Annotated in this window: 52 protein-coding genes (2 of these 52 cut by a window edge); 37 read left to right on the top strand and 15 right to left on the bottom strand. The window is 61.5% G+C overall.

What is annotated here, in order from left to right:
* Positions 1-173: the 5' end (the start) of a septum site-determining protein MinC gene (gene minC / locus LOY54_RS20395; protein ID WP_093387360.1), read on the bottom strand. It extends 577 nt beyond the left edge of the window; 173 of the gene's 750 nt are visible here — the first part of the coding sequence; the start codon lies at positions 171-173; its stop codon lies off the left edge, out of view.
* Between the two features lie 121 nt (positions 174-294).
* Here minC and LOY54_RS20390 point away from each other — a divergent pair, with 121 nt between their 5' ends.
* Together LOY54_RS20390 and LOY54_RS20385 are read left to right on the top strand one after the other, a co-directional pair.
* Positions 295-1227, top strand: coding sequence for a lipid A biosynthesis lauroyl acyltransferase (locus LOY54_RS20390; protein WP_045195451.1), 933 nt, complete (start codon positions 295-297; stop codon positions 1225-1227).
* Between the two features lie 88 nt (positions 1228-1315).
* Positions 1316-2473: a patatin-like phospholipase family protein gene (locus LOY54_RS20385; RefSeq protein ID WP_045195450.1), complete on the top strand. Its 1158-nt coding sequence runs from the start codon at positions 1316-1318 to the stop codon at positions 2471-2473.
* A 6-nt stretch (positions 2474-2479) separates the two neighbouring features.
* Here LOY54_RS20385 and LOY54_RS20380 read toward each other — a convergent pair whose 3' ends face one another.
* On the bottom strand, positions 2480-3283 hold the full coding sequence (locus LOY54_RS20380) for a VacJ family lipoprotein (RefSeq protein WP_258607721.1): 804 nt from the start codon (positions 3281-3283) through the stop codon (positions 2480-2482).
* The gene (locus tag LOY54_RS20375; protein ID WP_045195447.1) at positions 3276-4574 is read right to left on the bottom strand and encodes a hypothetical protein; all 1299 of its coding nucleotides are present in this window, start codon (positions 4572-4574) and stop codon (positions 3276-3278) included. The genes LOY54_RS20380 and LOY54_RS20375 overlap by 8 nt, the downstream gene beginning before the upstream one ends.
* Positions 4575-4816: 242 nt before the next feature.
* Here LOY54_RS20375 and LOY54_RS20370 point away from each other — a divergent pair, with 242 nt between their 5' ends.
* On the top strand, positions 4817-5179 hold the full coding sequence (locus LOY54_RS20370) for a hypothetical protein (protein ID WP_045195445.1): 363 nt from the start codon (positions 4817-4819) through the stop codon (positions 5177-5179).
* A gap of 90 nt (positions 5180-5269) precedes the next feature.
* On the opposite strand, the gene LOY54_RS20365 is transcribed toward LOY54_RS20370, so the two are convergent.
* Positions 5270-6826 (bottom strand): beta (1-6) glucans synthase, encoded by a 1557-nt coding sequence (locus LOY54_RS20365; RefSeq protein ID WP_258607719.1) that lies wholly within the window; start codon positions 6824-6826, stop codon positions 5270-5272.
* Positions 6827-7050: 224 nt separating this feature from the next.
* On the opposite strand from LOY54_RS20365, the gene LOY54_RS20360 reads away from it, so the two are divergent.
* The 3 genes from LOY54_RS20360 (at position 7051) to LOY54_RS20350 (ending at position 10057) form a co-directional block, all read left to right on the top strand.
* On the top strand, positions 7051-7899 hold the full coding sequence (locus LOY54_RS20360) for a glycine betaine ABC transporter substrate-binding protein (RefSeq protein ID WP_258607717.1): 849 nt from the start codon (positions 7051-7053) through the stop codon (positions 7897-7899).
* A gap of 191 nt (positions 7900-8090) precedes the next feature.
* Positions 8091-8402 (top strand): DUF485 domain-containing protein, encoded by a 312-nt coding sequence (locus LOY54_RS20355; protein WP_038994010.1) that lies wholly within the window; start codon positions 8091-8093, stop codon positions 8400-8402.
* Positions 8399-10057 (top strand): cation acetate symporter, encoded by a 1659-nt coding sequence (locus LOY54_RS20350; RefSeq protein ID WP_045195438.1) that lies wholly within the window; start codon positions 8399-8401, stop codon positions 10055-10057. Before LOY54_RS20355 ends, LOY54_RS20350 begins: the two co-directional genes overlap by 4 nt.
* A gap of 122 nt (positions 10058-10179) precedes the next feature.
* Here LOY54_RS20350 and LOY54_RS20345 read toward each other — a convergent pair whose 3' ends face one another.
* Complete coding sequence (locus LOY54_RS20345; protein WP_010224169.1) at positions 10180-10332, bottom strand: DUF3309 family protein; 153 nt, start codon at positions 10330-10332, stop codon at positions 10180-10182.
* A gap of 241 nt (positions 10333-10573) precedes the next feature.
* On the opposite strand from LOY54_RS20345, the gene LOY54_RS20340 reads away from it, so the two are divergent.
* The 3 genes from LOY54_RS20340 to csrA all read left to right on the top strand — a co-directional run bounded on the left by LOY54_RS20340 (position 10574) and on the right by csrA (position 12093).
* Positions 10574-11389, top strand: coding sequence for an SDR family oxidoreductase (locus LOY54_RS20340; protein WP_195884810.1), 816 nt, complete (start codon positions 10574-10576; stop codon positions 11387-11389).
* A 53-nt stretch (positions 11390-11442) separates the two neighbouring features.
* Complete coding sequence (locus LOY54_RS20335) at positions 11443-11775, top strand: YnfA family protein (protein ID WP_045195432.1); 333 nt, start codon at positions 11443-11445, stop codon at positions 11773-11775.
* Positions 11776-11910: 135 nt separating this feature from the next.
* Positions 11911-12093 (top strand): carbon storage regulator CsrA, encoded by a 183-nt coding sequence (csrA, locus tag LOY54_RS20330; RefSeq protein ID WP_045195430.1) that lies wholly within the window; start codon positions 11911-11913, stop codon positions 12091-12093.
* 1 nt (position 12094) lies between these two features.
* On the opposite strand, the gene LOY54_RS20325 is transcribed toward csrA, so the two are convergent.
* From LOY54_RS20325 to mnmC, 5 genes are all read right to left on the bottom strand, one after another.
* Positions 12095-12322, bottom strand: coding sequence for a YheU family protein (locus LOY54_RS20325; RefSeq protein WP_045195429.1), 228 nt, complete (start codon positions 12320-12322; stop codon positions 12095-12097).
* 66 nt (positions 12323-12388) lie between these two features.
* The gene (locus tag LOY54_RS20320) at positions 12389-13573 is read right to left on the bottom strand and encodes an osmoprotectant NAGGN system M42 family peptidase (protein WP_045195427.1); all 1185 of its coding nucleotides are present in this window, start codon (positions 13571-13573) and stop codon (positions 12389-12391) included.
* 14 nt (positions 13574-13587) lie between these two features.
* Positions 13588-15333 (bottom strand): N-acetylglutaminylglutamine synthetase, encoded by a 1746-nt coding sequence (gene ngg / locus LOY54_RS20315; protein WP_258607715.1) that lies wholly within the window; start codon positions 15331-15333, stop codon positions 13588-13590.
* Positions 15334-15336: 3 nt separating this feature from the next.
* Positions 15337-17124 (bottom strand): N-acetylglutaminylglutamine amidotransferase, encoded by a 1788-nt coding sequence (locus LOY54_RS20310; protein ID WP_258607713.1) that lies wholly within the window; start codon positions 17122-17124, stop codon positions 15337-15339.
* Between the two features lie 150 nt (positions 17125-17274).
* Positions 17275-19290 carry a bifunctional tRNA (5-methylaminomethyl-2-thiouridine)(34)-methyltransferase MnmD/FAD-dependent 5-carboxymethylaminomethyl-2-thiouridine(34) oxidoreductase MnmC gene (mnmC, locus tag LOY54_RS20305; RefSeq protein WP_258607711.1) on the bottom strand — a complete coding sequence of 672 codons (2016 nt, stop codon included), beginning with the start codon at positions 19288-19290 and terminating at the stop codon, positions 17275-17277.
* 135 nt (positions 19291-19425) lie between these two features.
* On the opposite strand from mnmC, the gene pap reads away from it, so the two are divergent.
* Both pap and LOY54_RS20295 read left to right on the top strand, forming a co-directional pair.
* The gene (gene pap / locus LOY54_RS20300; protein WP_045195420.1) at positions 19426-20919 is read left to right on the top strand and encodes a polyphosphate:AMP phosphotransferase; all 1494 of its coding nucleotides are present in this window, start codon (positions 19426-19428) and stop codon (positions 20917-20919) included.
* A gap of 140 nt (positions 20920-21059) precedes the next feature.
* The gene (locus LOY54_RS20295) at positions 21060-22016 is read left to right on the top strand and encodes a DMT family transporter (RefSeq protein ID WP_258607709.1); all 957 of its coding nucleotides are present in this window, start codon (positions 21060-21062) and stop codon (positions 22014-22016) included.
* A gap of 1 nt (position 22017) precedes the next feature.
* Here LOY54_RS20295 and LOY54_RS20290 read toward each other — a convergent pair whose 3' ends face one another.
* Positions 22018-23412, bottom strand: a complete 1395-nt coding sequence (locus LOY54_RS20290) for a class II fumarate hydratase (protein ID WP_045195415.1) — start codon at positions 23410-23412, stop codon at positions 22018-22020.
* A 156-nt stretch (positions 23413-23568) separates the two neighbouring features.
* Here LOY54_RS20290 and LOY54_RS20285 point away from each other — a divergent pair, with 156 nt between their 5' ends.
* From LOY54_RS20285 to LOY54_RS20255, 7 genes are all read left to right on the top strand, one after another.
* Positions 23569-24093 carry a DUF2059 domain-containing protein gene (locus tag LOY54_RS20285; RefSeq protein ID WP_093380399.1) on the top strand — a complete coding sequence of 175 codons (525 nt, stop codon included), beginning with the start codon at positions 23569-23571 and terminating at the stop codon, positions 24091-24093.
* A gap of 15 nt (positions 24094-24108) precedes the next feature.
* A complete protein-coding gene (locus tag LOY54_RS20280; protein WP_123567170.1) occupies positions 24109-24408 on the top strand; it encodes a BolA family transcriptional regulator in 300 nt (99 codons plus the stop codon).
* A 109-nt stretch (positions 24409-24517) separates the two neighbouring features.
* Positions 24518-25456, top strand: coding sequence for a rhodanese-related sulfurtransferase (locus tag LOY54_RS20275; RefSeq protein ID WP_045195410.1), 939 nt, complete (start codon positions 24518-24520; stop codon positions 25454-25456).
* 3 nt (positions 25457-25459) lie between these two features.
* Positions 25460-26092, top strand: a complete 633-nt coding sequence (locus LOY54_RS20270) for a DsbA family protein (protein ID WP_045195409.1) — start codon at positions 25460-25462, stop codon at positions 26090-26092.
* Positions 26085-27917 (top strand): ABC transporter ATP-binding protein, encoded by a 1833-nt coding sequence (locus LOY54_RS20265; protein ID WP_258607707.1) that lies wholly within the window; start codon positions 26085-26087, stop codon positions 27915-27917. The genes LOY54_RS20270 and LOY54_RS20265 overlap by 8 nt, the downstream gene beginning before the upstream one ends.
* A 105-nt stretch (positions 27918-28022) precedes the next feature.
* On the top strand, positions 28023-30479 hold the full coding sequence (locus tag LOY54_RS20260; protein WP_258607706.1) for an EAL domain-containing protein: 2457 nt from the start codon (positions 28023-28025) through the stop codon (positions 30477-30479).
* A gap of 36 nt (positions 30480-30515) precedes the next feature.
* Positions 30516-31310 carry a TenA family transcriptional regulator gene (locus tag LOY54_RS20255; protein ID WP_258607705.1) on the top strand — a complete coding sequence of 265 codons (795 nt, stop codon included), beginning with the start codon at positions 30516-30518 and terminating at the stop codon, positions 31308-31310.
* 2 nt (positions 31311-31312) lie between these two features.
* Here LOY54_RS20255 and LOY54_RS20250 read toward each other — a convergent pair whose 3' ends face one another.
* From LOY54_RS20250 to LOY54_RS20235, 4 genes are all read right to left on the bottom strand, one after another.
* The gene (locus tag LOY54_RS20250) at positions 31313-32053 is read right to left on the bottom strand and encodes a YciK family oxidoreductase (RefSeq protein ID WP_045195402.1); all 741 of its coding nucleotides are present in this window, start codon (positions 32051-32053) and stop codon (positions 31313-31315) included.
* 78 nt (positions 32054-32131) lie between these two features.
* Positions 32132-32803: an N-acetylmuramic acid 6-phosphate phosphatase MupP gene (mupP, locus tag LOY54_RS20245; protein WP_258607704.1), complete on the bottom strand. Its 672-nt coding sequence runs from the start codon at positions 32801-32803 to the stop codon at positions 32132-32134.
* Between the two features lie 2 nt (positions 32804-32805).
* Positions 32806-33504, bottom strand: coding sequence for a bifunctional 2-polyprenyl-6-hydroxyphenol methylase/3-demethylubiquinol 3-O-methyltransferase UbiG (ubiG, locus tag LOY54_RS20240; protein ID WP_045195398.1), 699 nt, complete (start codon positions 33502-33504; stop codon positions 32806-32808).
* Positions 33505-33565: 61 nt separating this feature from the next.
* The gene (locus LOY54_RS20235; protein ID WP_258607703.1) at positions 33566-34897 is read right to left on the bottom strand and encodes a TRZ/ATZ family hydrolase; all 1332 of its coding nucleotides are present in this window, start codon (positions 34895-34897) and stop codon (positions 33566-33568) included.
* 108 nt (positions 34898-35005) lie between these two features.
* Here LOY54_RS20235 and mtnA point away from each other — a divergent pair, with 108 nt between their 5' ends.
* From mtnA to LOY54_RS20140, 19 genes are all read left to right on the top strand, one after another.
* Complete coding sequence (mtnA, locus tag LOY54_RS20230) at positions 35006-36082, top strand: S-methyl-5-thioribose-1-phosphate isomerase (protein WP_093380413.1); 1077 nt, start codon at positions 35006-35008, stop codon at positions 36080-36082.
* 278 nt (positions 36083-36360) lie between these two features.
* The gene (gyrA, locus tag LOY54_RS20225) at positions 36361-39003 is read left to right on the top strand and encodes a DNA gyrase subunit A (RefSeq protein WP_093380415.1); all 2643 of its coding nucleotides are present in this window, start codon (positions 36361-36363) and stop codon (positions 39001-39003) included.
* Between the two features lie 101 nt (positions 39004-39104).
* Positions 39105-40190: a 3-phosphoserine/phosphohydroxythreonine transaminase gene (gene serC / locus LOY54_RS20220; protein WP_045195761.1), complete on the top strand. Its 1086-nt coding sequence runs from the start codon at positions 39105-39107 to the stop codon at positions 40188-40190.
* Complete coding sequence (gene pheA / locus LOY54_RS20215) at positions 40190-41284, top strand: prephenate dehydratase (RefSeq protein WP_093380418.1); 1095 nt, start codon at positions 40190-40192, stop codon at positions 41282-41284. Before serC ends, pheA begins: the two co-directional genes overlap by 1 nt.
* Before the next feature lie 43 nt (positions 41285-41327).
* Positions 41328-43568, top strand: a complete 2241-nt coding sequence (locus LOY54_RS20210; protein WP_258607702.1) for a bifunctional prephenate dehydrogenase/3-phosphoshikimate 1-carboxyvinyltransferase — start codon at positions 41328-41330, stop codon at positions 43566-43568.
* Entirely contained in the window at positions 43565-44251 is a 687-nt protein-coding gene (gene cmk / locus LOY54_RS20205; RefSeq protein WP_093380420.1) for a (d)CMP kinase, read from the top strand. Before LOY54_RS20210 ends, cmk begins: the two co-directional genes overlap by 4 nt.
* A 125-nt stretch (positions 44252-44376) precedes the next feature.
* Positions 44377-46056, top strand: coding sequence for a 30S ribosomal protein S1 (gene rpsA / locus LOY54_RS20200; protein WP_045195383.1), 1680 nt, complete (start codon positions 44377-44379; stop codon positions 46054-46056).
* 245 nt (positions 46057-46301) lie between these two features.
* Positions 46302-46598 (top strand): integration host factor subunit beta, encoded by a 297-nt coding sequence (gene ihfB, locus LOY54_RS20195; protein ID WP_045195381.1) that lies wholly within the window; start codon positions 46302-46304, stop codon positions 46596-46598.
* 20 nt (positions 46599-46618) lie between these two features.
* Positions 46619-46861 carry a lipopolysaccharide assembly protein LapA domain-containing protein gene (locus LOY54_RS20190; protein ID WP_045195379.1) on the top strand — a complete coding sequence of 81 codons (243 nt, stop codon included), beginning with the start codon at positions 46619-46621 and terminating at the stop codon, positions 46859-46861.
* A gap of 108 nt (positions 46862-46969) precedes the next feature.
* On the top strand, positions 46970-48022 hold the full coding sequence (locus LOY54_RS20185; protein WP_258607701.1) for an LPS O-antigen chain length determinant protein WzzB: 1053 nt from the start codon (positions 46970-46972) through the stop codon (positions 48020-48022).
* Positions 48023-48157: 135 nt separating this feature from the next.
* Positions 48158-49297, top strand: a complete 1140-nt coding sequence (rffA, locus tag LOY54_RS20180) for a dTDP-4-amino-4,6-dideoxygalactose transaminase (RefSeq protein WP_258610741.1) — start codon at positions 48158-48160, stop codon at positions 49295-49297.
* Positions 49294-50547: an O-antigen translocase gene (locus LOY54_RS20175; protein ID WP_258607699.1), complete on the top strand. Its 1254-nt coding sequence runs from the start codon at positions 49294-49296 to the stop codon at positions 50545-50547. Before rffA ends, LOY54_RS20175 begins: the two co-directional genes overlap by 4 nt.
* On the top strand, positions 50544-51878 hold the full coding sequence (locus LOY54_RS20170) for a glycosyltransferase (RefSeq protein WP_258607697.1): 1335 nt from the start codon (positions 50544-50546) through the stop codon (positions 51876-51878). Before LOY54_RS20175 ends, LOY54_RS20170 begins: the two co-directional genes overlap by 4 nt.
* Positions 51879-51893: 15 nt before the next feature.
* Positions 51894-53015 (top strand): GDP-mannose 4,6-dehydratase, encoded by a 1122-nt coding sequence (gmd, locus tag LOY54_RS20165; RefSeq protein WP_045195372.1) that lies wholly within the window; start codon positions 51894-51896, stop codon positions 53013-53015.
* A 2-nt stretch (positions 53016-53017) separates the two neighbouring features.
* A complete protein-coding gene (locus tag LOY54_RS20160) occupies positions 53018-53983 on the top strand; it encodes a GDP-L-fucose synthase (protein ID WP_093380434.1) in 966 nt (321 codons plus the stop codon).
* On the top strand, positions 53983-54450 hold the full coding sequence (locus LOY54_RS20155) for a GDP-mannose mannosyl hydrolase (protein ID WP_258607695.1): 468 nt from the start codon (positions 53983-53985) through the stop codon (positions 54448-54450). Before LOY54_RS20160 ends, LOY54_RS20155 begins: the two co-directional genes overlap by 1 nt.
* A gap of 69 nt (positions 54451-54519) precedes the next feature.
* Positions 54520-55569 (top strand): EpsG family protein, encoded by a 1050-nt coding sequence (locus LOY54_RS20150; protein ID WP_258607693.1) that lies wholly within the window; start codon positions 54520-54522, stop codon positions 55567-55569.
* On the top strand, positions 55566-56969 hold the full coding sequence (locus LOY54_RS20145) for a mannose-1-phosphate guanylyltransferase/mannose-6-phosphate isomerase (protein WP_258607691.1): 1404 nt from the start codon (positions 55566-55568) through the stop codon (positions 56967-56969). Before LOY54_RS20150 ends, LOY54_RS20145 begins: the two co-directional genes overlap by 4 nt.
* Positions 56970-57028: 59 nt before the next feature.
* Positions 57029-57135 carry the 5' portion of a glycosyltransferase family 4 protein gene (locus LOY54_RS20140; protein ID WP_258607689.1) on the top strand. 1087 nt of this gene lie beyond the right edge of the window, so the window shows 107 of its 1194 coding nt (coding positions 1-107); its start codon is at positions 57029-57031; its stop codon lies beyond the right edge, outside the window.

Here is a 57135-nt window from a genome sequence, read left to right as displayed (position 1 = left end):
GCCAGTACCAGCGGGGTATTGCTGAAGAAATTCGGCGCCTGGGCGACCTTGGCCGCCAACTGCCGGTCGAGGCCTTCGAGGTTGTTCCTGGCGAGCTCGAGCACGGTAATGGCGAGCATGCTGCCCTTGAGCTGGAACACGGGGTCTTGGTCTGGCGTTTGGGTTTGGCTCATGGTCTGCATTAGGGCGGCTTGTTACGAAAAAGTGCCCAGACTTATAACGAGAACACCGGTTGGCCGCAACCCGTGCCGAACCGTTGTAGAATGCCCGGCCCTTGTCTTTCCGGAATCTTTAATGGATCGCCCGCGTTTTCGTCGTTACTTTCTGCACCCGCGCTTCTGGCCGCTGTGGCTGGGCCTGGGCCTGCTGTGGCTGATCGTGCAGCTGCCGTACCGGGCCTTGCTGGTGATCGGCCGTGCCCTGGGGGCGCTGATGTACCTGGTGGCCGGCGAACGCCGCTACATCGCGGCGCGCAACCTGGAACTGTGTTTCCCCGAGCTACCGTCCGTCGAACGGCAGCGCCTGCTCAAGGAAAATTTCGCTTCCACCGGCATCGCCTTCTTTGAAATGGCCATGAGCTGGTGGTGGCCAAAGGCCCGGTTGGCGCGCCTTGCGCACATCGAAGGGCTCGAGCACCTGCAGGCCGCCCAGCGTGATGGCCAGGGTGCCATCCTCATGGCCCTGCACTTCACCACCCTGGAGATCGGCGCCGCGCTGCTGGGGCAGGAACACACCATCGACGGCATGTACCGCGAGCACGGCAACCCGGTGTTCGACTTCATCCAGCGCCGTGGCCGCGAGCGGCACAACCTCGATTCGCTGGCGGTAGAGCGCGAGGACGTGCGCGGCATGCTCAAGCTGCTGCGCGCCGGCCGTGCCATCTGGTACGCACCCGACCAGGACTACGGCGCCAAGCAGAGCCTGTTCGTGCCGCTGTTCGGCATCGAAGCGGCGACCGTCACCGCCACCACCAAGTTCGCCCGCCTGGGCAAGGCACGGGTGATCCCCTTCACCCAGCAGCGCCTGGCCGATGGCAGCGGTTACCGGCTGGTGATTCATCCGCCGCTTGCGGATTTCCCTGGTGAGACCGAAGAGGCCGACTGCCTGCGCATCAACCAGTGGATCGAAACGGCGCTGCGCGAATGCCCGGAGCAGTACCTGTGGGCGCATCGGCGCTTCAAGTCGCGTCCGCCGGGGGCGCCGAAGCTCTACGAAAAACGGCGTTGAGGCTATCGCGGGGCAAGCTCGCTCCCACAGACAGTTGTGGGAGCGGGCTTGCCCCGCGATGAATTCACCAAAAATCCAGGAAGGTAAAATGGCTGAACCGATCACCGGCTTGATCCTCTCCGGCGGCGGCGCCCGCGCCGCCTACCAGGTCGGTGTGCTGGCCGGCATCGCCGACCTGCTGCCGCCCGGTGCCGCCAACCCCTTCCCGGTGATCGTCGGCACCTCGGCCGGCGCCATCAATGCCGTGACCCTGGCCAGCGGCGCCACTCATTTTGCTGACGCGATCCGCCGCCTGACCAGTTTCTGGCAGGGCTTTCGCAGCCATCAGGTGCTGCGCAGCGACTGGCCCGGGGTGATCCGCCAGGCCAGCCGCTTCGTCGGCCACAGCCTGCTTGGTCTCGGCGCGCCGGTTCCGGTGGCGCTGCTCGACAGCTCGCCGTTGCGCACACTGCTCAGCCAGCACCTGGACCTCAACGGCATCGGCCACGCCATCGAGCAGCAGCACCTGCGCGCGGTGGCGGTGACGGCCTTTGGCTACGAGTCCGGCCAGGCGGTGACCTTCTACCAGGGCAAGGGCGCCATCGACCCCTGGCTGCGCCACCGGCGTATCGGCCTGCCGACCCGCCTGAGCGTCGAGCACCTGCTGGCCAGCTCGGCGATCCCCTTGCTGTTCGCTCCGGTCAAGCTCGGTGAGGAATTCTTCGGTGATGGCGCGGTGCGCCAGTCGGCGCCGATCAGCCCGGCCCTGCACCTGGGCGCCAGCCGGGTACTGGTGGTCGGGGTCAGCGGCAACCCGCAGCGGCCCCATGAAGGCGAAATGCGCCAGCGCATCTTCAGCGGCCAGCAGCCGAGCCTGGCACAGATCGGCGGGCACATGCTCAACAGCACCTTCATTGACAGCCTGGAAGACGATATCGAGCTGCTGCAGCGGCTCAACCACCTCAGCCACCTGATGCCCGAGCACCTGGAACGCCGGCGCCTGGGCCTGGCACCGGTCGAGGTGCTGGTGGTCGCGCCCAGCCAGCCGCTGGACGAGATCGCCGCTCGCCACCGGCGTGAGTTGCCGGCGGCGCTGCGGCTGTTTTTGCGTGGCCCGGGGGCGACCAAAACCAGCGGCGCCGGGGTGCTCAGCTACCTGCTGTTCGAAGCCGGCTACTGCAGCGAGCTGATCGAGCTCGGGCGCCGCGACGCCCTGGCCAAGCGCCGCGAGCTGTGCGGCTTTCTTGGCCTGCCGGCACCCAGCTGAGGGTGCTTACTCGGCGATCTGCAGCTTGCGCGCCTCGGTGTAGACGTAGCGCACCTTCTCGTACTCGAACGGCGAGTTGAGCTGGCCATAGCGGAAGCTGGTGGTGTAGCGCTTGTCGACGGCGCGCAGTACCCAGACTTCCGGATGATTGCTGCTGACCTCGGCGACGTTGAGGAAGTTGATCCAGTTCTCGGCGCCATAGTCCACCGCCAGGCCACCGGTATCGCGCAGGTTCGACGGACCAAGGATCGGCAGCATCAGGTACGGACCTTCGGGCACGCCGTAAAAGCCCAGGGTCTGGCCGAAGTCCTCGCTCTGGTGCGGCAGGCCCATTTTGCTTGCCGGGTCCCACAGGCCGGCGACGCCGATGGTGGTGTTGAGCAGCAGGCGCGCGGTGATTTCCATCGAGCGCTTGCCCTTGAGCTGCAGCAGGCTGTTGAGCAGGTTCGGCACATCGCCGACGTTACTGAAGAAGTTGCTCACGCCGCTGCGCACAAAGTGCGGGGTGATGTAGCGGTAGCCGTTGACCACCGGCAGGAACACCCATTGGTCGAAGCGGTAGTTGAAGTGGTAAATGCGCCGGTTCATCGATTCCAGCGGGTCGTAGACGTTCAGCGCCGCCAGGGTCGAGCGTTCGAATTCGCGCTGGTCCAGGCCGGGGTTGAACTTGAGTGCCTTGAGCGGTTCGGTGAAGCCATCGGCATCGACCGGATCGGCTTCGATGACGCTGGCGCGCGGTGCGGTTTCTTCAGCCGCCTGGGCCAGGCCGCAGGCCAGCAGCGCGCTAATGATCAGTAGGCGTTTAACCACGGAAGAACTCCAGCATGGCGTCGCTGTTGACGCGATAATTGAGGTTGCCGCAATGGCCGCCGTGGGGGTACAGGGTCAGGCGATCGCCGAAGGCGCTGCGCAGGAAGCCCAGGTCGCCAGGGCCGAGGATGACGTCGTCGGCGTTGTGCATCACGGCGATTTTCGGGCTCTGTTGCAGGTAGTCCTTGAGCGCGTAGAGGCTGACCTGGTCGACCAGTTGCAACAGGCTGCCGCCGTCGGTGCGGGCACGCCACATGGGGATCACCTGCTCGGTCAGGTAGCAGTCGAAATCGCATTGCAGCGCGCGCTTGAAGAACGGCGTGAGGCTGCTGCCTTCGGTGATCGGGTACTTGGGCGGGATGATCAGGCCGCGGCGGTTGATCAGGTCGGAGGTAAAGGCGATATCGGCCGCCGAGAAGCGGAACGAGGTGCCGATGACCATTGCCATCTGCTCGTTGGACAGGTGCTGGCGTGACTGCTGGAAGTCGTACAGCAGCGCATCGTTGAGGTCGATGTAGCCCTTCTGCTGGAAGTAGCGGGTCAGCTTGTTGAGCACCAGCTCATAGAAGGTGGTGCTGTTGTTGACGCCCTTGACCTCAGTCTGCACCAGCTTGTCGAGGTTGCTGATCGAGGTGTAGAGGTTGACCGGCGGGTTGAGCAGCAGCACGCGCTTGAAGTTGAAGCTGCGCCGGGTTTCATCCAGGTGGCTGACAAACGCCGCATCCAGGGCGCCGAGGCTGTAGCCGCTGAGGTAGTACTCGCTGACCGGCAGGCGCGGGTGCTGAGCGCGCACGCCCTGCATCACCCGGTAAAGGTCTTCGGCGTCTTCCTTGGTCACCCCGGGGGTGGCGTAGCGCGAGGCGGCGGTGATGAAGTCGAAGCTGGTCGGCGATGACAACTGCACCACGTGGTAGCCAGCCTTGTAGTAGAGCTTTTTCAGGTACTCGTTGATGCTGCTGGAGTAGGGCGCGCCGGTGCCGGCAATCAGGAAAATCAGCGGCGCCTCGTGGTCCTGGCGGGCCAGGCGATACTTGAGCTTTTTCACCGGCCAGAAATTGTCGGGCAGGGTGAAGGCCCGCTCCGGGCGCATGTTCAGGCTGTAGTCGGACTGGGTGATGTCGTCGTCGCTAGGCAGCTCCGGGCGTAGCTCCGGCGGCGTCGTGGCGATGGTCGCCTCGAACGGGTTGGTCAACGGATAGCCGTAACTGGCCGCGTCGATGGTTTGTGCCCAAGCGCACGCACTCGAGATAAAGCCACCCAACAGGGCAGCGAGGCGCAGAGAACGAAGCATGACGGATCCCCAAAAATGCAGCAGCAAAGTGCGTTACGCAGGCTAGGACCATGGTGGCCCCGGCAAAGTTGCCTGGCGCTCCGGCATTTATCGTCCCAGATGTTGCCGCCGTCCAATGAGGATTCGCAACAATTGGTTCCATTTATCTACAGGACAAAGTAGCTGAGGCTGGCGCTTTTGCCTTGCATAGACGCCCCGGACGATTATGCTGGGCGCCGATTTTCATGTTTCTGGAGTGTCGCATGTCCCGCCGTTTACCGCTGATCGCATTGCTGGTGTTTCTGCCCTTGTGGCTGGCGGCAAGCTATGGGCTGCGTTATGTGCTGATGGAAGATGCCCACTGGGTGGCGACCTGCGCCGACCAGGCACAACTGTGGGGCTGCCAGGCGCGTTCGCTGATGGGGCTGATGATTCACTTCAGGATCGTGGCCTGGTCGGCCCTGGGCCTGGCACTGCTGGCCATGCTGGTGCCAGGGCGCGCGGGTTGGCGCCTGGCGGTGGCGGCACTGGTGTGCGGCATTCCGGCGTTGGTGTTGTACACCGCGAGCATTGCCGTGTTTGCAGTGGTGCTGGCGGGGTTGCGCTTGGTGCGGCGCTCCAGCTGACATTGCGGCGCTGCCATCGCTGGCAAGCCAGCTCCCACAGGGATCTTGTGGGAGCTGGCTTGCCAGCGATGGGGTGCGAAGCAGCCCCGGTTACTGCTGAACCCGAACCCGCAAGCTACGCCACAACGCCGCCACCATCAGCACGCTCACCCCGGCCCAGACCAGCGCCTGCTGGTTGCTCAGCCCTTCACGGTACAGCTGCGGGGCGATGCCGGCGCCGATGATCAACGCCAGCAAGGCCGCTTCGCCCCGGCGTGCCGCCACCGGCCGCAGCAGGTACACCACTGCCGGCAACAGCAAGGCGGGGCTGGGGAAGCTGCGATAACGCGGGTCGAACACCAGCGCCAGCATGCTCACCGCCGCGGCAAAACCCGCCGCCAGCAACCACCAGCCGCCACGCGCTTGAAGCCAGGCGAAGGCCCGCTGGCGCCAGCCCTGGCGCTGCGACAAGGCCAGCGCAGCATGGGCGAGCACCAGCAGGTTCAGGCCCACCAGCACAATCGCCCAGACCCACTCGCCGACAAAGCGGCTGTTGATGCGCAACTGTTCGCCCCACAGGCCCAGGCTGGCCGCAGCCAGGGCCGCCAGCAGTGGCAACTGCAAGGCGCTGCGAGTGCCGCGTACGCGCCCGGCCAGCAGCAGGGTGGCGGCGAACAGCACGACACCTGCGCCCAGCCACTGCGGCCAGAACACCAGGTTGCTCACCGGCCCTTCAAGGATGCCCTTGTCCTGGCGGTCGGCGTCATACAGGCCCCAGTAGCCGCCCACGGCGCCTTCGCTGGCACGCTTCCACGGCTGGTCGAAAGCTTCGATCAGGTTGTACTGCCAGCCGTGCTGTTCGGCCATGGCGACGAAGCCGCGAATGAAGCGCGCCTCGTTGACCCGACTGGGCAGGGCGGTTTCGCGCTGGCGGCCTTCGCTTGGCCAGCCGGTTTCGCCAATGACGATCTCCTTGGGCGCGAAGCGGTTGCCGAACACCTGGCGGATCTCGCCGACGTGCACCAGGGCATCGTCGATGCTCTTCGGGTCATCTTCCCAGTAGGGCAGCAGGTGGATGGTCAGGAAGTCCACCGCCGGAGCGATCTCGGGGTGTTGCAGCCAGAACTCCCAGACATCGGCGTAGGTCACCGGCACGCTGACCTGGCTTTTCACCTGGTTGATCAGCGCCGCCAGTTGCGGGCCGGTGACTTCCTTGCGCAGCAGGGTTTCGTTGCCGACGATCACCGCCTTGACCACATCCGGGTTGGCATTGGCCGAGGCGATCAGGGCCTTGACCTCTTTTTGCGAATCCACCGGGTTGGCGTTGATCCAGGCGCCGAGCATCACCTTCAGGCCATGCTTGCGGGCAAGGTCGGGGATGGCCTCAAGGCCGGTCATCGAGTAGGTGCGGATGCACTCGAAACGCTCGGCCAGCAAGGCCAGGTCGGCGTCCATGCGCGCCGGGCGCAGCTGGAACGGTTGGTCGAACGGCGACTGGTCCTTGTCGAACGGGGTGTAGGAGGCGCACTGCAGCTTGTGCGACGCGCTGGCCGCATCCGGCAGCACCACCGGCTTGCCCAGGCCGTACCACAGCCCTGCGAGGGCGAACAGGCCCAGCAGGCAGGCGAACAGGTAGGGTAATAGCGGGAAGCGCGCAGTCGAGGACATGGAACAGACCGTCTGGAAACAAAGCCGTCAATAGTACCCGCAAATGGCGCCGGCCAAAGCCTTGGGCTACAAAGATCGTCAGGGTGGGTGTTGCTTGATGTAACGATTTCAATGGCTGGCGATGTGATGTCGTTTCTCGTTGTCCCGAGGTCGCTACCAGAGCAGGTCAGCGACCATGCGCGGTTGATGATGCAGCTTCCGTGACGTGACGAGGGGATGCTTGGATGAAAATGCGACGACTCCTGGGGGTGGGCACCGCCCTGGTACTGGCCATTGGCGCGGGGCAAGCGCTGGCCAAGGAAGTGAGCATCGGCTATGTCGATGGCTGGTCCGACAGTGTGGCGACCACCAACGTCGCCGCCGAAGTCATCAGGCAGAAGCTCGGCTATGACGTCAAACTGCAGGCCGTGGCCACCGGCATCATGTGGCAGGGGGTGGCCACCGGCAAGCTCGACGCCATGCTCTCGGCCTGGTTGCCGGTAACCCATGGCGAATACTGGACCAAGAACAAGGACAACGTGGTCGACTACGGCCCCAACTTCAAGGATGCCAAGATCGGCCTGATCGTCCCCGAATACGTCAAGGCCAGCTCGGTGGCCGACCTCAAGAGCGATGGCAGCTTCAAACAGAAAATCGTCGGCATCGACGCAGGCTCCGGGGTCATGCTCAAGACCGACCAGGCCATCAAGGACTACGACCTCACCGGCTACAAGCTACAGGCCAGCTCTGGCGCGGCGATGACCGCAGAGCTTGGCCGCGCCTATGCCAAGCAGCAATCGATCGCGGTGACCGGCTGGGTGCCGCACTGGATGTTCGCCAAGTGGAAGCTCAAGTTCCTCGAAGACCCCAAAGGCGTGTATGGCGCCGCCGAAACCGTCAACAGCATCGGCAGCAAGGAACTGGACAGCAAGGCGCCGGAAGTGGCGGCGTTCCTGAAGAAATTCCAGTGGCAGTCCAAGGATGAAATCGGCGAGGTCATGTTGGCCATTCAAGAGGGCGCAAAACCTGAAGCCGCAGCCAAGGACTGGGTGGCCAAGCACCCGGAACGCGTAGCCGAGTGGACCGGCAAATAATGGCTTAAAGCCTCTATCTGGCACCTTCCAGGGCCGCACCCGCGAAACGCCGGTGCGGCCCTTGTCGTTTCAGGCTGTTACCGAATCGGTAAAAGAGTTTTGCATCTAAGACTAAGGTCGTCTGGAGTGCGTTCGAAGGCAGCATAAAGTGGAGTGGGTACTACCTAATCTGTGCTGCGAGGACAAAAACAATGAACGACAGCATTTACCTCTCGATACAAAACAGCCCGCGGTTCAAGGAGCTGGTTTCAAAACGCGAACGTTTCGCCTGGATTCTCTCGGCGATCATGCTCGGTCTCTACGCCGCCTTCATCCTGTTGATTGCCTATGGCCCGCATATTCTCGGTGCCAAGCTCAGCCCTGACTCGTCGATCACCTGGGGTATTCCCCTTGGTGTCGGTCTGATCATCTCGGCTTTCATCCTCACGGCCATCTACGTGCGTCGCGCCAATGGCGAGTTCGACGAGATGAACAAGGCGATCCTCAAGGAGGCTCAGCAATGATCCGGCGTCTACTGGCAACCCTGGCCTTCGGCGTTTTTGCACCCGCCGTCTGGGCCGCTGACGCCCTCACCGGCGCGGTGCAGAAACAACCCTTGAACGTCTCGGCGATCGTCATGTTCGTCGCCTTCGTCGGTGCCACCCTGTGCATCACCTACTGGGCGTCCAAGCGCAACAAGTCCGCCTCCGACTACTATGCCGCCGGCGGGCGCATCACCGGTTTCCAGAACGGCCTGGCGATTGCCGGCGACTATATGTCGGCCGCATCCTTCCTGGGTATTTCCGCCCTGGTGTTCACCTCCGGTTACGATGGCCTGATCTACTCGATCGGCTTCCTGGTCGGCTGGCCGATCATCCTCTTCCTGATCGCCGAGCGCCTGCGCAACCTGGGTAAATACACCTTTGCCGATGTCGCCTCGTATCGCCTCGGGCAGAAGGAAATCCGCACCCTGTCGGCCTCGGGCTCGCTGGTGGTGGTGGCCTTCTACCTGATCGCGCAGATGGTCGGTGCCGGCAAGCTGATTCAGCTGCTGTTCGGCCTGGACTACCACGTCGCGGTGATCCTGGTGGGCATCCTGATGTGCATGTATGTGCTCTTCGGCGGCATGCTCGCGACCACCTGGGTACAGATCATCAAGGCCGTGCTGTTGCTCTCCGGTGCCAGCTTCATGGCGCTGATGGTGATGAAGCACGTCAACTTCGACTTCAACGCGCTGTTCTCCGAAGCGATCAAGGTTCACCCCAAAGGTGAAGCGATCATGAGCCCGGGCGGGCTGGTCAAAGATCCGATCTCGGCGTTCTCGCTGGGCCTGGCGCTGATGTTCGGTACCGCTGGCCTGCCGCACATCCTGATGCGCTTCTTCACTGTCAGCGACGCCAAGGAAGCGCGTAAGAGCGTGCTGTATGCCACCGGTTTCATCGGCTACTTCTACATCCTGACCTTCATCATCGGCTTTGGCGCGATCCTGCTGGTCAGCACCAACCCTGAGTTCAAGGACGCTGCCGGCGCCCTGATCGGCGGCAACAACATGGCGGCGGTGCACCTGGCCGATGCCGTGGGTGGCAGCGTGTTCCTCGGCTTCATCTCGGCAGTGGCCTTCGCCACCATCCTGGCGGTGGTTGCCGGCCTGACCCTGGCCGGTGCCTCGGCGGTGTCCCACGACCTGTATGCCAGCGTGATCAAGAAGGGCAAAGCCAACGAGAAGGATGAGATCCGCGTGTCGAAGATCACCACCGTCGCCCTTGGCGTGTTGGCGATCGGCCTGGGCATCCTGTTTGAAAGCCAGAACATCGCCTTCATGGTCGGCCTGGCGTTCTCCATCGCTGCCAGCTGTAACTTCCCGGTACTGCTGCTGTCGATGTACTGGAAGAAACTGACCACCCGTGGCGCCATGATCGGTGGCTGGATGGGCCTGATCAGTGCCGTGGCGCTGATGATCCTCGGCCCGACCATCTGGGTGCAGATCCTCGGCCACGAGAAGGCGATCTACCCGTACGAGTACCCGGCGCTGTTCTCGATGATCATTGCCTTTACCGGTATCTGGTTCTTCTCGATCACCGACAAGTCCAAGGCCGCCGATGACGAACGCGCGCTGTTCTTCCCGCAGTTCGTGCGCTCGCAGACTGGCCTGGGTGCCAGCGGTGCGGTGTCTCACTAAGTAAGCAAAAAGGCAGCCTTTGGCTGCCTTTTTAGCGGCAAGCTCCAAGCCACAAGCCGCAAGTTGAAGCCGTACGCGTACTGCTTTGACTTGCGGCTTGCTGCTTATGGCTTGCAGCTTTTCTATATCTTGCCGAGCAACAACAGGATCAGCAGGATGATCAGCACCGTACCGATGATGCCGGATGGCCCATAGCCCCAACTTCTGGAGTGCGGAAAGACGGGTAAGCCACCGATCAACAGCAGAATCAGGATGATGATAAGTATGGTGCCCATGGCAGTTTCCTTGTTTGGCTTGAGAAGTAGGCGTTACGCTGCAATCCATCTCTTCGGTCATGTGTTTCATGCCCGCCTGTTAATTCCGACTGCTGCCAGTGGCTAAAAGTTTTATCCCATCTTTATTAGTCACGTTCACCGCTGTTTGCCCCGGCTATTCAGCATCCTGATACTGCGTGGGTGGCGGCCTTGGCTTCGCTACACTGGCCTGAACTTTCCAGAACAGTACAAGGCAGCTGCTATGCAAAAGCGCATGATGATTACCGGTGCCGGCTCGGGGCTTGGGCGCGAAATTGCCTTGCGCTGGGCGCGCGAGGGCTGGCAACTGGCCCTGGCCGATGTCAACGAGGCCGGCCTCAAGCAAACCCTGGCGCTGGTACGCGAGGCCGGCGCCGACGGTTTTGTGCAGCGCTGCGATGTGCGTGACTACAGTCAGCTCACCGCCCTGGCCCAGGCCTGCGAAGAAAAGTTCGGCGGCATCGATGTGATCGTCAACAACGCCGGGGTGGCCTCGGGCGGGTTTTTCGCCGAGCTGTCGCTGGAGGACTGGGACTGGCAGATCGCAATCAACCTGATGGGCGTGGTCAAGGGCTGCAAGGCTTTCCTGCCACTGCTCGAGCGCAGCAAGGGCAGGATCATCAACATCGCCTCGATGGCCGCCCTGATGCAAGGCCCGGCGATGAGCAACTACAACGTCGCCAAGGCCGGGGTGCTGGCCCTGTCGGAAAGCTTGCTGATCGAGCTGCGCCAGCAGGAGGTCGCGGTGCACGTGGTGTGCCCGTCGTTCTTCCAGACCAACCTGCTCGACTCGTTCCGTGGCCCGACCCCGGCGATGAAAGCCCAGGTCGGCAAGCTGCTGGAAAGCTCGCCGATCAGCGCCGCCGATATCGCTGACTACATCCACCAGCAAGTGGCCGCCGGCGAGTTCCTGATCCTGCCTCATGAGCAGGGCCGCGAAGCCTGGAAGCTCAAGCAGCGCAACCCGCAGATGCTCTACGACGAGATGGCCAGCATGGCCGAGAAAATGCGCGCCAAGGCGCGGCCGTCCCAGGCTTGAGCGTCGCCATCAGGTATTCTTGGCCATCCTTTGAACAGCCTTGAGTACCTGGTGTGATCAATTACCTGTGGTTTTTCCTCGCGGCGATCTTCGAGATCGGCGGTTGCTATGCCTTCTACATGTGGCTGCGCCTGGGCAAGAGCGCCTGGTGGATTGCCCCGGCCTTGCTCAGCCTGACCCTGTTCGCGCTGATCCTCACCCGGGTCGAAGCGGCGTATGCCGGGCGCGCCTATGCCGCCTATGGCGGTATCTACATCGTCACTTCGCTGTTGTGGCTGGCGCTGGTCGAGCGGGCGCGGCCGCTGGGCACTGACTGGATCGGCGCGTTGTTGTGCGTGCTGGGGGCCAGCATCATCGTCCTCGGGCCACGTTTGCAGAGTGCCTGAAGGGTCGAAAACTCAAGAAATCTGTAGGCAAAATCGCCCAGCTAAGTGGGATGGGTCTAATTCGCCGTCGGAGCATTGAAGGCGTCCGGCACCCCGTGCAGTCTCCGAATTCCCTGATTTGTGGAGGATCGGAGCATGTTGGTAATAGGCCGCGAAATAGGCGAAATCATCGCCATCGACGATGACATCAAGATCAAGGTGTTGTCGGTGGACGGCAACACCGTGCGCTTCGGCATCAGCGCGCCGCGGCACATCGAGGTGCACCGGGCGGAGATCTACAAGCGTATCGTCGAGCAACTGGCCAAGCAGGCCGGTTGAATCAGTCGAGCAGTTCCTTGGGCACGTCGTGCTTGGCCAGCAGCTGGCATTGCTGGCTTTCAAGGTCGAACAGAATGAACGCCTGTTTTTTTGCCAGCGCCTGGCGCACCCGCAGCACGCGGGTTTCCAGCGGGGTGTCGTCACCGTTGTCGGTGCCGTCGCGGGTGACGAAATCCTCGATCAAGCGGGTGAGGGTTTCGGCTTCCAGTTGGTCGTAGGGAATCAGCATGAACAGGACAGGTCTGGCGAAAAGGTAGCGCCATGCTACGCCAAACCTGTCCTGGCTGTGTAGGCGCTAGTTTTTGTTGCCGACCAGGCTGTCGACGGCCGGCACCCGGGTATCGCTTTCCATCTGTGCATCGTGCTCAAGCTGGTGGCTGAAACTTTCCAGCGAACTGCCGGTGGCTTGCGAATCGCTGGCAAACACCGGCGGGCTGAGCAGGTAGGCGGTCAGCAGGCGGCTCAGCGCCGCCAGGCTGTCGATATGCGTGCGTTCGTAGCCATGGGTGGCGTCGCAACCGAAGGCCAGCAGGGCGGTGCGAATATCGTGACCGGCGGTGATCGCCGAATGCGCGTCGCTGAAGTAGTAGCGAAACACATCGCGGCGAGCCGGCAGTTCGTGTTCGCGGGCAAGTTTGAGCAAGTGGCGCGTCAGATGATAGTCATAGGGGCCGGCCGAATCCTGCATGGCGACGCTGACCGCGTGTTCGCTAGAGTGTTGCCCAGGCGCGACCGGGGCAATATCGATGCCGACGAACTCGCTGACGTCCCAGGGCAGGGCGGCAGCGGCGCCGGAGCCGGTCTCTTCGGTGATGGTGAACAGCGGGTGGCAGTCGATCAACGGCTGTGCGCCGCTTTCAACAATGGCCTTGAGCGACGCCAGCAGCGCCGCGACACCGGCTTTGTCATCCAGGTGGCGGGCGCTGATATGGCCGCTTTCGGTGAACTCGGGCAGTGGGTCGAAGGCGACGAAGTCACCGATGCCGATGCCCAGCGACTCGCAATCGGCGCGGGTGGTGCAGTAGGCATCCAGGCGCAACTCAATGTGCTCCCAACTGACCGGCATCTGATCGATGGCGGTGTTGAACGCGTGGCCGCTGGCCATCAGCGGCAACACGCTGCCGCGCAGCACGCCGCTGTCGGTGAACACGCTGACGCGGCTGCCTTCGGCAAAGCGGCTGGACCAGCAGCCCACCGCCGCCAGCGACAGCCGGCCGTTGTCCTGGATCGCCCGCACGCTGGCGCCGATGGTGTCCAGATGGGCGGACACCGCCCGGTCGGGCGAGCTCTTGCGGCCCTTGAGGGTGGCGCGGATGGTGCCGCGGCGGGTCAGTTCGAAGGGGATGCCGAGCTCCTCGAGGCGCTCGGCGACATAGCGCACAATGGTGTCGGTAAAGCCGGTGGGGCTGGGAATGGCGAGCATTTCCAGCAGGACTTTCTGCAAGTACGTGAGGTCCGGTTCGGGAAGCTGTTGGGGCATGCGAACTCCTGTGCTCATGGCGCGGGTCGACTGTGGGGGAACAACAGGTCGACGAAGCGCTCGGCAGTCGGTTGCGGTTCATGGTTGGCCAGGCCGACGCGTTCATTGGCTTCGATGAACACGTAGTCGGGCTGGTCGGCGGCCTTGACCATCAGGTCCAGGCCCACCACCGGGATGTCCAGGGCGCGGGCGGCGCGGATGGCAGCGTCGGCCAGCACCGGGTGCAGGCGCTCGGTGACGTCCTCCAGGCAGCCGCCGGTGTGCAGGTTGGCGGTGCCGCGCACAGCCAGGCGCTGGCCGGCAGGCAGTACGCTGTCGTAATCGACCCCGGCAGCGTGCAGGGTGCGCTGGGTTTCGTGGTCCAGGGGGATGCGGCTTTCACCGCCCGTTGCCGCCTGACGCCGACGGCTCTGGGCTTCGATCAGGGCGCCGACGGCGTGCTGGCCGTCGCCGACAATCTGCGCCGGGTGGCGGATGGCGGCGGCGACCACGTCGAAACCGATGACCACGATGCGCAGGTCAAGGCCGGCATGAAAGCTTTCCAGCAGCACGCGGCTGTCGAAGCGCCGGGCGCTTTCTACCGCCGCACTGATTTCATCAAGGGTGCTCAGGTTGACCGCCACGCCGTTGCCTTGCTCACCGTCCAGCGGCTTGACCACCACCGCGCCGTGGTCTTCGAGGAAGGCCAGGTTGTCATCGGCATTGCCGGCCAGTTGCTGCGCCGGCACCTGCAAGCCTGCGGCGCTCAGTACCTTGTGGGTCAGGCTTTTGTCCTGGCACAGGGTCATGCTCACCGCCGTGGTCAGGTCGCTCAGAGACTCGCGGCAACGTACCCGCCGACCACCATGGATAAGGGTGAACAGGCCGCCATCGGCATCGTCGACCTGCACCTCGATACCGCGCCGGTACGCCTCCTCGACGATGATCCGCGCATAGGGGTTGAGCCCGGTTTCAGGGCCTGGGCCGAGGAACAGCGGCTGGTTGATGCCGTTCTTGCGCTTGACCGCGAAGGTCGGCAGGTTGCGAAACCCCAGCTTGGCGTACAGGCGTTTGGCCTGGCGGTTGTCGTGCAGCACCGAGAGGTCGAGGCAGGTCAGGCCGCGGCTCATGAAGTGCTCGATCAAATGCCGCACCAGCACTTCGCCGACACCCGGGCGCGTGCACTGTGGGTCCACCGCCAGGCACCAGAGGCTGCTGCCGTGTTCCGGGTCGGCAAAGGCCTTGTGATGATTCAGGCCCATGACGCTGCCGATGATCGCGCCGCTGTCTTCGTCTTCGGCCAGCCAGTACACCGGCCCGCCCTGATGGCGCGGGGTCAGCAACTCGGGGTCGATCGGTAGCATGCCGCGGGCCTGGTACAGGGCGTTGATCGCCTGCCAGTCGCTGTCGCTTTGCGCCCGGCGGATACGAAAACCGCGAAACACCCGTTGCGCCGGGCGGTAGTCGCTGAACCACAGGCGCAGGGTGTCGGACGGGTCGAGGAACAATTGCTGCGGGGCCTGGGCCAGCACCTGCTGTGGCGCCGCCACGTACAGGGCAATGTCGCGCTCGCCGGGGCGTTCGTCGAGCAGGGCGCTGGCCAGGCTGGCCGGGTCGGGGTAGGTGTGGCCGATCAGCAGCCGCCCCCAGCCGCAGTGCAGCGAACGCGGCTGGTCGTGGGGCTGGCTGCCATCGCCGGCCAGTTGCGCCTGCAGTCGCTCATAGGACGGCACCTGGCCGCGCAGCAGGCGCTGGCCGTAAGGTGAGGCATGGGCTTTCATCGATCAGATTCCTTGTTCGCTGAGCCACAGGTTCAAGGCAGCCAGTTGCCAGAGCTTGGAGCCGCGCAGCGGCGTCAGCTGGCCGTGGGGATCGCTGAGCAGGCGGTCGAGGGCGGCGGGGTTGAACAGGCCGCGGTCCTGGCTGGGGTCAAGCAGCAACTCACGCACCCAGTCCAGGGTTGCGCCCTGCAGGTGCTTGAGGCCCGGCACCGGGAAGTAGCCCTTCTTGCGGTCGATGACTTCACTGGGGATGACCAGCCGCGCCGCTTCCTTGAGCACCTGCTTGCCACCGTCGGGCAGCTTGAAGCGCGCCGGGATGCGCGCCGAGAGCTCGACCAGGCGATAGTCGAGGAACGGCGTGCGCGCTTCCAGGCCCCAGGCCATGGTCATGTTGTCGACCCGTTTGACCGGGTCGTCGACCAGCATCACCGTGCTGTCCAGGCGCAGGGCTTTATCCACCGCATCGCTGGCGCCGGGCTGGGCGAAGTGCTGGCGGACAAAGTCGCCGGCGGCGTCGTGATCGAGCAGCCAGGGCGCTTGCACGGTGGCGGCATAGTCGTCGTAGCTGCGGTCGAAGAACGCCTCGCGGTAGGCTGCGAACGGATCGCGCGCGCCATCGACCTGCGGGTACCAGTGGTAACCGGCGAACAGCTCGTCGGCGCCCTGGCCGCTTTGCACCACCTTGCAGTGCCTGGCCACTTCCCGCGACAGCAGGTAGAAGGCAATGCAGTCATGGCTGACCATCGGCTCGCTCATGGCGCGAAAGGCCGCGGGCAACTGCTCGATGATCTCCCGCTCATCGATGCGCAATTGATGATGGCGGGTACCGTAGTGGCGGGCGATCAGGTCGGAGTACTGGAACTCGTCGCCGCGCTCGCCGCCGGCATCCTCGAAGCCGATGGAGAAGGTCGACAGGTCATCGACACCGACCTCGCGCAGCAGGCCGACGAGCAGGCTCGAGTCGACACCGCCAGACAGCAACACACCGACATCCACCGCAGCGCGTTGACGAATCGCCACCGCCTCGCGGGTGCTGTCGAGGACGCGGTCGCGCCAGTCTTCCAGGCTCAGGTCCTGTTCGTCGGTGCGCGGGCCGTAGTGCAGGTGCCACCAGACTTGCTGCTCGCAGCGGCCCTGGGCATCGATGCGCATCCAGCTGGCCGGTGGCAGTTTCTCGATATTGGCCAGCAGGGTGCGTGGCGCTGGCACCACGGCGTGGAAGTTCAGGTAGTGGTTGAGCGCCACTGGGTCGAGCACCGGGTTGATGTCGCCGCCCTTGAGCAGCGCCGGCAGGCTCGAAGCGAAGCGCAGGCGTTCGCCGGTGCGCGACAGGTACAGCGGCTTGACCCCGAGGCGGTCGCGGGCGAGGAACAGCTGCTGGCTGTCACGTTCCCAGATCGCCAGGGCGAACATGCCGTTCAGGCGCGGCAGCATGTCGGCGCCCCAGGCGTGATAGCCCTTGAGCAGCACCTCGGTGTCGCCATCCGAGTAGAAGGCATAGCCGAGGCTTTCCAGCTCGCTGCGCAGCTCGGGGAAGTTGTAGATGGCGCCGTTGAAGGCCAGCGACAGGCCCAACTGGTTATCGACCATGGGCTGCGCCGAGCCGTCGGACAGGTCCATAATTTTCAGCCGGCGATGGCCCAGGGCAATCGGCCCCTGGCTATGGAAACCCCAGGCATCAGGGCCGCGAGGTGCCAGGTGATGGGTGATCCGCTCGACCGCGGCGAGGTCCGCCGGGCGTGGTGGGTGGGCAACAGGGGTGAAACGAAACTCTCCAGCTAATCCGCACATAAGTCCTTACCGGTTTTGCCGTTGGGGAAGGTGCCCGAAACCCGGGCACATGGAAACTGACCGGTGCGGATAGCGAGAGTTTTAGATCAATCGGTTATAAGCGGTAGCTGCAAGCGACAAGCTTCAAGCTGCAAGAGCACGCCGGGTCAATCAGCTTTTAGTGTGTGGCTTGGCGCTTGTCGCTGCTTTTTTACTCCTGATCAATTCACGCAACATGAAGCGATTCGGGTGGCAGGCTTCGGCCACGGCGCGGGGCACCGGCAGCGGCGCGTTGTCGGCCCAGGCGGCGATCAATTCGCCTGAAAGCGGCGCGGTGATCAGCCCGCGCGAGCCATGGCCGCTGTTGATGAACAGGCCCTCGAGCCAGGGGCAGGGGGTGGCGGGAATCTGCCGGGCATCGCGGGCCAGCACGGCGTAGTCGTGGTTGAACTGCGCCTGTTCGGCCAGCGGGCCGACAATCGGCAGGTAGTCGGGGCTGGTGCAGCGAAACGCGGCGCGGCCCTGCAGCGTATGCGGGTCGAGACTGTGGGCGCCCAGGCGCTGGGCCAGGTCGCTGGAGATCGCCTCAAGCAGGCCAAGGTTGCCGACGTGCTCGCCGGGGGTGGGCGTGAGGTCGGTGCTGTGAAAGTCGAAGCTGGCGCCGAGGGTGTGCTCGCCATTGCGCGGCGGCGCGACATAGCCGTCGGCGCACACCACCGTGGTCAATGCCTGGCTTTGCGCTGTCACGGGCAGGCGGGTGACCTGCCCGCGAATGCGCTTGAGCGGCAACCCGGCGCAAGGCTCGAAGTTGTGGATCTCGGCGGCGGTCGCCAACACCACCAGCGGCGCGCTGGCCAGCAGTTTGTCGCTTTCCCAGGCTTGCCAGAGGCCGTCGACCTTACGCAGTTGCAGTACCTGATGATGGGTCAGCAGGGTGATGTTCGGGTGCTGCAGTTGCGCCTGGCACAGCGCCGGCGGATGCACCCAGCCGCCTTCAGGGTAGAGCAGCCCGCCGCTGTCCAGGGCAACCCCGGCCAGTTGTTCAGCCTGCTCACGGTCCAGGCGTTGCAGCAATTGCGGGTTGAAGGCTGCGGCCAGTTGCTGCTGGCGCTGGTCTTCCTTGGCGTCGAAGGCCAGCTGCAGCACCCCGCAGCCATCCCAGTCCTGGCCGCGCTGCAGGCGTTCGAGCAGCCGCCGGGTGTAGCCGAAACCGCTGAGGATCAGGCGCGACAACGCCGTGCCGTGTGCAGACAGCTTCAGGTACAGCACCCCTTGCGGGTTGCCCGAAGCTTCTGCTGCTGGCGTCGCATGGCGCTCCAGCACCTTTACCTGCCAGCCGCGGGCGGCCAGGCTGGCGGCGCTGGCGCACCCGGCAAGGCCAGCGCCGATCACCAGCGCCTGGCGTGGGCCGCGCAGGGCAGGCGGCCGGGCAAACCACGGCGCGCTGGCGGCCGGTTGCGGCTGCTCGGCCGGCCAGCCATTGAAGGCGCCGCGCAGCACTTCCCATTTCTTGCCGATGCCGGGAATGCGCTTCATGCTAAAGCCCACGGCGATCAGGCCGCGGCGCACCCAGCCGGTGCTGGTGAAGGTGCCGAGGGTGGTGCCGGGCGCTGACAGCCGGCCGATCTCGGCGAACAGCTCCGGGGTCCACATTTCCGGGTTTTTGGCCGGGGCAAAGCCGTCGAGGAACCAGGCATCCACCTGTGCATCGAGCTGCGGCAGTTGCTCCAGCACGTCGCCGATCATCAGGGTCAGGCGCACCCGGCCCTGCTCGAACGCGAACGGCTGGAAGCCTTCGTGCACTGCCACGTACTGGCTCAGCAACTGGCTGCTGAACGGCGCCAGCTGCGGCCACAGGGCCAGGGCGCGACTGAGGTCGGCGCGGGTCAGGGGGTATTTTTCGACGCTGATGAAGTGCAGCCGCGCATCAGCCGGGGCGCACTCGGCAAACAGCTGCCAGGCGCAGAAGAAGTTCAGGCCGGTGCCGAAGCCGGTTTCGCCGATCACCAGGCACTGGCCCGGCTGCATTGCGCTGAAACGCTGGCGCAAGTCGTTCTGGTCGATGAACACGTGACGGGTTTCCTCCAGGCTCTGCTCCTTGGAGAAATAGATGTCGTCGTATTGGCGCGAGTGCGGTCGGCCCTGGTCGTCCCAGTCGATCTGGGCGTATTGGGTTACTTCGGTCATGTTCGGCTCAGCATTGGCAAGAGGGCCATTTTAGCTGATCGGCGCCAGGCTGTTTGACCTGTGGCAGGCTTTGTTTTGTGCCGACAAAGGTTTCGACAATCCGCTAGTCTTGCTTATCCAAGTAGGGAGCCTGGTATGTTCGAATCCGCTGAAATTGGTCACGCCATCGACAAAGACACCTATGACGCCGAGGTCCCGGCGCTGCGTGAAGCGTTGCTGGAGGCGCAGTTCGAGCTCAAGCAGCAGGCGCGTTTCCCGGTGATCGTACTGATCAACGGCATCGAAGGTGCCGGCAAGGGCGAGACGGTCAAGCTGCTCAACGAATGGATGGACCCGCGCCTGATCGAGGTGCGCACCTTCGACCAGCAAACCGACGAAGAACTCGCCCGTCCACCGGCCTGGCGCTACTGGCGGGCACTGCCGGCCAAGGGGCGGATGGGCGTATTTTTTGGCAACTGGTACAGCCAGATGCTCCAGGGCCGCGTGCATGGCCAGTTCAAGGATGCCGTGCTCGACCAGGCCATCCGCGGCGCCGAGCGCCTCGAAGAAATGCTCTGCGATGAAGGCGCGCTGATTTTCAAGTTCTGGTTTCACCTGTCCAAGAAGCAGATGAAAGCCCGCCTCAAGGCGCTCAAGGACGATCCGCTGCACAGCTGGCGGATCAGCCCGCTGGACTGGCAGCAGTCCGAAACCTACGACCGTTTCGTGCGCTTTGGTGAGCGGGTGCTGCGCCAGACCAGCCGCGACTACGCGCCCTGGCATGTGATCGAGGGCGTCGATCCGCATTACCGCAGCCTGGCTGTGGGCAAGATTCTGCTCGAAGGGCTGCAGGCCGCGCTCAAGTCCGATCACGGGCCGATCCACCAGGCCAACATCGCGCCGCTGGGTGAAAGCATCGACCAGCGCAGCCTGCTCGGCAGCCTCGACCTGAGCCTGCGCCTGGACAAGGACGACTACCAGGAACAACTGATTACCGAACAGGCGCGCCTGGCCGGCCTGCTGCGTGACAAGCGCATGCGCCGCCACGCCCTGATTGCCGTGTTCGAAGGCAACGATGCGGCGGGCAAGGGCGGTGCGATTCGCCGGGTGGCGGCAGCCCTCGACCCGCGCCAGTACCGCATCGTGCCGATCGCTGCGCCCACCGAAGAAGAGCGCGCACAGCCGTACCTGTGGCGCTTTTGGCGGCACATTCCGGCGCGTGGCAAGTTCACCGTGTTCGACCGTTCCTGGTATGGCCGGGTACTGGTCGAGCGGATTGAAGGCTTTTGCAGCCAGGCCGACTGGATGCGCGCCTATGGCGAGATCAACGACTTCGAAGAACAACTGAGTAATGCTGGCGTGGTGGTGGTGAAGTTCTGGCTGTCGATTGACGAACAGACCCAGCTCGAACGCTTTCAGGAGCGCGAGCAGATCCCATTCAAGCGCTTCAAGATCACCGAGGAAGACTGGCGCAACCGCGAGAAGTGGGGGCAGTACGCGGAGGCTGTGGGCGACATGGTCGACCGTACCAGCACCGAGATTGCGCCCTGGACCCTGGTCGAGGCCAATGACAAGCGCTGGGCGCGGGTCAAGGTGTTGCGCACCATCAACCAGGCGCTGGAGGCGGCGTTCAAGAAGCACAAGAAATGATAGCGGGGGCTGCGAAAGCAGCCCCAGCAGGAACTCAGGGAATGAAGTACTGAATTCTTTTCCGCATTCTTGCCTGTCTCGCCACCAACCCAGCCCGTAGAATCCAGTTTCCCCCCACCAAAGGGCTATCGAGGCTGGTTATGCATATTTCTTCCGGACGCTGGGTCTACGGTCTGTCCTTGTCGCTGCTGACCGCCGTGCTCTGGGGCATCCTGCCGATCAAGCTCAAACAGGTGCTGCAGGTGATGGACCCGATCACCGTGACCTGGTTTCGCCTGCTGGTGTCCGGCGGCCTGTTGCTGGCCTGGCTGGCGGCAAGCAAGCGCCTGCCCTCGTTCAATGGCCTCGGGCGCAAGGGCTGGGGCCTGGTGTTGCTGGCTACCTGCGGCCTGGTGGGCAACTATGTGCTGTACTTGGTCGGGCTCAAGCTGCTCAGCCCCGGCACCGCCCAGCTGGTGGTGCAGATGGGCCCGGTGCTGTTGCTGGTGGCCAGCGTATTCCTGTTCAAGGAACGCTTTAGCCTGGGGCAGGGCATGGGCCTGGTGATCCTGCTGCTGGGCTTTGGCCTGTTCTTCAATCAACGCCTGGATGAGCTGCTCACCTCCCTGAGCGTCTACACCACCGGCGTGCTGACCATCCTCCTGGCGACCTCCATCTGGGTGTTCTATGCCCTGAGCCAGAAGCAGCTGCTGACGGTATGGAACTCGATGCAGGTGATGATGGTGATCTACCTGTTTTGCGCAGCCTTGCTGACCCCTTGGGTGCATCCGTTGGAGGCGCTGCAATTGAGCTCGCTGCAAGGCTGGCTGCTGCTTGCCTGCTGTTTGAACACCCTGGTGGCCTACGGCGCGTTTGCCGAAGCCCTGGCGCACTGGGAAGCCTCCAAGGTCAGTGCGACCCTGGCGGTGACGCCGTTGATCACCTTCGTGGCGGTGGCCCTGGCAGCCTGGTTCTGGCCCGACTTTGTCCACGCCGAGCAGATCAACACCCTGGGCTACATCGGTGCGCTGGTGGTGGTGCTGGGCTCGGCGCTGACCGCCCTGGGCCCGTCGATCATGGCCGGCTGGCGGGCCAGGCGCGTTCGCCTGGCCCGGTGATTCAGCCCTTGGCGCCCGGTTCGAGCATTTTTTCCGGGCGCACCCACTGGTCGAACTGCTCGTTGCTCAGGTAACCCAGGCTCAGCGCCGCCTCGCGCAGGGTGGTGCCTTCGCTGTAGGCCTTCTTGGCGATTTCTGCCGCCTTGTCGTAGCCAATGTGCGGGTTGAGCGCGGTCACCAGCATCAGCCCGCGCTCCAGGTGCGCGGCCATCTGTTCGGGATCCGGTTCGATCCCGGCAATGCAGTGCTGCTGGAAGTTGCTGCAACCGTCGGCCAGCAGTTCGATGGACTGCAGCAGGTTGTGGATGATCACTGGCTTGAACACGTTCAACTGCAAGTGCCCCTGGCTTGCCGCAAAGCCGATCGCGGTGTCGTTGCCCAGCACCTGGCAGGCCAGCATCGACAGGGCCTCGCACTGGGTCGGGTTGACCTTGCCGGGCATGATCGAGCTGCCCGGTTCGTTGGCCGGCAGGCGTACTTCGGCAATCCCGCCGCGCGGCCCGGAGCCGAGCAGGCGCAGGTCGTTGGCCAGTTTCATCAGGGCCACGGCGAGGGTTTTCAGGCCGCCGGCGAGGGTGGTCAGCGGTTCATGCCCGGCCAGGGCGGCGAACTTGTTCGGTGCGGTAACAAACGGCAGGCCGGAAAGCGCGGCGAGCTCGGCGGCGATGGCTTCGGCAAAGCCGTGCGGGGCGTTCAGCCCGGTGCCGACGGCGGTGCCGCCCTGGGCCAGCTCGCACACCGCCGGCAAGGCCGAACGAATCGCCCGCTGGGCGTAGTCGAGTTGGGCGACATAGGCCGAGAGTTCCTGGCCGAAGGTGATCGGTGTGGCGTCCATCATATGGGTGCGACCGGTTTTCACCAGGTGCTGGTGGCGCGCCGAGAGTTCCGCCAGCCCCGACGACAGTTCGGTGATCGCCGGCAGCAGCTTGTGCTGCACGGCCTGGGCGGCGGCAATGTGCATGGCGGTGGGGAAGCAGTCGTTGGAACTTTGCGAGCGGTTGACGTGATCGTTGGGGTGCACTGGCGTTTTGCCGCCACGGCCATTGCCGGCCAGTTCGTTGGCACGACCGGCGATCACTTCGTTGACGTTCATGTTGCTCTGGGTGCCACTGCCGGTCTGCCAGACGACGAGCGGAAACTGGTCGTCCAGTTGCCCGTCGAGCACTTCGTCGGCGGCTTGTTCGATCAGTCGGGCGATGTCCGCCGCGAGGTCTCCGTTGCGGTTGTTGACCCGTGCCGCGGCTTTCTTGATCAGTGCCAGGGCATGCAACACCGCCAGCGGCATGCGCTCCTTGCCGATGGCAAAGTTGATCAGCGAGCGTTGCGTCTGGGCACCCCAGTAGGCCTGGTCAGGAACTTCGACCTGCCCCAGGCTGTCAGTTTCGATACGGCTCATGCTGCGCTCACTCCCTTGTGGTCTGAATTCGCAGTTTAGGTCCTTATTTGGCGTAGCGGTTCCATCGCGCGTCGACCCACTTGAGCACTGTGCCACTGTCGGCGCAGAATGCTCTACTCTGGGGTACTACCTCCTCTGTCTATTGAAGGAATTCCGATGACCCGTCTTCGCGCCCTCTGCACTGCTGTAGCGCTGGTCTGCGCCAGCGGCCAGGTGCTTGCAGATACCGCCAGCCACAACGCCAGTGCTGAAAAATTCCTCATGATGGCGCATGCCGACAAGCTCGGTACTCCGGTCTACATGCAGGTGCAGCAAATGTTTGCCCAGCGTTTCGAACAGACCAAGGCCCCAGCCTCGAAGAAATCCGTGCTCGACAGCTACCAGGCCAAGGCCAACGCCGCCCTGGACCAGGCCATCGGCTGGAACAAGCTCAAGCCGGACATGGTCAAGCTCTACACCACCACCTTCACTGAAAGCGAACTGAAAGACCTGGTCGCCTTCTACCAGTCGCCTCTGGGCAAGAAAGTCCTCGAGAAGATGCCGCAGGTGACCCAGCAATCGGCGCAGCTGACCCAGCAGAAACTGGAAAGCGCGGTACCGGTGGTCAACAAGCTGCTGGCTGACATGACCAAGGAACTCGACCCGAACGCCGGCAAGGCCGCCGCGCCAGCCAAGAAGTAAGCAGCGGAGCCCGACATGACCATGCAGCAAAAGATCGAGCACAGCCTGCAAGCGCTGGCACCCACGCACTTGCAGGTGCTCGATGAAAGCCACATGCACAGCCGTGGGCAGCAGACCCATTACAAGGCGGTGCTGGTGAGCGAGCAGTTCGAGGGGCTGAACAGCGTCAAGCGCCACCAGAAGGTGTATGCCACCCTCGGTGAGCTGATGAGCGAGTTTCACGCCCTGGCGCTGCATACCTACACACCGCAGGAATGGCAGAAAATCGGTGTCGCCCCGGCGTCGCCGACCTGCGCCGGTGGCAGCAAGCACTGATTTCCTCGTCAGGTTTTTGCTAGAATGATCAACGCGCCGCTTGTCGGCGCGTTTTTATTTGGCATCCGGTCCGCCCTTTGCGAGGGTGACCACCTGGAGAAGTTACTGCATGTCCCAAGCTATCGTCGTTGCGGCGCTGTACAAATTCGTCACCCTGAAAGATTACCTCGAGCTGCGCGAGCCGCTGCTCGAGAGCATGATGGCCAATGGCATCAAGGGCACCTTGTTGCTGGCCGAGGAAGGTATCAACGGCACCGTCTCCGGTACCCGTGAAGGCATCGACGGCCTGCTGGCCTGGCTGCGCAGCGATGCGCGCCTGGTGGATATCGACCACAAAGAGTCCTATTGCGACGAACAGCCGTTCTACCGCACCAAGGTCAAGCTCAAGAAAGAGATCGTCACCCTTGGCGTGGCGGGCGTTGACCCGAACTACAAGGTCGGTACCTACGTCGAGCCCCAGGACTGGAACGCGCTGATCAGCGACCCTGAAGTGCTGCTGATCGACACCCGCAACGACTACGAAGTGGCGATCGGCACCTTCGAAGGCGCGATCGACCCCAAGACCACCACCTTCCGCGAGTTCCCCGAGTACATCAAGGCCAACTTCGACCCGGCCAAGCACAAGAAAGTGGCGATGTTCTGCACCGGCGGCATTCGTTGCGAAAAAGCCTCCAGCTATATGCTCGGCGAGGGTTTCGAAGAGGTCTATCATCTTAAGGGCGGGATCCTCAAATACCTCGAAGAGGTGCCACAGGATCAAAGCCGCTGGCAGGGCGACTGCTTCGTGTTCGACAACCGGGTCACCGTGCGTCACGACCTGACCGAGGGCGATTACGACCAGTGCCATGCCTGCCGCACCCCGATCAGCGTGGAAGACCGTGCGTCCGAGCACTACTCGCCAGGCATCAGCTGCCCGCATTGCTGGGACAGCCTGAGCGAAAAGACCCGGCGCAGCGCCATTGACCGGCAGAAGCAGATCGAACTGGCCAAGGCGCGCAATCAGCCTCACCCGATCGGTCACAACTACCGCAAAGCTGCCGAGGCCTGATTGATGTCCGCACGCCTGCTGTATGTGATGGACCCGATGTGCTCATGGTGCTGGGGCTTTGCCCCGGTCGCCGAGGCCCTGATCGCCCAGGCACAGGCGGCGGGCGTGCCGACCCGGGTGGTGCTCGGCGGCCTGCGTTCCGGCAGCCGTGCGCTGGATGCCTCGACCCGCGGCTACATCCTTGATCACTGGCAGGCGGTACACGACGCCACCGGGCAGGATTTTCAATTCGAAGGCGCACTGCCTGACGGTTTTGTCTACGACACCGAGCCTGCCTGTCGGGCCCTGGTCACCGCCCGTAGCCTTGACCCGCAATACGTGGGTGCCTTGCTCAAGCTGATCCAGCAAGCCTTCTACCAGCGCGGCGAAGACGTCACTCGTGCGCCCTTGCTGGTAGAACTGGCCGAGCAGGCCGGTTACCAGCGCGCCGCCTTTGCCGAAGCCTTTACCAGCGCCGAACAGCGCGCGGCCACGGCGGCGGACTTCACCTGGGTCCAGGACCTGGGCATTGCCGGTTTCCCGACCCTGCTGGCCGAACGCAATGGCCAGCTGGCCTTGCTGACCAATGGCTATCAAGCCCTCGAATCGCTTGAGCCGCTGCTCGGCCGCTGGCTGCAGCAGGCCGCCTGTGCTTGACCTGCCGGGTTCACCCGACCCGGTACCAGGGCCAGGCCCTGTGCATGCTGATCGCTTGAGCTGGGCAGAAATCCGCCGCCTGGCCCTGCGCCATAAAAAAGCCCTGTGGATCGCCAACGGCGTGGCCGTGCTGGCGGCGTTGTGCAGTGTGCCGATCCCCTTGCTGCTGCCGTTGCTGGTCGACGAAGTGCTGCTCGGCCATGGCGATGCCGCGCTCGAATGGATGAACCAGTTCCTGCCCGGCAACTGGCAGGTTGCTGGCGGCTACATCGGCCTGATGCTGGTATTCACCCTGACCCTGCGCTGCGCCGCCCTGGCCTTCAACGTGGTGCAGGCCAAGCTGTTCGCCGGCCTTGCCAAAGACATCGTCTACCGCTTGCGCATTCGCCTGATTGAGCGCCTCAAGCGCATTTCCCTGAGTGAATACGAAAGCCTGGGCAGCGGTACCGTGACCACCCACCTGGTCACCGACCTGGACACCCTCGACAAGTTCGTCGGCGAAACCCTCAGCCGCTTCCTGGTGGCCATGCTGACCCTGACCGGCACCGCCGCCATCCTTATGTGGATGCACTGGAAGCTGGCGCTGCTGATCCTGCTGTTCAACCCCTTGGTGATCTTCGCCACGGTGCAGTTGGGCAAGCGGGTCAAGCACCTGAAGAAGCTTGAGAACGACAGCACCTCGCGCTTCACCCAGGCGCTGACCGAGACCCTCGACGCGATCCAGGAAATCCGTGCCAGCAACCGCCAGGGCTATTTCCTCGGCCGCCTTGGCCTGCGCGCCCAGGAGGTACGCAACTACGCCGTCGCCTCGCAGTGGAAAAGCGACGCGAGCGGGCGTGCCAGCGGCTTGCTGTTCCAGTTCGGCATCGATATTTTCCGCGCTGCGGCGATGCTCACGGTGCTGTTCTCGGACTTGTCGATCGGGCAGATGCTGGCGGTGTTCAGCTACCTGTGGTTCATGATCGGCCCGGTCGAGCAACTGCTCAACCTGCAATACGCCTACTACGCAGCTGGCGGCGCCCTGAGCCGGCTCAACGAGCTGCTGGCGCGGGCCGACGAGCCGCAATACCCCGGTGGCATCGACCCGTTCAAGGGCCGCGACACTGTCGGCATCGAGGTGCAGGGCCTGCGCTTTGCCTACAACGACGAGCCGGTGCTCGACCAGCTCAACCTGTCGATTGCCCCCGGCGAAAAGGTCGCCATCGTCGGCGCCAGTGGCGGTGGCAAGAGCACCCTGGTGCAACTGCTGCTGGGCCTGTACAGCGCCCAGGCCGGGACCATCCGCTTTGGTGGCTCGACCCTGCAGGAAATCGGCCTGGAAACCCTGCGCGAGCATGTTGCGGTGGTGCTCCAGCACCCGTCGCTGTTCAACGACACGGTGCGCGCCAACCTGACCATGGGCCGCGACTGCAGCGATGATGCCTGCTGGCAGGCGCTGAACATCGCCCAGCTCGACGCTACCATCGCCGCCTTGCCGCAAGGCCTGGACAGCGTGGTTGGTCGCTCCGGGGTGCGTTTGTCCGGTGGCCAGCGTCAGCGCCTGGCCATTGCGCGGATGGTGCTGGCCGAGCCCAAGGTGGTGATTCTCGACGAGGCCACCTCGGCCCTGGATGCGGCCACCGAATACAACCTGCACCAGGCCCTCACCCGTTTTCTCAGCGCCCGCACCACGCTGATCATTGCCCACCGCCTGTCGGCGGTGAAGCAGGCCGACCGGGTGCTGGTGTTTGACGGCGGCCATGTCGCCGAGGACGGCGATCACCAGCAATTGATCGCCGAAGGTGGCTTGTACGCCAAGCTGTACGGCCATTTGCAACAGAGTTAGGGCAAATTGGTTAGCAAGTGAGAAAAGCTCTGCAGGATTAATGGCAAATAGCCTAGGCTGTGCTTTGGTAGGTGGGATTCATCCGGCTCTGTTGCAAGGGACCTCATGAAGCGAAAACGGACTCTCGAAGCGCCAAAGTTGTTGGGCATTATCTGGCCATTTGTTGCTGTGGTGCTGTTTCAGGCCTTGCTCGGGAGCATCAGCCTGTACGCGCTGTCGGCAGTGCGTGGTTATGTGGCGGGCGAGAGCCTATGGTCCAAGGGCCAGAAAGACGCCATCTATTACCTCAATCAATACGCTGACAGCCGCGACGAGGCGGTCTTCAGGAAGTATCGCAAGGCCCTCGCCGTGCCCCAGGGCGGCCATGACCTGCGCGTGGCCCTCGACCTGCCGACCCCGGACATCGACGCCGCGCGCCGTGGCATCCTCCAGGGCGGCAACCATCCCGACGACGTTTCCAGTGTGATCTGGCTGTACCTGAACTTTCATCAGGTCAGCTATATGCAAAAAGCCATCGAACTGTGGGCGGTCGGTGACGGATTCTTGCGTCAGCTGGACGAAGTGGCCGAGCAGATGCACAGCGGTTTTCGCACCGGCCAGGCCGACGCCCGCAGTGTTGCTGGCTGGAAGGCGCAGATTGCCGCGATCAACGATGCCGTGACCCCGGCCGCGCGGGCGTTCAGCGATGCCCTGGGCGAAGGCTCGCGGATGTTGCTGCGGGTGCTGCTGGTCACTAACCTCGCTACTGCGCTGTTTCTGATTGCCCTGGCCTGGATGCGCTCGAGCAAGCTGCTGGCCCAGCGCCAGGCCTTTGCCAATGCCCTTGAGGTGGAGAAGGAGCGGGCGCAGATCACCCTCGAATCGATCGGCGATGGCGTGATCACCACCGATGTCGAAGGCTGCATCGCCTACATGAACCCGGCCGCCGAGCAGTTGACCCACTGGCATGCCGCCCAGGCCCAGGGCCTGCCGCTGGCGGCGCTGTTCAGCCTGCTCGACGAGAACGCCGAAAAAGACAGCCTGACCCTGGTCGAGCGCGTGCTTGAAGGTGGCCTCAAGGGTGGCAGCGAACACACCAAGTTGATCCAGCGCCTGGACGGCAGCACCGTGTCAGTGACGCTGGTGGGCGCGCCGATCATGGCCGAAGGCAAGGTCAGCGGTATTGTCCTGGTGCTGCACGACATGACCCAGGAACGCCAGTACATCGCCAACCTGTCCTGGCAGGCGACTCACGACGCCCTGACTGGCCTGGCCAACCGTCGCGAGTTCGAATATCGCCTGGAGCTGGCGCTCAACGCCATGGCGCGCAAGCCGGCACGGCATTCGCTGATGTTCCTCGACCTGGACCAGTTCAAGCTGGTCAACGATACCTGCGGCCATGCCGCGGGCGATGAACTGCTGCGCCATATCTGTGCGGTGCTCCAGGCCGGCCTGCGCGAAGGCGACACCCTGGCGCGGCTGGGCGGCGACGAGTTCGGCATCCTCCTCGAAAACTGCCCACAGGAGCAGGCCGAGCGCATTGCCGAGAGCCTGCGACAGGCCGTGCAGAGCCTGCATTTCGTCTGGAAAGGGCGACCGTTCATGACCACCGTGAGCCTGGGCCTGGTGCATATCGCCCAGGGCCCGACCACCCTCGAAGCTTCGCTGCGGGCCGCCGACATGGCCTGCTACATGGCCAAGGAGAAGGGCCGCAACCGCGTACAGGTGTACCACGCCGACGACAGCGAGCTGTCCATGCGCTTTGGCGAGATGGCCTGGATCCAGCGCCTGCACGTGGCCCTGGAAGAAAACCGCTTCTGCCTGTATGCCCAGGAAATTGCCGCCCTCGGCCCCCATGAGGGCGCCGGGCATATCGAGATTCTGCTGCGCCTGCATGACGAGAGCGGGCGCATTATTCTGCCCGACAGCTTCATCCCCGCCGCCGAGCGCTATGGCCTGATGACTGCGCTGGACCGCTGGGTGGTGCGCAGTGTGTTCAAGGTCATCCGCCAGTGCCTGGACGAGCAGCGCGAAGGCCCGTTGGCCATGTGCGCGATCAACCTGTCGGGCAGCAGTATTGGTGACGACAAATTCCTTGAATACCTGCAACGGCTGTTCAGCGAGTTCGCCATCCCGCCGCACATGATTTGTTTCGAAATAACCGAAACCAGCGCCATCGCCAACCTTGGCAGCGCCATTCGCTTTATCAACGAGCTCAAGGGCCTAGGTTGCCGTTTCTCGCTGGATGACTTTTGCGCCGGTATGTCGTCGTTCGCTTATTTGAAGCATTTGCCTGTAGACTTTCTGAAAATCGACGGAAGTTTTGTCAAGGACATGCTCGATGACCCGATCAACCGGGCCATGGTCGAGGTGATCAATCACATCGGTCACGTGATGGGCAAACGCACCATTGCCGAGTTTGTCGAAACCCCGTTGATCGAGCAGGCCCTGCAGGAAATTGGCGTCGACTACGCCCAGGGATACCTGATCGAGCGGCCACAGGTGTTCACCTGTGACAGCTTGCAGCGCAAACGGATTGCTGCAAGGCCCCTGTTGTTCAAGGCGCCGGGGACCTTTCGCTGAGATCCACCGATAATCACAAGGAACAAGGAGCTGACAGTGATTGACGCGTTCATACGTACTGGTCCATTGATGGACCCCAGCAGTTACCCGCTTTGGGCCCAGCAGTTGATCAAGGACTGCAGCGAGAGCAAGCGTCGGGTGGTGGAGCACGAGCTTTATCAACGCATGCGCGATGGCCGCCTCAGTGGCCGGACCATGCGCCAGTACCTGATTGGTGGCTGGCCGGTGGTCGAGCAGTTCTCGCTGTACATGGCCAAGAACCTCACCAAGACCCAGTACGCCCGCCACCCTGGTGAAGACATGGCGCGGCGCTGGCTGATGCGCAACATCCGTGTCGAACTCAACCACGCCGATTACTGGCGGTTCTGGGCCCAGGCCCATGGCGTCAGCCTCGAGGAGCTGCAGGCGCAGGACGTTCCCAGCGAACTCAATGCCCTCAGCGACTGGTGCTGGCACACCTGTGCGACCGATGCGCTGGTAGTGGCCATTGCCGCCACCAACTACGCCATCGAAGGCGCAACCGGCGAGTGGTCGGCGGTGGTGTGTTCTACCGGAGTTTATGCCCAGGGCTTCCCGGAAGAGGGTCGCAAGCGCGCCATGAAATGGCTGAAGATGCACGCCCAGTACGATGACGCGCACCCGTGGGAGGCTTTGGAGATCGTCTGCACCCTGGCCGGCAACAACCCGTCGGCGGCGCTGCAAACCGAACTGCGCCGGGCCGTCTGCAAGAGCTACGACTATATGTTCCTGTTCCTTGAACGCTGCATGCAACAAGAGCAGGAGCAGCGCCAGCAGCCCGCCCGGGCCCGGGCGGAGCTGGCCGAGGGCTGAGCTTACTGGGCGTTGAACGCCTGGCCGTTGATGCCGGTGCTGTCCGGGCCCATCAGGTACAGGTAAACCGGCATGATCTGCTCTGGCAGCGGATTGTTTTCCGGTGTTTCTGCAGGGTAGGCCTGGGCGCGCATGCTGGTGCGGGTGGCGCCCGGGTTGACACTGTTGGCCCGCACCGGCGCCACCCCTTCAAGCTCGTCGGCGAGGGTCTGCATCAGACCCTCGGTGGCGAACTTCGACACTCCATAGGCACCCCAGTAGGCCCGGCCTTTGCGCCCGACGCTGCTGGAGGTGAAGATCACCGAGGCATCGGCTGACAGCTTGAGCAGCGGCAGCAGGGTGCTGGTGAGCATGAACATGGCATTGACGTTGATCTGCATCACGCGCATGAAGTTGTCGCCCGAGAGCTGCTCCAGCGGCGTGCGCGGGCCGATGATCGAGGCGTTGTGCAACAGGCCGTCGATATGCCCGAACTCGGCTTCGATCATCGCCGCCAGTTCGTCGTACTGGTGCGGCAGGGCGGTTTCCAGGTTGAACGGGATGACCGCAGGCTTGGGGTGGCCGGCCGCTTCGATCTCGTCGTAGACCTGGCTCAGGTTGGCTTCGGTCTTGCCCAGCAGCAAGACGGTGGCGCCATGGGCGGCATAGCTCTTGGCCGCGGCCGCACCGATGCCGCGACCGGCACCGGTGACCAGGATGGTCCGGCCCTTGAGCAGGTCGGGGCGGGCAGAGTAATCGAACATGGGGTTACCTCCTGGAAATGGGTGTGACTTCATCGCGGGGCTGTGGGAGCGGGCTTGCCCCGCGATGCGTGTCTGAAATCAGCAGCCGCAAAGCGCGTTGTCGAGCACCTTGCGCAGCTCCAGCGGATGGTCGACCACCACATCCGCACCCCAGTTGTTGGGGTTGTCATCTGGATGAATATAGCCGTAGCGCACCGCAGCAGTACGGGTGCCGGCATCGCGGCCCGACTCGATGTCGCGCAGGTCGTCGCCGACGAACAGCACGCTGGCCGGGTCCAGGTTGAGGGTCTTGCAGGCGAGGATCAGCGGCTCGGGGTCTGGCTTGCTGTTCTTCACGTGGTCCGGGCAGATCAACAGCGCCGAACGCTCGCTCAGACCCAGTCGCTGCATGATTGGCTCGGCGAAGCGCACCGGCTTGTTGGTGACCACGCCCCAGATCAGCTTGCCTTTCTCGATGTCGGCCAGCAGTTCGGCCATGCCGTCGTAGAGCTTGCTGTGCACCGCGCAACCTTGCTGGTAACGCTCGAGGAATTCCAGGCGCAAGGCCTCGAAGCCTTCGTCCTCAGGGTCGAGGTTGAAGGTCACCGAGACCATGGCCTTGGCACCGCCCGAGACCACGTCGCGAATTTTCTGGTCTTCGATTGCCGGCAGGCCGCGCTCGGCGACCATGGCCTGGCAGATGGCGATGAAGTCCGGCGCCGTGTCGAGCAGGGTGCCGTCCATGTCGAAAAGTACCGCTCGCAAACGCATGCTTATTCCTCGCGCAGGGTCTGGATCATGTAGTTGACGTCAACGTCGTTGGCCAGCTTGTAATGCTTGGTCAGCGGGTTGTAGGTCAGGCCGGTGATGTCCTTGACGGTCAGGCCGGCGTCGCGGCTCCAGGCGCCGAGCTCGGACGGGCGGATGAATTTCTTGAAGTCATGGGTGCCGCGCGGCAGCAGCTTCATGATGTATTCGGCGCCGATGATGGCGAACAGGTAGGCCTTGGGGTTGCGGTTGATGGTCGAGAGGAACACCTGGCCACCGGGCTTGACCATACGGAAGCACGCGCGAATCACTGAGGAAGGGTCTGGCACGTGCTCGAGCATTTCAAGGCAGGTGACCACGTCGAACTGCTCGGGCATCTCTTCGGCAAGGGCCTCGGCAGTGATCTGCCGGTACTCGACGTTGACCCCGGACTCGAGCTGATGCAGCTGGGCCACGGCCAGCGGCGCCTCACCCATGTCGATACCGGTCACGGTGGCGCCGCGCAGGGCCATGGCTTCGCTGAGGATGCCGCCGCCACAGCCGATGTCGAGGACCTTTTTGCCGGCCAGCTTGACCCGCTCGTCGATCCAGTTGACCCGCAGCGGGTTGATGTCGTGCAGTGGCTTGAACTCGCTTTCGCGGTCCCACCAGCGGTGGGCCAGGGCTTCAAACTTGGCGATTTCGGCGTGGTCGACGTTGCTCATGGAACAGTCCTCTGAAACTTGGATAATTTGCTTTTGCCCGCCAGCACTGGCTGCCGGACGCTTATTCGTTGCGCGCGCCGATCCGCTGGCCCCAGGCACAGGCGGTGGCGTGCAGGGCCTGTTCGTCCAGGCGGGTCAGGCGCCGGTCGTCAAGCAGTGGCTTGCCGGCGACCCAGACATGCTTCACGCAGTCCCGGCCGCTGGTGTAGATCAATTGCGACACCGGGTCATACAGCGGTTGCTGGGCCAGGCCGGAAAGGTCGAACGCGACCAGGTCGGCGGCCTTGCCCACTTCCAGCGAACCGGTGATCGCCTCCAGGCCCAGTGCCCGGGCGCCGTTGAGGGTGGCCATGCGCAACGCCCGGTGGGCATCCAGGGCGCTGGCCGAGCCGGCCACGGCCTTGGCCAGCAGCGCCGCGGTACGGGTTTCGCCGAGCAGGTCGAGGTCATTGTTGCTGGCCACCCCGTCGGTACCGACGGCGACGTTGACGCCGGCCTGCCACAAGCGCTCGACCGGGCAGAAACCGCTGGCCAGCTTGAGGTTGGACTCCGGGCAGTGCACCACACTGGTGTTGCTTTCTACCAGCAGGGCCAGATCCTCGTCGCTGACCTGGGTCATGTGAACCGCCTGCAGGCGCGGCCCGAGCAGGCCCAGGCGAGCCAGCCGGGCCAGCGGGCGCTCGCCGCGGGTGTGCAGCGATTGCTCGACCTCCAGGGCGGTTTCATGGATATGCATGTGGATCGGCGCGTCGAGCTCTTCGGCGATGACGCGAATCTTTTCCAGGTTGGCGTCGCTGACCGTGTACGGCGCGTGCGGGCCCAGGGCCACGGTGATGCGCGGGTGGTGGCGCAGGTCGCCGAACAGCTCGATGCCCAGCTGGAGGGCTTCTTCGGTGCTGCGCGCACCAGGGATCGGGAAATCCATAAGGGGCACGGCGATTTGCGCGCGGATGCCGCTGTGGTGCACGCGCTCGCTGGCTACCTTGGGGTAGAAGTACATGTCGCTGAAGCAGGTGATGCCGCCTTTTACCTGCTCGGCGATGGCAAGGTCGGTGCCGTCGCGGACGAAATCTTCGTCGACCCAGCGCTCTTCGGCCGGCCAGATCTGCTCCTGCAGCCAGGTCATCAACGGCAGGTCGTCGGCCAGGCCGCGAAACAGGGTCATCGCCGCATGGCCGTGGGCGTTGACCAGTCCCGGGCTGAGCAGGCAGCCCGGCAGCTCGCGGGTTTGCGCCGCGATGAACGCCTGGGCCTGGCTGCGCGGGCCGATGAACACGATCTGCCCGTCGCGCACGCCCAGGGCATGGTCCTGCAAAACCACCCCGGCAGGCTCGACCGGCACCAGCCAGGCAGGCAGGAGCAGCAGGTCGAGCGGCAAAGCGGGTTTGGGCATGTCAGGTTTCCCTGGGCGATAGAAGGTGAGGGCGAAGTATACCCGAGCGTCCGCGCCTGGGGCTCGCTATAATCGTCCGCTTTTGATGTCCGAATGATGGGGTGAGGCATGCGCGATCGACTAATGGCAGCAGAGAAGGTGAAAGCCATCGATTGGCGGGATGGCACCCTCTATCTGCTCGACCAGCGCGCGTTGCCGTCGGCGCAGGTCTGGCTGGCCTGCAAGGACGCCGCCGCAGTGGCCGAGGCTATCCGCACAATGGTGGTGCGCGGCGCCCCGGCCATTGGCATCAGCGCCGCCTACGGCCTGGCCATGGCGATTGCCCAGCGCCTGGCCGCCGGCGGTGACTGGGAAATGGCCCTGGAAGAGGATTTCGAGCTGCTGGTGCACGCGCGGCCGACCGCCGCCAACCTGTTCTGGGCCCTGAACCGCATGCGTGAGCGCCTGCTGCGGCTCAAGGATGGCGATGACGTGCAGGCCATCATGGCGGCTGAGGCCGTGGCCATTCATGAAAGCGACCGTGAAGCCAACCTGACCATGGCCCAGCTGGGCGTCGACCTGATCCGCAAGCACCAGGGCAACGAACAGGCCATTCTCACCCATGGCAACACCGGGGCCCTGGCCACCGGCGGCTTCGGTACCGCCCTCGGGGTGGTGCGCGGCGCTTACCTGGAAGGCATGATCGAGCGCGTCTATGTCGATGAAACCCGCCCGTGGCTGCAGGGCTCGCGCCTGAGCGCCTGGGAGCTGGCCGGCGAGGGTATCCCGGCTACCATCACTGCCGACTCGGCGGCTGCCCACCTGATGAAAACCAAGGGCATCACCTGGGTGATCGTCGGCGCCGAGCGCATTACTGCCAATGGCGATGTGGCGAGCAAGATCGGCACCTACCAGTTGGCGGTCAATGCCATGCACCACGGCGTGCGCTTCATGGTCGTGGCGCCGAGCTCGAGCATCGACATGAACCTTGAAAGTGGCGACGACATCCTCCTTGAAGAGCGCAGCCCCAGCGAGTTGCTGGAGCTCGGCGGCGAGTCGCTAGGCGCCGACTTCGAGGCGTTCAATCCGGTCTTTGATGTAACTCCGGCCGACCTGATCGACGTGATCATCACCGAGAAAGGCATCGTCGAGCGCCCGGACACGGTGAAGATGGCGCAACTGATGTGTCGCAAGCGTTTGCATTGAGTCTTTGCCGTCGTCTGCGGCCTGTTGTAGCGGCTAACGGGCGTTATCGACGAGCAGTAGGGTAGTAGTGCCGCAGGCTACTCCCACCCTCTGGGCGATTGTGGTAACATCCGACGGTTTCCAAGGCCGCCCTGCGGGGCTGTCTTTACTGCGCAGATCCATGGCATAACTCGTTGATTTGTCGTAAGTCGTTGCAAGGAGTCACTTTGCAGCGGCGAGCTTCGTTCGTCCCATATGGATGTGACGAGGTTTCACCAGAAAAAGGAATCAGGCTTCTCATGGGCGAACTGGCCAAAGAAATCCTCCCGGTCAATATCGAAGACGAGCTGAGACAGTCCTACCTCGACTACGCGATGAGCGTCATTGTCGGGCGTGCACTGCCCGATGCGCGTGATGGCTTGAAGCCCGTGCATCGCCGCGTTCTGTATGCGATGAGCGAACTGGGTAACGACTGGAACAAACCGTACAAGAAATCCGCCCGTGTGGTCGGTGACGTGATCGGTAAGTACCACCCGCATGGTGATACCGCCGTTTACGACACCATCGTACGTATGGCCCAGCCGTTCTCGCTGCGTTACCTGCTGGTCGACGGCCAGGGTAACTTCGGTTCGGTCGACGGCGACAATGCCGCCGCCATGCGATACACCGAAGTGCGCATGACCAAGCTGGCCCACGAGCTGCTGGCCGACCTGCATAAAGAGACGGTCGACTGGGTACCCAACTACGACGGTACCGAGCAGATCCCGGCGGTCATGCCGACCAAGATCCCCAACCTGCTGGTCAACGGTTCCAGCGGGATCGCCGTGGGCATGGCGACCAACATTCCGCCACACAACCTCGGTGAAGTCATTGACGGTTGCCTGGCGCTGATCGACAACGCCGACATTACTGTCGACGAACTGATGCAGTTCATCCCCGGCCCGGACTTCCCGACCGCGGCGATCATCAACGGTCGCCAGGGCATCATCGAGGCCTATCGCACCGGCCGTGGCCGTATCTACATGCGCGCCCGCTCGATGGTCGAAGACATCGACAAGGTCGGTGGCCGCCAGCAGATCGTCGTCACCGAGCTGCCGTACCAGCTGAACAAGGCGCGTCTGATCGAGAAGATCGCCGAGCTGGTCAAGGAGAAGAAGCTCGAAGGTATTACCGAGCTGCGCGACGAGTCCGACAAGGACGGTATGCGTATCGTCATCGAGCTGCGTCGTGGCGAAGTGCCTGAGGTGATCCTCAACAATCTCTACGCCCAGACCCAGCTGCAGAGCGTCTTCGGCATCAACGTGGTAGCGCTGATCGACGGCCGTCCACGGGTGCTGAACCTCAAGGAGCTGCTCGAGGCCTTCGTTCGCCACCGCCGCGAAGTGGTTACCCGCCGTACCGTGTTCGAACTGCGCAAGGCGCGTGAGCGCGGGCACATCCTTGAAGGCCAGGCGGTTGCCCTGTCCAACATCGATCCGGTGATCGCCCTGATCAAGGCTTCGCCAACGCCTTCCGAGGCCAAGGAAGCGCTGATCAGCACGCCGTGGGAGTCCAGTGCCGTGCAGGTCATGGTCGAGCGCGCCGGCGCCGACTCCTGCCGTCCGGAGAACCTTGATCCGCAGTTCGGTCTGCGCGATGGCAAGTACTTCCTGTCGCCGGAACAGGCCCAGGCCATTCTCGACCTGCGCCTGCACCGCCTGACAGGCCTTGAGCACGAGAAGCTGCTGGCCGAGTACCAGGAGATCCTCAACCAGATCGGCGAGCTGATCCGCATCCTCAACAGCGCCGAGCGCCTGATGGAAGTGATCCGTGAAGAGCTGGAGCTGATCCGCGCCGAGTACGGCGACGTGCGCCGTACCGAGATCCTCGATGCGCGTCTGGACCTGACCCTGGGTGACATGATTCCGGAAGAAGACCGGGTCGTGACCATCTCCCATGGCGGCTACGCCAAGACCCAGCCACTGGCCGCTTACCAGGCCCAGCGTCGCGGTGGTAAAGGCAAGTCGGCTACCGGCGTCAAGGACGAGGACTACATCTCGCACCTGCTGGTCGCCAACAGCCACACCACCCTGCTGCTGTTCTCCAGCAAGGGCAAGGTGTACTGGCTCAAGACCTATGAAATCCCCGAAGCCTCCCGTGCCGCGCGCGGTCGGCCGCTGGTCAACCTGCTGCCGCTGGACGAGGGCGAGTACATTTCGACCATGCTGCCGGTCGAGGAATACACCGAAGGTCACTTCATCTTCATGGCCACCGCCAACGGCACCGTGAAGAAGACCCCGCTGGAATCCTTCAGCCGCCAGCGCAGTGTCGGCCTGATCGCCCTGGAGCTGGACGAAGGCGACGTACTGATTTCCGCGGCCATCACCGATGGCGAGCGTGAGGTCATGCTGTTCTCCGACGCCGGCAAGGTGACCCGCTTCAAGGAATCCGACGTTCGCGCCATGGGCCGTACTGCCCGCGGTGTACGCGGCATGCGTCTGGCAGAAGGGCAGAAGCTGATCTCGATGATCATCCCGGAAGAAGGCAGCCAGATCCTCACTGCCTCCGAGCGCGGCTACGGCAAACGTACTGCCATTAGCGAGTTCCCGGAGTACAAGCGTGGCGGTCAGGGCGTAATCGCCATGGTCAGCAACGAGCGTAACGGCCGTCTGGTCGGGGCTGTGCAGGTGCTCGACGGCGAAGAAATCATGCTGATTTCCGACCAGGGCACCCTGGTCCGTACCCGTGTCGGTGAAGTCTCCAGCCTGGGCCGTAATACCCAGGGTGTGACCCTCATCAAACTGGCCAGCGACGAGACCCTTGTGGGTCTGGAGCGGGTCCAGGAGCCATCCGAAGAGGAAGGTGACGAGGACTTCGACGCCGACGTGGATGGCACCGAAGTGGATGCCGATGCGGCTCCACAGGCCGATGCCGTTGCCGACGAAGAGGCACAGCCGGAATAACCTATTAGTAGCGCAATCCTGGTGGGGGAGGTCGCGGCAGTCGGGCACGGCTCGCTGCCCGACCGGCTCCTGCGGACATCAAGAGCAGAGCGAGAGTGGATGTGAGCAAACGAGCCTTTAACTTCTGCGCAGGCCCTGCTGCGCTCCCTGACGCTGTACTGCAGCGCGCCCAGGCTGAAATGCTGAACTGGCGTGGCAAAGGCCTGTCGGTGATGGAGATGAGTCACCGTAGCGACGACTACGTGGCCATTGCCGAGAAGGCCGAGCAGGATCTGCGCGACCTGATGTCCATTCCTTCCAATTACAAGGTGCTGTTCCTGCAGGGCGGTGCGAGCCAGCAGTTCGCCGAGATTCCGCTCAACCTGCTGCCTGAAGACGGCACCGCCGACTATATCGAAACCGGTATCTGGTCGAAAAAAGCCATCGAAGAAGCCCGCCGCTACGGCAACATCAACGTTGCTGCCAGTGCCAAGGCCTACGACTACCTGGCCATCCCCGGTCAGAACGAATGGAACCTGAGCAACAACGCCGCCTACGTGCACTACGCCTCGAACGAGACCATCGGTGGTCTGGAGTTCGACTGGGTGCCGCAGACCGGTGACGTGCCGCTGGTGGTCGACATGTCCTCGGACATTCTCTCGCGTCCGATCGACGTCTCCAACTTCGGCCTGATCTACGCTGGCGCCCAGAAGAACATCGGCCCGAGCGGCCTGGTGGTGGTGATTGTCCGTGAAGACCTGCTCGGCCGCGCCCGCAGCAGTTGCCCGACCATGCTCGACTATAAGGTCGCGGCCGACAACGGCTCGATGTACAACACCCCGGCAACCTATTCCTGGTACCTGTCGGGGCTGGTCTTCGAGTGGCTGAAAGAGCAGGGCGGCGTCGAGGCCATGGAGCAGCGCAACCGGGCCAAGAAAGACCGCCTGTACGGCTTCATCGACAACAGCGACTTCTACACCAACCCGATCAGCGTCAACGCCCGTTCGTGGATGAACGTGCCGTTCCGCCTGGCCGACGAGCGCCTGGACAAGGCTTTCCTCGCCGGTGCCGACGCCCGTGGCCTGCTCAACCTCAAGGGTCACCGTTCGGTCGGCGGCATGCGTGCCTCGATCTACAACGCCCTGGGCCTGGACGCGGTCGAAGCGCTGGTTGGCTACATGGCTGAATTCGAGAAGGAGCACGGCTGATGTCGGAGCAGGAACTCAAGGCGCTGCGGGTGCGCATTGATAGCCTCGACGAGAAGATCCTCGAGCTGATCAGTGACCGTGCTCGCTGCGCGCAGGAAGTGGCGCGGGTCAAAACCGCGACCCTGGCCGAAGGCGAGACGCCGGTGTTCTACCGTCCCGAGCGCGAGGCGCAGGTGCTCAAGCGCGTCATGCAGCGCAACCAGGGGCCACTGGGCAACGAAGAGATGGCGCGGTTGTTCCGCGAAATCATGTCTTCGTGCCTGGCCCTGGAGCAACCGCTGAAGGTCGCCTACCTCGGCCCTGAAGGTACCTTCACCCAGGCCGCGGCGATGAAGCATTTCGGCCATGCGGTGATCAGCAAGCCGATGGCAGCCATCGACGAAGTGTTCCGCGAAGTGGCGGCCGGCGCCGTCAACTTCGGCGTGGTGCCGGTGGAAAACTCCACCGAGGGTGCGGTCAATCACACCCTCGACAGCTTCCTCGAGCACGACATGGTGATCTGCGGTGAAGTCGAGCTGCGTATTCACCACCATCTGCTGGTGGGTGAGAACACCAAGACCGACAGCATCAGCCGCATCTACTCCCACGCCCAGTCGCTGGCCCAGTGCCGCAAGTGGCTGGATGCCCATTACCCGAATGTCGAGCGCGTGGCGGTGTCGAGCAACGCCGAAGCGGCCAAGCGGGTCAAGGGCGAGTGGAACTCGGCGGCCATTGCCGGCGACATGGCGGCTGGCCTGTACGGCCTTACGCGCCTGGCCGAGAAGATCGAAGACCGGCCGGACAACTCCACGCGCTTTCTGATGATTGGTAACCAGGAAGTGCCGCCGACCGGCGACGACAAGACCTCGATCATCGTCTCCATGAGCAACAAGCCGGGTGCCTTGCACGAGCTGTTGGTGCCGTTCCACGAGAATGGTATTGACCTCACTCGTATCGAGACCCGTCCGTCGCGCAGCGGCAAATGGACCTACGTATTCTTCATCGATTTCGTCGGCCACCACCGCGATCCGCTGATCAAGGCCGTGCTCGAGCAGATCAGTCAGGAAGCCGTGGCCCTGAAGGTGCTGGGTTCCTACCCGAAAGCGGTACTCTGAGGTATGAATGGCGTGCATGCAGTTTTGAACAGGGTCCAGCTCCGTGGTTGAAGTCGTGGTAAACAAGCCTGGGCCGATCATCGGCCGGCTGGTGGTGGTCGGGTTGGGCCTGATTGGCGGGTCTTTCGCCAAGGGCTTGCGTGAAAGCGGTCTGTGCCGCGAAGTGGTCGGTGTCGACCTCGATCCGCAGTCGCGCAAGCTGGCGGTGGAGCTGGGCGTGGTCGACCGCTGCGAAGAAGACCTTGCTGCCGCCTGCGTCGGCGCTGATGTCATTCAGCTGGCCGTGCCGATCCTGGCCATGGAAAAGCTCCTCGCGCGCCTGGCTCAACTGGATCTCGGCCAGGCGGTGCTGACCGACGTCGGCAGTGCCAAGGGTAATGTCGTGCGCGCCGCCCGCGAGGCCCTCGGTGCGCGATTGCCGCGTTTTGTACCCGGGCATCCGATTGCCGGCTCCGAGCAGAGCGGGGTGGAGGCTTCCAATGCTTCGCTGTTCCGCCGCCACAAAGTCATTCTCACGCCGCTGGCTGAAACCGAGCCGGCCGCGCTGGCGCTGGTCGACCAGCTTTGGCGTGTGCTTGAGGCCGATGTCGAGCACATGCAGGTCGAGCGTCACGACGAAGTCCTGGCCGCGACCAGCCACTTGCCGCACCTGCTGGCCTTCGGCCTGGTCGATTCCCTGGCCAAGCGCAATGAAAACCTCGATATCTTCCGTTACGCTGCCGGAGGTTTCCGCGATTTCACGAGAATCGCCGGAAGCGACCCGGTCATGTGGCACGACATCTTTCTCGCCAACCGCGAGGCTGTCCTGCGCACGCTGGATACATTTCGCAGCGACCTCGACGCCTTGCGCGACGCGGTCGATGCAGGGGATGGGCATCAACTGCTGGGCGTCTTCACGCGCGCCCGTGTTGCCCGCGAGCATTTCAGTAAAATCCTGGCCCGCCGGGCCTATGTGGACGCTATGAACTCCAACGACCTGATTTTCCTGGCAAATCCTGGTGGCCGCGTGACTGGCCGTATTCGTGTACCAGGTGACAAATCGATTTCCCATCGCTCGATCATGCTCGGCTCCCTGGCTGAAGGCACCACCGAAGTGGAAGGTTTCCTCGAGGGCGAAGACGCCCTGGCAACCTTGCAGGCCTTCCGCGACATGGGTGTGGTCATTGAAGGCCCGCACCATGGCCGTGTGACTATCCATGGTGTCGGCCTCAATGGCCTGAAGCCGCCACCGGGCCCGATCTACCTGGGTAACTCCGGTACCTCCATGCGTCTGCTCTCCGGCCTGCTGGCGGCGCAGCCGTTCGACACCGTGCTGACCGGCGATGCCTCGCTGTCCAAGCGGCCGATGAATCGCGTGGCCAACCCGCTGCGGGAAATGGGCGCGGTGATCGAAACTGCCGCCGAAGGTCGTCCGCCGATGACCATCCGTGGTGGCCACACCCTCAAGGCCCTGACCTACACGCTGCCGATGGCCAGTGCCCAGGTCAAATCCTGCCTGCTGCTGGCCGGCCTGTACGCCCAAGGCAAGACCACGGTTACCGAGCCTGCGCCAACCCGCGACCACACCGAGCGCATGCTCCGTGGCTTTGGCTACAGCGTTGACGTTGAGGGTCCTACGGCTTCGCTGGAATCTGGCGGCAAGCTGACGGCAACTCATATCGAAGTGCCGGCGGATATTTCCTCGGCGGCGTTCTTCCTGGTGGCTGCATCGATTGCCGAAGGCTCCGAACTGTTGCTCGAGCACGTCGGCATCAACCCGACCCGTACCGGCGTCATCGATATCCTGCGCCTGATGGGCGGCGACATCACCCTGGAAAACCAGCGTGAAGTCGGCGGTGAGCCGGTGGCTGACCTGCGCGTACGCGGGGCTAAACTCAAAGGTATCGAGATCCCCGAGCACCTGGTACCGCTGGCCATCGACGAGTTCCCGGTGCTGTTCGTCGCCGCGGCCTGCGCCCAAGGCCGTACCGTGCTGCGCGGTGCCGAAGAGCTGCGGGTCAAGGAATCCGATCGCATCCAGGTCATGGCCGACGGCCTGCTGGCCCTGGGCGTAAAGTGCGAGCCAACCCCGGACGGCATTATCATCGACGGCGGCGTGATCGGCGGCGGTGAAGTGCACGGTCATGGCGACCATCGCATCTCCATGGCCTTCAGTGTGGCCTCGTTGCGCGCCACTGCGCCGATCCGCATCCATGATTGTGCCAACGTCGCGACCTCGTTCCCGAACTTCCTCGCCCTGTGCGCCGAAGTCGGCATCCGTGTGGCAGAAGAGGGCAAGTCGTGAATTCCAACGCACCGGTCATCACCATTGACGGGCCAAGCGGCTCGGGCAAGGGCACCGTCGCCGGCCTGCTGGCCCGCGAGCTGGGCTGGAAGCTGCTGGATTCCGGCGCGCTGTACCGCTTGCTGGCCTTCAACGCCAACAACCACGGTGTCGACCTGACCAACGAAGAATTGCTCAAGGCCCTGGCCGCACATCTGGATGTGCAGTTCATCGCCGCCGAGCCGGGCAAGCTGCAGCAGATCATTCTCGAAGGTGAGGATGTCAGCAATGTCATCCGTACCGAAACCGTGGGTGCCGGTGCTTCCATGGTCGCCTCGCTGCCGGCGGTGCGTGAAGCCTTGCTGCAGCGCCAGCGGGCGTTCCAGGAAGCGCCGGGGCTGATTGCCGACGGCCGCGACATGGGCACCGTGGTGTTCCCGAATGCGCCGCTGAAGGTTTTTCTGACCGCCAGCGCCGAGGAGCGTGCCCGCCGTCGTTACTTGCAGTTGAAGGGCAAGGGCGAAGATGTTAGTCTGTCGAGTCTGCTAGATGAGATTCGTGCGCGTGATGAGCGCGACACCCAGCGCGCAGTGGCCCCGCTCAAGCCGGCGGCCGATGCGATCCAGCTGGATTCCACGGAGTTGTCCATCGAGCAGGTGTTGCAACGCATCAAGAGCGAGATCGCCCTGCGCGATATCGCCTGATGACCAGGAGAGCAGGCAGGGGCACCAGTCAACGTCCTGTCGGCTTTCCTTTATATGAACGAAACCCACATTGTCTGGAATGTGGCTGATGGGCGTATGTCCCGCCCTAATCTACAGGAATTAAAATGAGCGAAAGCTTTGCAGAACTCTTTGAAGAAAGCCTGAAAACCCTCAATCTTCAGCCGGGTGCGATCATCACCGGTATCGTTGTCGACATCGACGGCGACTGGGTTACCGTACACGCTGGCCTGAAGTCCGAGGGCGTCATCCCGCTCGAGCAGTTCTACAACGAAGCTGGCGAGCTGACCATCAAGGTCGGTGACGAAGTTCACGTTGCGCTGGACGCGGTCGAAGACGGCTTTGGCGAAACCAAACTGTCCCGTGAAAAAGCCAAGCGCGCCGAGTGCTGGATTGTTCTGGAAGCAGCTTTCGCCGCCGAAGAAGTGGTCAAGGGCGTTATCAACGGTAAGGTTAAAGGCGGCTTCACTGTCGACGTTAACGGTATCCGTGCGTTCCTGCCTGGTTCCCTGGTTGATGTCCGCCCAGTGCGCGACACCACCCACCTGGAAGGCAAAGAGCTGGAATTCAAGGTCATCAAACTGGACCAGAAGCGCAACAACGTTGTCGTTTCCCGTCGCAGCGTCCTGGAAGCCGAGAACAGCGCCGAGCGCGAAGCTCTGCTGGAATCCCTGCAGGAAGGCCAGCAAGTCAAAGGTATCGTCAAGAACCTCACCGACTACGGCGCATTCGTTGACCTGGGCGGCGTTGATGGCCTGCTGCACATCACCGACATGGCTTGGAAACGTATCAAGCACCCATCGGAAATCGTCAACGTTGGCGACGAGATCGATGTCAAGGTTCTGAAGTACGATCGCGAGCGCAATCGTGTATCCCTGGGTCTGAAGCAACTGGGTGAAGACCCATGGGTTGCTATCAAGGCTCGTTACCCAGAAAGCACCCGCGTCATGGCGCGTGTTACCAACCTGACCGACTACGGCTGCTTCGCAGAGCTGGAAGAAGGCGTGGAAGGCCTGGTACACGTTTCCGAAATGGACTGGACCAACAAGAACATCCATCCTTCGAAAGTCGTACAAGTCGGCGACGAAGTGGAAGTCATGGTTCTGGACATCGACGAAGAGCGTCGTCGTATCTCCCTGGGCATCAAACAGTGCAAGTCCAACCCATGGGAAGACTTCTCTGGCCAGTTCAACAAGGGCGACAAGATCTCCGGCACCATCAAGTCGATCACCGATTTCGGTATCTTCATTGGTCTGGACGGCGGCATCGACGGCCTGGTTCACCTGTCGGACATCTCCTGGAACGAAGTCGGCGAAGAAGCCGTACGTCGCTTCAAGAAGGGCGACGAGCTGGACACCGTCATCCTGTCGGTTGACCCAGAGCGCGAGCGCATCTCGCTGGGTATCAAGCAACTGGAAAGCGATCCGTTCTCCGAGTACGTTGCTAGCAACGACAAGGGTGCAATCGTCAAGGGTGTTGTAAAAGAAGTTGACGCCAAAGGCGCCATCATCACCCTGGCCGACGACATCGAAGCCACTCTGAAAGCTTCCGAAATCAGCCGTGACCGCGTTGAAGACGCGCGTAACGTCCTGAAGGAAGGCGAAGAGATCGAAGCGAAGATCATCAGCGTTGACCGCAAATCGCGCGTCATCCAGCTGTCGATCAAGTCGAAAGACGACGCTGAAGAGAAAGAAGCTATCCAGAGCCTGAAAGAATCCGCTCCGGAAGCTGCTGCTGACACCACCATGGCTGCGCTGCTGCGTCAGGCAATGGCCAAACAGAACTAAGTTCTGCTGGTGTTAAAAAAGGGCGACTTCGGTCGCCCTTTTTTATGCCTGCGATTCTTGCTTGCGGCTGAAACCCTTACGCCAGTGAGCTTCGGCGTAATCAATGGCAAACAGCTATCATCCATTACGCCAAGGCGTATTTCTTCAAAATCCGATTAAGTCAAGAACCGCCCTGTTCAAATCCCTCAGGTCATGCTAAAAACAACGGAGCAATGATCTAGCTGCTTGATAAAGAAGGGAAAAATATGACGAAGTCGGAGCTGATCGAACGTATTGTCACCCATCAAGGGCTGCTCTCATCCAAGGATGTCGAGCTGGCCATCAAGACCATGCTTGAGCAAATGTCCCAGTGCCTGGCCACTGGCGATCGCATCGAAATCCGCGGCTTTGGCAGCTTCTCCCTGCACTATCGTGCCCCCCGCGTAGGTCGCAACCCAAAAACCGGTCAGTCCGTCAGCCTGGATGGCAAGTTTGTGCCACACTTCAAGCCAGGCAAGGAGCTGCGGGATCGGGTGAATGAGGAAGAGTCCCAAGAACACTAATCGGATAAAAGGAAGCCTCCGTGCGGAACTTCAAGCGGTTGATTTTGGTCGTATTTCTTTTGCTGCTAGCAGCGATGGTGCTGATTTTTGTGCTGGATAATCAGCAGCCGGCGTCATTGCATTTCATGGCCTGGACACTGCCTTCCCTGCCGTTGGCTGTATTTGTACTTATCGCATTGCTGGTTGGTCTGGCTGTGGGCCCCTTGTTGGTGCTGGCCGGCCGATTGCTTGGCAAAGAAGGGCGGGGGCGAGCTAAAGTTTGATTTTCGTAGCCTGCTTGGCGATTGCCAATGGCAAGGGCGTGGCTGTTATAGATGTAAAAACGCTCAACGATAAGAGCGCAGCGAAACCTGATAAGGACTGAATTATAAATGCGCAACACCTCCGAGAGTAATCGGTTAGATCCAGAGTTGGACGTGCTTGAGTTACTTGGAAGCCTTTGGGCGAAAAAACTGATTATCTTGTCAGTCATGTTCCTCGCCGTCCTGGCAGCTGTGATTTATCTGTTCATCGCCAAGCCTGTTTATGAAGCCCGGGTTTTTGTCATTCCGCCGACCCAGAATGGTATCGCCGATTTCAACTACGGTCGTACTGCCGAGGCTGAGCTGAAACCGTACTCGGTCAAGGATGTGTACGAGGTTTTTTTGCGTGATCTTCAAGCGGAATCGTTGCGCCGTAGTTTTTTTGAAGAGTTTTATCTGCCATCGCTCAGCGAGTCAGAGCGTGCGGGTTCGCAAACTCGACTTTACGAAAAATTTTCTCGTGAGTTGGTGATTTCACCCAGTGGAAAAGACTCCCCTGATCGCTATTCGTTGACAGTGCAAGGCGAGGATCCACAGCGTGTGGTCGCCTGGGCCAAGACTTACGTTATGCGCGCCGGTGATTCGGCTCGTGAAGAGATGATAAAGAACGTCACCCGCGAAGCAGAAGTTCGCGCGAGGAATCTGGCTCAACAGATTGATCGTTTGCGCGAAGGTGGGCAGAAGGTGCGCGAGGACCTTATTATTCAGTTGCGCGAGGCGCTGAATGTTGCGCGTGCAATTGGTTTGAAAGAGCCGCCGATTATCAGTGGGAATTTGTCTACCGAAGTGTCTGCGGGTATGGATGGGCACTTGAGCTACATGCGTGGTACCAAGGCGCTGGAGGCGGAGATTCAGAACCTCGAGCAGCGCAGGTCTGACGATCCGTTCATTACCCGTTTGCGTGACCTGCAGGCCCGGTATGCATTCTATATGAGTGTTGAAGTCAACCCTGAGAGTGTAGCGGTTTTTCGCATCGACGGTCCTATAGAACAGCCTGACGCCCCGATCAAGCCAAGAAAATCTGTGGTGCTGGCCATGGCGGCGCTGGCTGGATTGCTCCTGGGTGTAGGCTATGTCCTGTTGGCGGCAGCGATGCGCCGGCGGCCGGTTCGACCGCAATAATTAAAGTGCTCGGTCATGACTCCAAAAGCGGCGGCGCCGCTTTTGGTGTTTCCGGGGCAGGCTCTGTTTTATCGTGAGGCCCGCTTTGCTATCGTGCAGCAAGGCGGCCTGAAAGCGAATTTTCGAGGGTGTAGCATGATTCCGTTCAACAAACCACCTTACACCGGTGCGGAAGATCAGTACGTTATTGCGGCGATGCGCAGCGATAAAATGTCCGGAGATGGCGAGTTTAGTCAACGCTGCCAACAGTGGTTTGAGACAAGCTTTGCTTGCTTGCGCACGTTGTTAACGCCGTCCTGTACCCAGGCGCTCGAAATGGCAGCACTGCTTCTGGATATTGGCCCTGGCGATGAAGTCATCATGCCAAGCTATACCTTTGTCAGTACCGCCAACGCCTTTGTTTTGCGCGGTGCCAAAATTGTCTTTGTTGATGTTCGGGCTGACACCATGAATATCGACGAAACCTTGGTTGAACAGGCGATTACCGAACGAACAAAAGCGATCGTTCCTGTGCACTATGCCGGTGTTGCCTGCGAAATGGACACGTTGATGGCCATTGCCGAGAAGTACGGCCTGTTCGTTGTCGAAGATGCGGCTCAAGGCATGATGTCGACCTACAAAGGACGGCCGCTGGGCACCATTGGGCATTTGGCGGCTTACAGCTTTCACGAGACCAAGAACTATACCAGCGGTGGTGAGGGGGGCTTGCTGCTGATTAATGACGAGCGCTTTGTTTTGCGTGCAGAAGTCATTCGTGAGAAAGGTACGAACCGCTCGCAGTTCTTTCGTGGGCAGGTCGACAAGTACACGTGGCGTGACATTGGCTCAAGTTTCTTGCCGGGTGAGTTGCAGGCTGCTTACCTCTATGCACAGTTGGAAAAATCGAAAGAGATCAATGCCCGTCGACTGCAAATCTGGGATATGTATCACCAGGCCTTTGCGGCTTCGGAATTGCATGGGCTGGTTCAGCGTCCCCAGGTTCCGGAGGGCTGCGAGCACAATGGCCATATGTACTACCTGAAACTCCAGTCGCTCGACCAGCGTGCGCAGTTCATCAGCCATATGCGTCAGCGCGAAATCTTGACGCCATTCCACTATATCCCTCTGCATGCCAGCCCTGCAGGCCAGCAGTTCGGCAGGTTTGTCGGTGACGACGTAGTAACGACTCGTGACAGTGAACGACTGGTTCGCCTTCCGGTCTGGTTCAACATGACGGATGCCATGGTGGCTACCGTCATTGATGCAGCGCTCGAGGGGCTGAGTTCAATTCAATGAGTGCTGTCCGTTCAGCCCTGTTCACGGGTGGCGCCCATGCATCGAAAGTGCTCATGGGCTTCATCCTTCTTAAAGTCATGGCTGTTTATCTTGGTCCGGAGGGCGTGGGTAAGCTCGGGCACCTGATGAGTGTTGTCAGTGTGCTGACGATTCTTTCCGGAGGCGGCATCATCAATGCGTTGGTCAAGTACTGTTCTGAGTACCACCAGACGCCCAGGAAACTGCTGCGTTTCATTTCGGCTGCGGTCACCTATGCCCTGTTATTCTCCCTGTTGGTTTGTATTGCGGGGATAGTGCTTTCACGGCCGCTTTCACTGTTTGTATTTGGTGTCGATGACTATCAGTCGATCATCATTCTGCTGGCCATTGCCCAGTTGGCACTGGCGTTTGCAAATGTTGTTTTCGGTGTCACCAATGGCTTGCGTGTAACCCACGTTTTCGCTTACAGCCAGATTCTTGGCAACGTCCTGGCGGTCCCTTTGTTATGGTTCTGTATCTCCCGTTATCTGGAGTATGGGGCCGGGGTTTCCATCGTTCTGGCTTCATCCTTGTGCGCGCTACCAGCACTGTACTTTTACCGTCGCTCACCTTTTTGGGGGCGGATTCGCCTATTCAAGATTGATGGGCTGTCGTTCCGGCAATTGTTTGCCTATACCACAATGCTGGTGGTCAGCACGCTGGCATTCCCGCTGGTAGAAATCACTGTGCGCAGCATGTTGATTTCCCAGGTGGGCTATCACGATGCGGGGATCTGGCAGGCGGCGATTCGCTTTTCTGCGGCGTACCTGGGTTTCTTTACCATGTTCCTGGCCTTCTATTTTGTGCCACGGATTTCCCCTGAACAGAACAGTACTGTCGTGGTGAAGATGACTCTCCGGCACCTGTATCTGGTTCAGGCTATTTTTGTCCTTGGTGCGGGGACGCTGTACCTGGGGCGAACGATCTTCATAAAGCTTATTTTTTCCGAAGAGTTTAGCCCGCTGGCCGACCTGATTATTTATCAGTTGCTGGGGGACTTTTTCAAAATATCGGCCTATGTAATCGGTTTTATCGCCGTGGCGAAGGCGGCAACGAAATTATATATTATTGCCGAGGTGCTCCAGGGCGGTTTGTTTTTGTTGGGTGCCTGGCTGATGAGTCGCGCTCAGGTGGGCGTTGAAAGTGTTATGCAAGCATACGTTGTTACTTATATCCTGTACTTCGTTATTTGCTTGATCGGTTTGCGGGTTTATATGAGGAAGCAGCGTTGAGTCTCAAGGAAACCGGTGCGTCCGAGCGGGCGCAGCAAGCGCTCAGTGCCAGGGTCATTCACTTGTCTACCAATGATTTTGGTGGTGCCGGCAGTGCGGCTTTGCGCTTTCACGCGTCCTTGCTGGCAGCCGGGCACGACTCGCAATTGTTTGTGGCTGAATCCCGATCGTCCCATACCGTGCCGGCGGTAACGCGGGTGGTGAGCGAACTGTTCAAGGTCCGCATCAAGGCGTTTGCCAGGAAGCACTTGCCATCAAAAGTGTTCTCCAGGGTGCGGGCCCACTTTGCCGCTCGCGAGCGATTTTCGGCAAAAAGAAAGTACCTGTTCTTTTCTGTCGGCGAGTCCGCGGTTCAAGGCATCAATCCCGAGCTGGTTCAGCGTATTACCTCGGCAGATGTGCTCTTTGTGCACTGGGTTGCGGGCTTTGCCAACAGCTTCGATGTCCTGCGGATCCAGAGAAAAACTGGTTGCAAGGTGTATTACACCTCAATGGACATGGCGCACCTGACCGGTGGCTGCCACTACTACTGGCAGTGCACGGGTTTCCAGGTCGATTGCTCTGATTGTCCGGCGCTCGATCAGCGCCAGAAAAATTATGCGGCTTATCAGTTGCGCGCCAAGTCGGTGAACATTCTGCAGATGAAGGCGACATTATTGTCGGGTAGCCAGCGCATTCATGAGGCCGGAAAGCGCTCTGCCATTCAATATGCTGACCATCAGCTGTTGTCGCTGCCGCTGGACGCCGACCTGTTCAAGCCAGAATTGGCGCAGCGTGCTCCGGAGCGTTCGGTGCAGTTCCGGATGCTTACCAATGCCAATGATGCTGACGACCCGCGCAAGGGTTTTGAATACCTCTCCCTAGTGCTCGTCTGTCTGGAGCAGCAGTTGCTCGCGGGGGAGGAGATTGGTCTCCTGTGCCTGGCGCCGGATCGCTTCTCTCATCTGGGTCTTGAGCGTGTTAAAGTGATCCAATTCGACTACTGTCAAGGCGATGCCGCGTTGGCGGCGCTTTATCGTAAGTCTGATCTGTTTGTCAGTACGTCAATCGAAGATGCTGGCCCTATGATGGTAGGGGAAGCGCTAATGTGTGGCGTACCCGTAGTGGCATTTGATGTCGGCATCGCCACGGAGCTCGTGGAAGAAGGTCGCAATGGTTTTATCGTCGACCGGCTTGATGTCCGGCAAATGGCAGCACGTATCCTCAGTGTTTACCGGGCGCAAGCGCCTGATCTCGAGCAACCCGGCGTCATTCACGAGCGCGCAGCGCGTGTGTTCAGCCATCTGCACTGGGCTGACAGGGTTTCTGATTTGATTTCGGCTGAAATATAGAACTGGATAATTGAAATGAAAAAGAAAGCTTTAATTACTGGCGTTACCGGGCAAGACGGTTCTTATCTCGCCGAATTGCTGCTGGAAAAAGGTTACGAAGTTCACGGAATCAAGCGCCGGGCTTCTTCATTCAATACCCAGCGTGTGGACCATATCTATCAGGATCCACATGTTGCCAATCAGAATTTCGTTTTGCACTACGGTGATCTTTCCGACGCTTCCAACTTGACCCGCATCATCAAGGAAGTTCAGCCTGATGAAGTCTACAACCTGGGCGCCCAGTCTCATGTTGCGGTAAGTTTTGAGTCGCCTGAGTACACCGCGGATGTCGATGCCTTGGGTACCCTGCGGATTCTCGAAGCCATTCGCTTGCTCGGCCTGGAAAAGAAAACCCGCTTCTATCAGGCGTCGACCTCTGAACTGTATGGCCTCGTCCAAGAGACGCCGCAGCGTGAAACCACGCCGTTCTATCCGCGCTCGCCCTATGCGGTGGCGAAGATGTATGCCTACTGGATCACGGTCAACTACCGTGAAGCCTACGGTATGTATGCCTGTAACGGTATTCTCTTCAACCACGAGTCGCCGCGTCGCGGCGAGACTTTCGTGACCCGCAAGATTACCCGTGCCTTGGCCAATATCAGTCAGGGGCTGGAAGATTGCCTGTACCTGGGCAACATGGACGCGCTGCGTGACTGGGGGCATGCCAAGGACTACGTTCGCATGCAGTGGATGATGCTGCAGCAGGAAGTTGCTGATGACTTCGTCATTGCTACGGGTGTGCAGTACTCGGTTCGCCAGTTCGTCGAGTGGTCAGCAGCGGAGTTGGGTGTCTCGTTGCGCTTCGAAGGCACGGGTGTTGATGAGGTTGCGATCGTTTCCGCCATCGAAGGTGACAAGGCGCCAGCGCTGAAGGTTGGCGATGTCATTGTGCGTGTCGACCCGCGCTACTTCCGTCCTGCGGAAGTAGAAACTTTGCTGGGCGATCCAGCCAAGGCAAAAGAGAAGCTGGGCTGGGTGCCGGAAATTACCGTTCAGGAGATGTGTGCGGAAATGGTCAGCGAAGATCTCAAGGTGGCCCAGCGCCACGCGCTGCTCAAGTCCCATGGTCATGACGTGCATGTAGCGGTGGAGCGTTAATCGTGAGTAAAGAAACGGTTTTCGTTGCCGGTGACCGCGGTATGGTCGGCTCGGCATTGATGCGTGCATTGAAGCAGCAGGGCTACACCAACATCGTTACGCGAACCCGGGAAGAGCTCGACCTGCTGGATCAGCGCCAGGTCAGTGCGTTCTTTGCCGAGCAGCAGATCGATCAGGTTTACCTGGCAGCGGCCAAGGTAGGGGGTATTCATGCCAACAATGAATACCCAGCTCAGTTCATTTATGAAAACCTGATGATTGAGGCCAACATCATTCAGGGCGCGTACGCCAGCGGCGTAAAAAAGCTGCTGTTTCTCGGGTCTTCGTGTATCTATCCAAAGTTCGCTGAGCAACCAATTGAAGAGCGAGCGTTGTTGACTGGCGTACTGGAGCCTACCAACGAGCCTTACGCCATCGCCAAGATTGCCGGTATCAAGCTGTGTGAAAGTTACAACCGCCAGTATGGGGTGGATTACCGCAGTGTCATGCCGACCAACCTGTACGGCCCTCATGACAACTATCATCCGCAAAACAGCCATGTGATTCCGGCGCTGATTCGTCGTTTTCATGAAGCCAAGGTGCGGGGTGACCAGGAGGTGGTCATCTGGGGCAGCGGCACACCGATGCGCGAGTTTCTGCACGTAGATGATATGGCGGCGGCCTGCCTGCATGTCATGAACATGGAGTCGCAGGTGTATCAGCAACATACCCAGCCGACCTTGTCACACATTAACGTGGGGACAGGCGTCGACTGCACTATTCGTGAGCTGGCTGAAACCATTTGTCGAGTGACCGGTTATCAGGGGCGTCTTGGCTTTGATGCCAGCAAGCCTGATGGCACGCCAAGAAAGCTGCTGGACGTCTCTCGTTTGAAGAACCTCGGCTGGCAGGCCTCTATCAGTCTCGAAGATGGCCTGGTCGATGCCTATCAGTGGTTTGTCGATCACGAAAGTTCGGCCAGACGCTAATGGCCGGCTATCTGCAGGCGGATGCATTCCGCACAGTCGTCATGCATACGCCTCTGATAGCGATTGACCTGCTCGTGTTGAATGAGCACGGGCAAGTGCTTCTGGGCGAGCGTTTGAATCGTCCCGCCCAGGGATACTGGTTTACCCCCGGGGGGCGGGTGCGCAAGAACGAGTCACTGGAACAGGCGTTTCGCCGCATCAGTCACTCCGAGCTCGGGGTGCAACTGTTAATGGCGAGCGCGACGTTTCGCGGTGTGTACGAACACTTCTACCGCGATAGTTACTTTTCGGCAGATGAGTACGATTCGGGCACTCACTATGTGGTACTCGCCTATACCCTGTTACTGGCAGATTCGGCACTTGAAAGCCTGCCACGTGAACAGCATGCTGAATATCGCTGGGTCGACGTGCGCACAACTTCGTTGTGCGTGCATCAGCATGTCTTGGACTATTTCGATCAGGGCTGAGGGTTAAGCGAAGCGGGCAGTTGCTCTGTTTCACATGGTCGCTCGGGGTTCTGTCTAGGGTTGCGTCGTATGCTTTTCTACTATCTGCCTTTCCTGGTTTCGGCGCTACTCTCGTTGCTGGGTGGCAAGCGCAAGCTTTGCTACTGGGGCTTGGCCGCCTTGCTGATTGCCATGTGTGCCTTCCAGGCGCCCGGGGTATCGGACGATCACGGGAACTACCTTGATTATTATGCAGGTATTGTTTCTGGTGAATTTGGGCCGTTTTTTGTCGAGCCAACTTTTTTCGGTCTGGCTAAGCTGTCTTCGCTACTGACGGGTTCAGCGATACTGCTGTTTGTTTTTTACGCGGTTTTGGGCGTCGGTAGCAAATTTTATGTGATGGAGCGGGCAACACCGTATCGTTGGTTGAGTGTTGCAATTTACCTGTCTTACTTCTTCTTGCTGCAGGACTTCACGCAGATTCGTATCGGTGTGGCCACCGGCTTGGTAATGTGTTCAGCTTACCTGGTGTTTAACGGGCAGTGGTCGAAAAGTCTGGCGGTCTTGTGTGGGGCCGTGTTATTTCATTATTCGGCCATTCTGTTTCTGCCCTTTATGTTGCTCCGCGCAGCCGGGGTGCGTACGGTATTTTATATATATTTGTGTTGCTGCGCGCTGTTTGCACTCTACTTGCTGGACATCAGTGTGCTTAAAGGGTTTTTACAGCTCTTGTCGCTGCTGGAGAATCCTAGGCTCGACTTTTATATTAATAATATTCTTAGTGGTCAGGGTGGTTCGATCAACTTTTTTCGGGCGATATTTCATTTTGCGCTGTTATCGCCGTTGGTCTTCATGTTTGCTCGTATACAGCGCCAACAGCCCTTTATTGCTTACTCGGTGATCCTCCATCTAAGTGGCTTGCTGATCTTGCTGGCGTTGCACGATGCCCAGGTTGTGGCCTACCGGATATCGGATATTTTCAATCATTTCATGGTATTCTCGCTGCTTGCGTACGCCATTCTGTTTGGTCGCGTTGTCGGCGCTGCAGGGATGCTCGCAGTATCAACATTCCAAATCATCTATGTGTTGCAAGTCCTAGGCTTTGTGCAACCGTATACTTCGGTCCTGGGTGGCTTATGATTTTACCTATTGTGATGGCTGGCGGCTCCGGGTCGCGTTTGTGGCCAATGTCCCGTGAGCTCAACCCGAAGCAATTCCTGTCATTGGCAGATGAGCACACCATGCTCCAGGTGACGGTCGAGCGCCTGTCCGGTCTTACCGATCTGAAGCCGCAAATCATCTGCAACGAAGCCCATCGTTTCGTTGCCGCGGAACAGATGCGCCAGTTGGGTTTCGATGATTGCGAGCTACTTCTCGAGCCTGTGGCGCGCAACACCGCCGCTGCTATTACGCTTGCTGCCCTGAAGGCCGTACAGGACGGTCAGGATCCGCTCCTGTTGGTACTGGCGGCAGATCATTTGATCAGTGATGCCGAAGTTTTCCAGCAGTGCGTTCGCAGCGCATTGCCGCTGGCTCAGGCAGGCAAGCTAGTCACCTTCGGCATCCAGCCGCTGTCTCCGGAAACCGGCTACGGCTATATCGAACAGGGGCCGGCCATGGGTTCTGGGTATGCGATTGCACGGTTTGTCGAAAAGCCAGACCTGGCCACCGCCCAACGCTATCTGGCCAGCAAGAAGTTCCTGTGGAACAGCGGTATGTTTCTGTTCAAGGCAAGCCGTCTGCTTGACGAGGTCAAGGCGTTTGCTCCGCAGATCCATGCTTGTTGCGCCGAAGCCCTGGAGCAAAGTTCCCGTGATCTGCATTTCACCCGCGTCGGTGCCGAGGCCTTTGCACGCTGCCCGAGCGACTCCATCGACTACGCCGTCATGGAAAAGACTGCCGATGCGGTAGTAGTGCCAATGAATGCCGGCTGGAACGATATCGGTTCCTGGTCCGCCTTGTGGGATGTTGGCCAGAAGGATGAAAGTGGCAACGTCGTCAGCGGCGATGTCATGGCTGATGAAGTGGAGCACAGCTACATCAAGTCGACCAGCCGCCTGGTGGCTGCCGTAGGGGTCCGCGACCTGATCATCGTTGAGACCAAGGATGCTCTGCTGGTAGCGCACAAGGACAAGGTCCAGGGGGTCAAGAAAATCGTTGAGAACCTCAAGGCCCAGCAGCGCCAGGAGTTTCATTGCAACAGCGAAGTGTATCGCCCGTGGGGTAGCTACGAGGCCATAGACCAGGGGCATCGCTACCAGGTCAAGCGTATCACTGTAAAGCCGGGCGCCAAGCTGTCGGTGCAGATGCATCATCACCGTGCCGAGCACTGGATCGTGGTCAGCGGTACGGCGAAGGTCACCAATGGCAAGGAAACCTATCTGGTGACCGAAAACCAGTCGACCTATATTCCTATCGGTCAGGTGCATGCCCTGGAGAACCCAGGAAAAGTGCCCCTCGAGCTGATCGAGGTGCAATCGGGTTCTTATCTGGGTGAAGACGACATTGTTCGTTTCGAAGATATCTACGGGCGGGCGTAAGCGAGGGGTTGCGGTTGAAAGTCTTAGTTGCGAGTTGTGTTTTTCCGCCCGAGCCGGTGGTGAGTGCCAGAACCAGTGCTGATGTCGCCCAGTACCTGCATGCCCAAGGGCATGAGGTGCTGGTGGCATGTCCGACACCAACCCGCAACGTCGCCGCCGAAGGGCT

Origin of the sequence: Pseudomonas sp. B21-032, from assembly GCF_024748965.1 — a bacterium.
Taxonomy (GTDB): Bacteria; Pseudomonadota; Gammaproteobacteria; order Pseudomonadales; family Pseudomonadaceae; genus Aquipseudomonas.
This window is presented reverse-complemented; position numbering and strand designations above follow the sequence as displayed.

Excerpts from the sequence above, each read along its gene's own strand:
- LOY54_RS20390 (WP_045195451.1), top strand. The coding sequence starts at position 295 with ATGGATCGCCCGCGTTTTCGTCGTTACTTTCTGCACCCGCGCTTCTGG.
- LOY54_RS20385 (WP_045195450.1), top strand. The coding sequence starts at position 1,316 with ATGGCTGAACCGATCACCGGCTTGATCCTCTCCGGCGGCGGCGCCCGC.
- LOY54_RS20375 (WP_045195447.1), bottom strand. The coding sequence starts at position 4,574 with ATGCTTCGTTCTCTGCGCCTCGCTGCCCTGTTGGGTGGCTTTATCTCG.
- LOY54_RS20370 (WP_045195445.1), top strand. The coding sequence starts at position 4,817 with ATGTCCCGCCGTTTACCGCTGATCGCATTGCTGGTGTTTCTGCCCTTG.
- LOY54_RS20365 (WP_258607719.1), bottom strand. The coding sequence starts at position 6,826 with ATGTCCTCGACTGCGCGCTTCCCGCTATTACCCTACCTGTTCGCCTGC.
- LOY54_RS20360 (WP_258607717.1), top strand. The coding sequence starts at position 7,051 with ATGAAAATGCGACGACTCCTGGGGGTGGGCACCGCCCTGGTACTGGCC.
- LOY54_RS20355 (WP_038994010.1), top strand. The coding sequence starts at position 8,091 with ATGAACGACAGCATTTACCTCTCGATACAAAACAGCCCGCGGTTCAAG.
- LOY54_RS20350 (WP_045195438.1), top strand. The coding sequence starts at position 8,399 with ATGATCCGGCGTCTACTGGCAACCCTGGCCTTCGGCGTTTTTGCACCC.
- LOY54_RS20345 (WP_010224169.1), bottom strand. The coding sequence starts at position 10,332 with ATGGGCACCATACTTATCATCATCCTGATTCTGCTGTTGATCGGTGGC.
- LOY54_RS20340 (WP_195884810.1), top strand. The coding sequence starts at position 10,574 with ATGCAAAAGCGCATGATGATTACCGGTGCCGGCTCGGGGCTTGGGCGC.
- csrA (WP_045195430.1), top strand. The coding sequence starts at position 11,911 with ATGTTGGTAATAGGCCGCGAAATAGGCGAAATCATCGCCATCGACGAT.
- LOY54_RS20325 (WP_045195429.1), bottom strand. The coding sequence starts at position 12,322 with ATGCTGATTCCCTACGACCAACTGGAAGCCGAAACCCTCACCCGCTTG.
- LOY54_RS20320 (WP_045195427.1), bottom strand. The coding sequence starts at position 13,573 with ATGCCCCAACAGCTTCCCGAACCGGACCTCACGTACTTGCAGAAAGTC.
- ngg (WP_258607715.1), bottom strand. The coding sequence starts at position 15,333 with ATGAAAGCCCATGCCTCACCTTACGGCCAGCGCCTGCTGCGCGGCCAG.
- LOY54_RS20310 (WP_258607713.1), bottom strand. The coding sequence starts at position 17,124 with ATGTGCGGATTAGCTGGAGAGTTTCGTTTCACCCCTGTTGCCCACCCA.
- mnmC (WP_258607711.1), bottom strand. The coding sequence starts at position 19,290 with ATGACCGAAGTAACCCAATACGCCCAGATCGACTGGGACGACCAGGGC.
- pap (WP_045195420.1), top strand. The coding sequence starts at position 19,426 with ATGTTCGAATCCGCTGAAATTGGTCACGCCATCGACAAAGACACCTAT.
- LOY54_RS20295 (WP_258607709.1), top strand. The coding sequence starts at position 21,060 with ATGCATATTTCTTCCGGACGCTGGGTCTACGGTCTGTCCTTGTCGCTG.
- LOY54_RS20290 (WP_045195415.1), bottom strand. The coding sequence starts at position 23,412 with ATGAGCCGTATCGAAACTGACAGCCTGGGGCAGGTCGAAGTTCCTGAC.
- LOY54_RS20285 (WP_093380399.1), top strand. The coding sequence starts at position 23,569 with ATGACCCGTCTTCGCGCCCTCTGCACTGCTGTAGCGCTGGTCTGCGCC.
- LOY54_RS20280 (WP_123567170.1), top strand. The coding sequence starts at position 24,109 with ATGACCATGCAGCAAAAGATCGAGCACAGCCTGCAAGCGCTGGCACCC.
- LOY54_RS20275 (WP_045195410.1), top strand. The coding sequence starts at position 24,518 with ATGTCCCAAGCTATCGTCGTTGCGGCGCTGTACAAATTCGTCACCCTG.
- LOY54_RS20270 (WP_045195409.1), top strand. The coding sequence starts at position 25,460 with ATGTCCGCACGCCTGCTGTATGTGATGGACCCGATGTGCTCATGGTGC.
- LOY54_RS20260 (WP_258607706.1), top strand. The coding sequence starts at position 28,023 with ATGAAGCGAAAACGGACTCTCGAAGCGCCAAAGTTGTTGGGCATTATC.
- LOY54_RS20250 (WP_045195402.1), bottom strand. The coding sequence starts at position 32,053 with ATGTTCGATTACTCTGCCCGCCCCGACCTGCTCAAGGGCCGGACCATC.
- mupP (WP_258607704.1), bottom strand. The coding sequence starts at position 32,803 with ATGCGTTTGCGAGCGGTACTTTTCGACATGGACGGCACCCTGCTCGAC.
- ubiG (WP_045195398.1), bottom strand. The coding sequence starts at position 33,504 with ATGAGCAACGTCGACCACGCCGAAATCGCCAAGTTTGAAGCCCTGGCC.
- LOY54_RS20235 (WP_258607703.1), bottom strand. The coding sequence starts at position 34,897 with ATGCCCAAACCCGCTTTGCCGCTCGACCTGCTGCTCCTGCCTGCCTGG.
- mtnA (WP_093380413.1), top strand. The coding sequence starts at position 35,006 with ATGCGCGATCGACTAATGGCAGCAGAGAAGGTGAAAGCCATCGATTGG.
- gyrA (WP_093380415.1), top strand. The coding sequence starts at position 36,361 with ATGGGCGAACTGGCCAAAGAAATCCTCCCGGTCAATATCGAAGACGAG.
- pheA (WP_093380418.1), top strand. The coding sequence starts at position 40,190 with ATGTCGGAGCAGGAACTCAAGGCGCTGCGGGTGCGCATTGATAGCCTC.
- rpsA (WP_045195383.1), top strand. The coding sequence starts at position 44,377 with ATGAGCGAAAGCTTTGCAGAACTCTTTGAAGAAAGCCTGAAAACCCTC.
- ihfB (WP_045195381.1), top strand. The coding sequence starts at position 46,302 with ATGACGAAGTCGGAGCTGATCGAACGTATTGTCACCCATCAAGGGCTG.
- LOY54_RS20185 (WP_258607701.1), top strand. The coding sequence starts at position 46,970 with ATGCGCAACACCTCCGAGAGTAATCGGTTAGATCCAGAGTTGGACGTG.
- rffA (WP_258610741.1), top strand. The coding sequence starts at position 48,158 with ATGATTCCGTTCAACAAACCACCTTACACCGGTGCGGAAGATCAGTAC.
- LOY54_RS20175 (WP_258607699.1), top strand. The coding sequence starts at position 49,294 with ATGAGTGCTGTCCGTTCAGCCCTGTTCACGGGTGGCGCCCATGCATCG.
- gmd (WP_045195372.1), top strand. The coding sequence starts at position 51,894 with ATGAAAAAGAAAGCTTTAATTACTGGCGTTACCGGGCAAGACGGTTCT.
- LOY54_RS20155 (WP_258607695.1), top strand. The coding sequence starts at position 53,983 with ATGGCCGGCTATCTGCAGGCGGATGCATTCCGCACAGTCGTCATGCAT.
- LOY54_RS20150 (WP_258607693.1), top strand. The coding sequence starts at position 54,520 with ATGCTTTTCTACTATCTGCCTTTCCTGGTTTCGGCGCTACTCTCGTTG.
- LOY54_RS20145 (WP_258607691.1), top strand. The coding sequence starts at position 55,566 with ATGATTTTACCTATTGTGATGGCTGGCGGCTCCGGGTCGCGTTTGTGG.